Source organism: Nocardioides lianchengensis, from assembly GCF_900101465.1.
Lineage (GTDB): Bacteria > Actinomycetota > Actinomycetes > Propionibacteriales > Nocardioidaceae > Nocardioides > Nocardioides lianchengensis.
On record NZ_FMZM01000014.1, the window covers coordinates 1 to 55,393 of the forward strand.

A 55,393-nucleotide genomic window follows, 5' to 3' on the forward strand; every position below is an offset into this window, starting at 1 on the left:
CCTGGTTGATGAACAGGTCGCGGCAGTCGGGGTTGGTGTCGGCGTCGTAGGTGACGACCTTGATGTCGGCGTCACGCGCCTCACCGATCGCGTCACACAGCGCGTCGGGGTCGTTGGCCGAGATCACCAGCGCGTCGCGGCCCTGCTGGGTCGCGGTGTTGATGTAGGTGACCTGACCGTCCGGGGAACCCTCGGCCGGGCCGACCTCCTCATAGCTGCCGCCGAACTCCTCGACCGCCTTCTTGCCACCCGCGTTCGAGGTGTCGAAGTAGGCGTTGCCCAGGTTCTTCGGGATGAACGTCACCGTGGTGCCGTCGCCCCCGCCGCTGCCTCCGTCGCCGTTGGCGCTCGACGAGTCGTCGCCACCGCAAGCGGTCAGAGCCAGGCTGGCGACCAGCGTGACAGCCGCGAGGCTGGCAAGTCGTCGGTTCTGGAACTTCATGTTTCTTACCTTTCGATTCCGTCCGGCATCGTTGCCGGATATCAGCTCAGCGACCGCTTGCCGGCGCTGTCCGAGGTGCGGCCCGAGGAGCGCGCCCCCTTGCTCGCGGCGGCCAGACGGCGCACACCGGCGAGAAGACTGGTGGACATCACGGAGAGCACGAGAAGCACTCCGATGACGATGTTGATGATGTTGATGGTCTCGCCGCTCAGGAGCATCGCCCGCTGGATGACGCCGATGAGCAGCACGCCGGCGATGACGCCGTGCAGGGCGCCCTTGCCGCCGAAGATCGACACGCCGCCGAGGAGCACCGCGGCGATGACCTGGAGCTCCAGGCCGACCGAGTTCTCGGCCCGGGCCACGCCGGTGACGAGGGTGGTGTAGATGCCGACGAAGCCGGCCACCGCACCGGAGAGGACGAAGAGGATCGCCTTGGTGCGGGCCACGTCGACGCCGGTGAAGTGCGCGGCCTCGTCGTTCAGGCCGATCTCGAAGACGCCCCGGCCGAACGGCGAGAAGTGCAGCAGCAGCACGAACACGATGGCCAGCACCACGAACGGGATGAGGATCATCGGGTACGGCTGGTCCTCGATGATCCGCTCCTTGGCCAGGTCGGTCCACTTCTCGGAGAAGTCGGTGCGCGACTCGGTGCCGAGCAGACCGGCGGCGATGCCGCGGAAGAGGGCCAGGGTGCCGATCGTGACCGCGATCGACGGCAACCCGACGTACGCGATCAGGAAGCCGTTGAACGCACCGCACACCGCGCCGATCACGATGGCCAGCAGGGCCGCCACGGTCATCGACAGGCCCGCGTCGGAGTGCAGCATGCCGAACGCGACGCTGGTCAGACCGACCGTGCTGGCGACCGACAGGTCGATCTCGCCGGTGATGATGATGGCCGTCATCGGCAGGGCCAGCAGCAGGATGCTCGCGGAGTCGCGGAACAGGTAGTACATGGTCTGCGGGCCGTCGAAGTAGTCGACCTGCGAGCGCGAGTAGACGATCGCCGCGATCAGCAGGGCGATCACCGCGAACTCGCGGCTGAAGACCACGCGCTGCCAGAAGGGCCGGGAGTACGCCGCGTAGGTGCGCGTCTTCCGGGCGGACGTCTCGGGGTGGTCGGTCAGGGTGCTCATCGGACGACCTCCTCGGTGTCGGACGGGTCGGTGGTGCCGGTCTCGTGGCCGGGCTCGTGGTCGGCCGGGGTCCCGGGGACGATGGGAGCCAGCGCAGGCCCGCCCCCCGACCCGGTCGAGGGCGTGTCGGGGCCGTGCTCTCTGGCGGCGATCAGCGCCCGCTCCTGGCGGCTGACCAGGACCCGGTCGAGGACGATCGCGCCGACGATCAGGACACCGACGACGGCCTGCTGCCAGAAGTCGGAGATGCCGAGCACGGGCAGGGCCCGGTTGATCGTGACCAGCAGGAAGGCGCCCAGGGCCGCGCCCCAGACGGTGCCGCTGCCACCGAAGATCGCCACGCCGCCGATGACGGCGGCCGCGACGGCCTCCAGCTCGATGCCCTGGCCGACGCTGGAGCTGACGGTGCCGAAGCGCGCGGCGGAGACGACGCCGGCCAGACCGGCGAGGGCGCCGGAGAGCACGAACGCCGCGAGGATCCGCCGGGTCACCTTCAGGCCGTAGAGCTCGGCCGCGTCGGGGTCGGAGCCGATGGCGTAGAGCTCCCGGCCGCCGCGGGCGGTGCGCAGGTAGTAGCCGACGATGACCAGCACGACGACCGCGACGATGGTCAGGATCGGGATGCCGAGGATCGACTCGGTGCCGAGGTCCTTGAAGGCGGCGGGCATGTCGCTGGCGTTGATCCGGTCGCTGCCGGCCCAGGTGAGGAAGGCGCCGCGGTAGATGTACATCGTGCCGAGGGTGATCACCAGCGCCGGCACCCGCCCGAAGGCGACGAGGATGCCGTTGACCAGGCCGAGCACCGCGCCCATCAGCACGCCGGCGAGCACGACCGCGATGATCGGCAGGCTGGTGTCGACGAAGAGCCGACCGGTGAGGTACGCCGTGAGGCCCAGCGTCGAGCCGACCGAGAGGTCGACGTTGCGGGTCACGATCACGCAGGTCTGGCCGACAGCGAGCAGGATCAGCATCGACGGCGTCAGCAGCAGGTCGCGCCAGCCGGTCGCGCCGAAGAGGAACGAGTCGCTCTTGATCGTCGTGACGGCGATCAGGAGCACGAGCACGATGGCGACGGCGAGCTCGCGGGAGCGCAGCAGCGTCTTGAGCGTGCGGGCCACGGGCGATTCCGCGCTGGGCCGGAGGGTGGTGTCGCTCATGCCGGGACCTCCGAACCGGTGTGGGTGACGGCGTTGGTGGCGGCGAACATGACGTTCTCGGGCGTCGCGTCCTCGCGGGCGATCTCGGCGGTGATCCGCCCCTCGCAGACGACGAGGACGCGGTCGGCCATGCCGAGCACCTCGGGCAGCTCGGAGGAGATCATCAGGATCGCCAGGCCCTGGCCGGCCAGGTCGGACAGCAGGCGGTGGACCTCGGACTTGGTGCCGACGTCGATGCCGCGGGTGGGCTCGTCGATGATCAGCAGCTTCGGCTCGGTGGCCAGCCACTTGGCGATGACGACCTTCTGCTGGTTGCCACCGCTCATGGTGGTGGCGTGCATGTCGAGGGCGTTGGTCTTGACCTCGAGGCGACCGGCCCACGGAGCGGCGGCGCGGTTCTCCGCCCGGCCCGTGAGCAGACCCGCGGTCGTCAGGCCCCGGCGGATCACGCCGGCGACGTTGCGGGCCACGGAGGCCTCGGTGACCAGGCCCTGCTTGCGACGGTCCTCCGGGACGAAGGCCATGCCGGCCTTGATGGCGGCGCGAGGGTTGCTCGCGGGAACCTTCTTGCCGAGCAGCTCGACGCTGCCCTCGTCGTACTTGTCCACGCCGAAGACGGCGCGGGCGATCTCGGAGCGACCGGCGCCGACCAGGCCCGCGAGACCGACGATCTCGCCGGCCCGGACCTGGAAGGAGACGTCACGGAACACGCCGACCGACGAGAGGCCCTGGACGTCGAGGACGACGTCGCCGACCTCGGCCACGGTCTTCGGGAAGAGGTCGGCGACCTCGCGGCCGACCATCTCGGCGACCAGCGCGTCGACGGTGGTGTCGGCGATCTTCTTGGTGGAGACGTAGGAGCCGTCGCGCATCACCGTAACGGTGTCGCAGAGCTCGAAGACCTCCTCGAAGCGGTGCGAGATGAAGACCAGGCCGCGACCCTCGTCGCGCAGGCTGCGCGCGACCGCGAAGAGACGCTCGACCTCGACGCCGGACAGTGCGGCGGTCGGCTCGTCCATGATCAGCAGCGCGGCGTCGAGCGAGATGGCCTTGGCGATCTCGATGATCTGCTGGTCGGCGATCGACAGGCCCCGCGCCGGGCGCCGCGGGTCGATGTAGACGCCCAGGCGGGCGAAGAGCGCCTCGGCCTCGGTGTACATCGCGGCGTAGTCGATGCGACGACCACGACCGAGGGGCTGGCGGCCCATGAAGATGTTCTCGGTGACCGAGAGGTCCGGGAAGAGCGTCGGCTCCTGGTAGATGACCGCGATGCCCGCGCCCTTCGACTCGGCGGTCGACGTGAAGTCGACGTCCGCGCCCTGGAACCGGAAGGTCCCACCGTCGCGGCGGTGCACGCCGGCGACGATCTTGATGAGCGTGGACTTGCCAGCGCCGTTCTCCCCGATCAGCGCGTGGATGGACCCCGCGTCGACCGAAAGGCTGGCAGACCGCAGCGCAGTCACCGCGCCGAAGGACTTGGACACGTCCCCCAGCTCGAGGACCGGACCGGCCTGGTGAGCCTGAGTCATTCCTGACTCCCCTGTCTGATTGAAAGGTTTCACTTCAACTCCGGAGACCGTAGGTGACTGCAGTCACAAGCGTCAAGCGCTCGCGCAGAAATCTTCCGGAAATCTGGTTTGGCGACGCGCAGGGGGTGGCAGGTCTATTCTTCGCGCAACGTTTCAAGACGGTTCCTCAGGAGGTCCCATGGTGACGCGCGAAGGCCGCGCCGCGTCCGTCAAGGACGTCGCCGCAGCAGCCGGCGTCTCGCTCGGGACCGTGTCCAACGTCCTGAACCGACCCGACCGGGTCAGCGCCTCGACCCGCACCCGGGTCCAGGAGGCGATGGCCGAGCTCGGCTTCGTCCGCAACGAGTCGGCCCGCCAGTTGCGCGCCGGCACCAGCCGCACGCTCGCCTACGTCATGCTCGATGCCTCCAACCCGTTCTTCACCGACGTCGCCCAGGGCATCGAGAGCGCGGCCGAGGCCGCCGACCTCTCGCTCGTCCTCTGCAACAGCGGCAACGGGGCGCCCCGCGAGGAGGCGCACCTGGCGTTGCTCCAGCAGCAGCGCGTCCAGGGCGTCCTGGTCACGCCGGTGAACCCCGAGTCCCCCGTCCTCGAGGAGGTACGACGCCGCGGCACCCCGCTCGTCATCGTCGACCGCACCCGCGACGACCGGTCCTTCTGCTCCGTGGCCGTCGACGACCGCCTCGGCGGCCGGCTGGCCGTCGAGCACCTCGTCGACCGCGGCCACACCAAGGTCGCGTTCATCGGCGGCCCGATCCACCTCGGCCAGGTCCGCGACCGTCTCGAGGGCGCCCGTCAGGCCTGGGCCGCGGCCGGCCTGCCCGAGGACGACCTGGTCGTGCTGGCCACCGAGGCCCTCGACGTCCAGGAGGGCCGCAACGCGGGACAGCGGCTCTCCGGCCTGCCGACGACCCGTCGCCCCACCGCCGCCTTCTGCGCCAACGACCTGCTCGCCCTCGGCCTGCTCCAGCAGGCCATCGGCTCCGGCACCCGGGTCCCCGAGCAGCTGGCCATCGTCGGCTACGACGACATCGTCTTCGCGTCCGCGGCCGCCGTACCCCTCACGTCCGTGCGGCAGCCCCGCCAGGAGCTCGGCCGCACCGCCGCCGAGCTCGTCCTCGACGAGGCGACCAACGACGCCCACCAGCACCAGCAGGTGCTGTTTACACCCGAGCTGGTCGCCCGGGCCTCGACGCTCGACGGGTGATCTAGACCGATCTAGACCGATCTGATCAGACGGCGGGAGCGGGGCCGGTCGCGCAGTGCAGCAGGCCCTCCTTGCGGGCGACCCGCACGGCGAGGGCGATGGTGGCGGCCACCGCGAGGACGTTCACGGTCTGCAGGGAGGCGTCGCGGACCAGCACGAAGGTCTGCACGTCGAGGGCCAGCAGCATCCACAGGGTGGCGCCGGCCTTGGCCAGGCAGAGCATCGCCCACAGCAGGGTGAGCCGCCAGAACAGCCTCTGGATCCCCGGGCGCAGGTGCAGCTCGTGGTCCATCGGGTAGAAGTCGCCGGCCAGCCGGGCCACCAGCGGCCGGGCGGTGGCCAGCGAGAGCAGGAACGCCGCCGCGACGACGCCGTCGCTGATGATCGGCTGCAGGAAGTACAGGAAGGTGCTGTCGGCGAGCAGCGCGACCACCGTCCGGCCGGTCAGCACGATCGCCGTGAGGATCAGCAGCCCGGAGGTACGACGGCCCGTCACCGCCCGCCACGCGATCGCGCCGTACGACCAGGCGAGCGCGGCGAGGATCGCCGGCCACACACCGGCCAGGACGGTGACCGAGCAGAACAGGCCGGCCGGCACCAGGCAGGCGATCAGCAGGCTCAGCGAGACCCGCTTGACGATGGTCAGCAGGCCGGGGCGTTCGGGCTCGACGAGCGGCTCCGGGGCGACCGGTGCCGTGGTGGTTCCGAGAGAGCTCATGTGGTCCTGCCTGGCCCTACGGGCCGGTCGGGTACTGCTGCACGGTACCCACATCGGCAGCGATCGCCGATTCCTGTGCGGAACCGGTCACCAGCCGGGACGGCGGGACCGCTCGTGCTGGGCGGCCAGCCGGACGGGGGCGTTGGGGGCGCCGTACCCCTCGTAGCCGCCGCGGCGCTGCACCACCTCGAAGAACACCCCGCCGACGGTCTCGGTGTAGAAGTGCGTGAACTCCCCCGCGCCGTCGCGGTCGTGCAGGATCCCGAGCCCGGCGTACTCCTCGAGGGTCGCGTCCGGCAGGTCGAAGCGGGCCTGCAGGTCGTCGTAGTAGCTCGCCGGGACGGGCAGCGGGCGCAGCCCCCGCTCGCGGGCCCGGCGGGCCACGGCGAGCACGTCGTCGGTGGTGAAGGCGACGTGCTGCGGGAAGCCGTCGGGGTGGTCGAAGGCGAGCGGGGCCACGTTGAGCGCCAGGCGTACGGCGTGGTCGGCGCTGCAGACGATCTGGCTGCGGACCAGGCCGGTCGGCGCGGCGACGTCCTGGCCCGCGCCGGCGTCGAGGGCCAGCACGCTGCTGTAGAACAGCACGGCCTCGTCGAAGCGCTGCCAGGGCTGGGCGAGGTTGACGTGGTCGACGCCCGTCAGCAGCGGGGCGTCGGCCGGCGGCTCGCCGTCCTCGAACTCGCGGACCCACGCGGCGTCGCCGTCGGCCGGACCGGCCAGGAAGACCTCGGTGCCGTCGGGCGCCCGGAAGGCAGCCAGGTCCAGCTCCCCGGCGAGGGTACGGCGGAACACCGGCGGCGCCTGGAGCAGCCGCGCCCGGGCCGCCGCGGCCGCCGGGTCGGCGACCTCGAAGCCGACCGCCGCGAGGGTCGGCGACCAGTCGCGGGCCTGCTGCTCGTTGCAGATCACCCGCGCCCGGCCCTGGGTCCACAACCGCACCGGCTTGCTGCGGTGCCGGCCGCGGAAGTCGAAGCCGAGCTGGCGCAGCAGCACGTCGACCGCGCCGGCGTCCTCGGCCTTCACCTCGACGAAGTCCACGTCGGTCGGCGGCGCGGCGTCGGGCAGCCGGGTGGGGCCGTCGGCGCGGACCGGCGGGTCGGGGAGCCGGGCGACCTGGTCCTCCAACCAGGTCAGCGACCGGCGCGCCTGGCGGGCCGTGCGCAGCACCTCGGTCTGCCGGAAGGTGTCGTTGAAGACCTCCAGGGACAGCGGCCCGTCGTACCCCGCCCGGAGGACGTGGCCGAGGAAGGCCGGCAGGTCGAAGGCCCCCTCGCCGGGGAAGAGCCGGTGGTGGCGGCTCCAGGACAGGACGTCCATGGTCAGCGCGGGGGCGTCGGCGAGCTGCAGGAAGAAGATCTTCTCGCCGGGGATCTCCTCGATCCCGGCCGGGTCGTGGCCGCGCGAGAGGATGTGGAAGCTGTCCAGGCAGGTCCCGACCGCCGGGTGGTCGGCGAGCTCGACGATCCGCCAGGCGCGGCGGTAGTCGTCGACGTACCGGCCCCAGGCCAGCGCCTCGAAGGCCAGCCGTACGCCGTGCTCCGCGGCCGCCTCGCCCAGCCTCCGCAGCTGGCTCGCGGAGACCTCGTCGTCGTCGATCGTCGCCGTCCCGACGTTGCTGCAGACCAGCATGGTGTCGACGCCGAGCCGCTGCATCAGCCGGAACTTCGCCCGCGCCCGGCGCAGCACGTCGGCGAACTCCTCCTCGGTGACGCCCTCGGCGTCGCGGAAGGGCTGGTAGAGGTCGAGGGTGAGGCCGAGGCGGCGGGCGAGCGCTGCGACCTCCTCGGGGCCGGCGGCCGAGGCGACCAGGTCGGGCTCGAAGACCTCCACGCCGTCGAAGCCGGCCTCGGCCGCGGCGTGCAGCTTGTCGGTCAGGGTGCCGCTGAGGCAGACCGTGGCGATCGAGGTGCGCAGGCTCATCGACCGACGGTAGGAACCGTGCCGACCTGGTGGCAAGGGGTTGCCAAACGGTTGCCAACGGCGTTGGCTGGCGTCCGTGAGCGGCCCCACCATCTACGACGTCGCCCGGGAGGCCGGGGTCGCGACCTCGACGGTCTCCCGCGCCTTCTCCAATCCCAACCGCGTGGGAGCCACGACCCGCGAGCGGGTGTTCGCCGTCGCGGCCGAGTTGGGCTACCGGCCCAACCCGCACGCGCGGGCCCTGCTCTCGGGCCGGCACCACACCGTCGCGATGGTGGTCTCCGACATCACCAACCCGCACTACTTCGAGCTGATCCGCGGCGCCGAGCAGCGGGCCAAGGCCTCCGAGTACACCCTGGTGCTGGTCAACGTGGAGGAGTCACCCCGCGTCGAGTGGGACCAGGTCCAGCGGCTGGTCCCCGCCGTCGACGGGTTCGTGCTCGCCGCCAGCCGACTGCCCGACGAGAACCTCCGGCAGGTCGCCGGTCAGCGCCCCGTCGTGTTGATCAGCCGGGAGCTGCCCGACCTGGCCAGTGTGGTCCTCGACCACGTCGAGGGCTGCCGACGCGTCGTGGAGCACCTGGCCTCGCTCGGCCACCGCGACCTGGTCTACCTCGCCGGGCCGCGCAACTCGTGGATGGCGGCGACGCGCTGGTCCGCCTTGCAGGCCGCGACCGAGGAGAACGGCCTGACCGCCCGCCGGATCGGTCCCTTCACCCCGAAGGTGGCCCAGGGGCCGGCCGCCGCCGACGGGGCGCTGAACGCCGGGGCGACGGCGGTGGTGGCCCACAACGACCTGCTGGCGATCGGCGTCCTGCAGCGACTCGCCCAGCGCGGCGTCCGCGTGCCGGAGGACGTCAGCGTGGTCGGCTTCGACAACATCTTCGCCGCGGACCTGTGCACCCCCGGGCTGACCACCCTCGGCGGCGTGCACGCCGACGTCGGCCGGGTGGCGATGGAGCTGCTGCTCGACGCGGCCGCCCCCGCGGGCCGACCGGAGGAGCAGCCGCGGGTGGTGCTGCCGACCGAGCTGGTCCTCCGGGGCTCGACCGGACCGGTCCGGGCGCCGTAGCGCCGCGGCGCGGTCAGCCGGCGAAGGCGGCCCGGCCCTGGGTGGCCGAGGTGCCGAGGTCGCTCCCCACGAGCGGTGCGCCGGCCTCCACCGCCGCGACCCACGCGTCCGTGGAGGCCACGGCCGCGAGGTTGGACTGCAGCAGGACCATCAGCGCCTCGTGCAGCTGCTCGGCCGAGACCTTGCCGGCCTCGTTGGCGAGGTGGATGGCCCCGGTGGCGTCCGACAGGACCTCGGCCGCCAGTCCGAGCTCCTCGGCCGAGGCCGCGGTCGCGAGGTCGCAGTTGTTGGTCATGAAGCCGACGATCGTGATCGTGTCGACGTCCCGCTCGGCGAGCCAGGCGGCCACGTCGGTGCCGGCGAAGACGCTCGAGCGGTCCTTGCTCACCCGCTTCCAGGACGGCTGCAGGCGACGCTCGACGTCGGGGTGCAGCGCCCAGCTCGACGAGCCGACGGCGAAGACCGGCGCACCCTCGGGGAGCTCGTGCTGGACCACGACCACCGGCAGCCCCTGCTGCTCGGCGACGTCGAGCGCCCGGACGACGTTGGCCACGGCGGTCGCACGCGGCGGGTGCTGGATCTGCAGGACGCCGTCGTCGTACTCCTGCTGGACGTCGACGACGATCAGGGCGCGGCGGGGTGCGGCGGTCATGGGGCTCCTTGGGTCGGGTTCGTGGGCTCTCGTCCCATCGTGCGCGTCCCGGGGCGACTAGGGTGAGTGGCACGAACGACCACCTTCGATGAGATCGGGCCAACATTGCGCGTCGCCGTCCTGGCCTTCGAGGGCATCACGATGTTCCACCTCGCCGCGCCACTGCTCGTCTTCGGCGAGGTGGCTCGGCTCGGCCTGGACACCGGCTGGGCGACGTCGATCTGGACCGCCGACAGCCGCGGCGTCCGGACGGCGGAGGGCGTGTCGATCACCGACGTCGCCGGGCCCGAGGTCGTCGCGGACGCGGACCTGCTCGTGCTCCCCTCCTGGCCCTCCGACCTGCCCGCCCCCGACGACGAGCTGCTCCACCTGGTGCGCGACGCTCACGACCGCGGGACCCGCGTCGCCGGCCTGTGCCTCGGGGCCTTCCCCGTGGCCGACAGCGGGATCCTCGACGGGCGCAGCGCGGTGACGCACTGGGCCGCGACCGAGCTGCTCGCCCGGCGCCGGCCCGAGGTCGACGTCCAGGCGGCCGCGCTGTACGTCGACCACGGCGACGTGCTCACCTCGGCCGGCACTGCGTCCGCGATCGACGCCTGCCTCCACCTGCTGCGGTCGCGCGTCGGCTCGGCCACGGCCGCGACGGTGGCCCGGCACCTGGTGGTCGCGCCGCACCGCGACGGCGACCAGGCCCAGTACGTCGCCCGCCCGCTGCCCGAGCCGGGCGACGTCGGCCGCCTCGGCCCGACCCTCGACTGGGCGCTGGCCCACCTCGACGAGCCGATGACCGTCGACGACCTCGCGGCCCGGGCCCGGATGAGCCGGCGCCACTTCACCCGCCGCTTCGCGGAGACGACCGGCACCACCCCCGCCCGCTGGGTGCTGGCCCGGCGCCTGGACGAGTCCCGCCGGCTCCTCGAGACGACCGGCTGGTCGGTCGACCGGATCGCGCGCAGCTGCGGGTTCGGCAGCGCGGTGACCTTCCGCCAGAACTTCGCGGCCGCCTACGCGACCACGCCGACGTCGTACCGGCAGCGGTTCACGCCGAGCTGAGTGGCACGACGGCTGCGGGGCATGCTGGCGGCGTGCGGATCGTCGTGGTGGGTGCCGGGATCAGCGGACTGAGCAGCGCGCTGCTGCTGCTCCGGGACGGCCACCAGGTGGTCGTGGTGAGCGCCGAGCCGCCCGAGCGGACCGTCTCCTGGGTGGCGGCCGCCGTGTGGTTCCCGACCGCCGCGGGACCGGCCGACGCGGTGGCCCGCTGGGGCGCGGCGACGTACGACGTCCTCGCGGGCGAGGCGGCCGCGGGCGTGCCGGGCGTGGTGATGCGCGAGTCGCTGGTCCTGCTCCGGGAGCCGCCGGCGCCGGACGCCCCGCTGCCGGACTGGGCGGACGCGGTCGGCGAGGTGCGCCCGGCCCGGCCCGACGAGCTGCCGCCGGGCTACCCGGCGGGGCTGCGGTTCGTCGTACCGCTGGTGGAGATGCCGGCCTACCTGCCGCACCTGGAGGCCGAGGTCGCGCGGGCGGGCGGCACCCGCGTCGCGCGCCGGCTCGAGCGCCTGGACGACGTCCTCGACCTCGCCCCCGACCTGGTCGTCAACGCCGCCGGGCTCGGCGCGGGCGCGCTGGCCGGCGACGACACGATGTTCCCGGTCCGGGGCCAGATCGTGCGGGTGCCCAACCCCGGGCTCGACCTGTCGGTCCGCGACGAGCACCACCCGGGCGGCCGGGCCTACGTCCACCCGCGCACGACCGACTGCATCCTCGGCGGCACGCTCGAGGTCGGCCGCTGGGACACCCGCCCCGACCCGCCGGAGACCGCCGCGATCCTGGCCCGGTGCGTCGAGATCGCGCCCGCCCTGGCCGGCGCGCCGGTGCTGGAGACCCTCGTCGGCCTCCGCCCGGGGCGGCCCGAGATCTGTCTCGAGCGGGACGAGACGCTGCTGCCCGTGCCCGTCGTGCACGACTACGGCCACGGCGGCTCCGGCGTCACCGTCGGGTGGGGCTGCGCGCAGGAGGTCGCGGCGCTCGTGCGGGAGGTCGCGACCTTCGCTACTCGTCCGTGACGACGTACGGCGAGCGCCCGGCCACCGTCGTCACCACGATCCCCGAGGTGACCATCGCCAGCACCACGCCGGCGAGCACCACCAGCTGGAACTGCGCCGCCTCGGCCGGGCTCGCGCCGCCGAAGATGGCCCCGACGAACGCCCCGGGGAGGGTGACCAGCCCGGTCGACCGGGTCTGGTCGAGGTTGGGCAGCACCGCCTCGCGGACCGCGACCCGGCCCAGCTCGCGGTGCGCGACCGCGGGGGTCGCGCCCAGGGCCAGCCAGCCCTCGACCTCGTCGCGCCGCAGCCGCGCCGACTCGGCGAACCGACGCCCGCCGAGGGTCGCGGCCGACATCGCGGAGCCGATGACGATGCCGGCGGTCGCGACGACGTACCGCACGTCGAGGTCGACCAGCCGCAGCACCAGGATCAGCCCGAGCGACGTGGTGGCGCCGGCGAGCACTCCGAGCAGGGCCGCGAGCCGGCCCCGCCACAGCCCGCGCAGCCGGCTGCCGGAGGTCCATGTGGCGGTGGTGAGCATCAGCGCGACGAACCCGACCACCAGGCCGGGCACGTCGAGGACGGCGCGCAGCAGCAGTGCGACGACGCTCAGCTGGACGGCCGCGCGCAGCAGCGCCCGGGCCGGCAGCCAGCCCAGTCCCAGCCCGGCGCGCAGCCCCAGGGCCACCGTCACCCCGGTCATCACCACGAGCCCGGCGGCGAACCCGAGGTGCGCCACCAGGTCGTCCGCCAGGTCGTCCACGGGTCCATCCTGGCCGGTCCGGCCGCGGGGCGGTCAGGGAGCGGTCAGGGAGCGGAGGTGGTGGTCTCCGTGGCGGGGTCCGGGACGGCCGGCTGCTGGGCCGGGGTGGCCGGCGTGGCCGGCGCCTGGGTGGGCGTCTGCTCCGGGGCGGGCGCCTCCTGCTCCGGCTCGTCGGTCGGCTGCTCCGCCGGCGCCTCGGACTCGGTCGGCTGCTCGGTGGGCTCGTCCGCGGCGGTCTCGTCCGGGGTCTCGGCGGGCGGCTGCGCGGGGTCGGCGGCGGGCGGCGCCGAGACCAGCGCCTCGACGCGGACCGGCTCGGACGTGGCCGGCTCCAGCCCGTCGACGCCGTCGAGGCGGACCACCAGCGCACCCCCGACCTCGGGCGGGACGGCCAGCTCGTAGTGCCCGTCGGCGTCGACCCGGGCCGTGGCCAGGGCACCCCCGCCGTCGGCGTACCGCAGCGTGACGGAGGCGCCGTCGATCGCCGGGGTGACCCGGCCGACGACGAGCCGCTCGGCCGTCGCCCGCGCGGTCAGCGTCGGGGTCACGGCCACGGTGAACGGGGCCGACGCGCTGCCCTCGGCGAGCGGGCGGTCGACGAACCGGAAGCGGTACGACGTGGTGCGCTCGGGCATCACCACGACCTGCGGGTCCGTGGCGTCGGCCGGGACGACCACCGGGTCGGTCGGCCGCGGGCCGTCGGGGTTGCGGTAGACGGTCTCCCAGGGGCCCGACCCGACGCGCTGCTCGAGGAGCAGGGTGCTGCCGGGGACCCGGGCGCCGCTCTGGTCGCGGAGGGCGCCGGTCAGCCGCGCGGGCCCGCCGGGGGCGACGTCCGTCGTCCCGCTGATCGTGGTGGTGGTGGCCAGGCCCTCGAGGTCGTAGACCCGGGTCGCCCCGGCCGTGCCGACCTTGAGGGTGTCGATCGAGAAGGCGTTGCCGTCGCTGCCGAAGCCCAGGGAGTAGAACCCGGCTCCGTCGCCGCCGTGGCCCCGCACGAAGCTGGGCACGTTGATCACGGCGGCCGGGCCGGCGGCCAGCTGGGCACCGGTCGCGAGGTCGCGCTTCGACCATGCGAAGCGCAGGCCCAGGGCCGAGACACGCTGCCAGGCCCCGGCGCCCACGGCGACCTCGGCGCGACCGACCCAGACGCGGGTCGTGCCGGCGTCGGCGGGCGCCTGGTAGCCGGCGTACACGACACCGCGGGTGCCGGCGGCCGCGTGTACCTGCAGCTCCGCGGTGGTCGTCTGGAGCATCGAGGGCCGCATGAAGAGCGCACCGACCGAATTGTTGCCGCCGGCGAGGTCGAAGCCGAGGCTGCGGGCGCCGGACGGCGGGACCACGGCGTTGCCGATGATCGGCCGGACCGTCTCGGGGGTGGTGCCCTTCAGGGTGGCGTAGCCGGTGAACGACAGCTGGGCGGTCAGCGGGTCGGGGAAGGCCGTGCCCCGCACGACGACCGTGGTCGTGGCGGCGGCGGCCTCGGCCGAGTCGGACCCCGAGAAGGGGATGGCAACAAGGCTCGCGGCGAGCACGCTCGCCACTGCACCTACGACCCGGAAACGCACTGGGCCATTCTGCCCTCCCGTTCCCACTCGGTCTGCCACTTGGGCAAAGTCAACCCGAACAGTAGGCAAACGATCGGGCCCGTTCATCGGCGCTGGCCGCGGAAGAAGGTGTCCAGGAGCACGGCGGAATCCTCGGCCAGCACCCCGGCGAGCACCTCCGGGCGGTGGTTCAGGCGGCGGTCGCGGACGACGTCCCAGAGGCTCCCGACCGCGCCGGCCTTGGCGTCGTACGCCCCGAAGACGACGCGGTCGACGCGGGCCAGGACGGCGGCGCCGGCGCACATGGTGCACGGCTCGAGGGTCACCACGAGGGTGCAGCCGTCGAGGCGCCACTCGCCGCGGGCCCGGGCCGCCGCCCGCAGCGCGACCACCTCGGCGTGCCCGGTGGGGTCGGCCTCGGCCTCGCGGACGTTGCGCCCGATGCCGAGCACGGACCCGTCGGGGCCGACGACGACGGCGCCGATGGGGACGTCGTCGGTCGCGAGCGCCGCGCGCGCCTCGGCGAGCGCGGCGAGCATCGGGTCGCGCCAGGTCTGGTGCGGGAGGTCGTGCGGCACCGGGTCAGGTTAGGCGTTGGTCAGGCCGACGACGTCGTCGAAGAGCTCGCCGAAGCCGATCCGGCGCGCGATGTCGGAGAGCATCTCGTCGGGGTAGAGGTCGAAGTCCTCGAGCAGCACGCCGAGGTCGACGGGGTGCATCCCCAGGTCGGCGAGGAGCTCCAGGTCGCCGGCCGGCACCTGCTCGTCGTCCTCGTCCGGCTGCGGCAGCCCGAGGAAGTCGACCGCCGAGGCGGCCAGCTCCCACTCGTCGGCCGCGGTCACGTCGGAGAGCAGCACCCGGGTGAACGGTCCGGCCACCCGGACCACGAGGAAGAAGTCCTCGTCCATCGCGATCATCGCGACCGCACCGAAGTCGCCCGGGAGCCGGCGCAGCGCCTCGCCCAGGGTCTCGACGTCCACGAGGTGGTGGCGGGTGAGCTCCTGGACGGTCCACGCCCCGTCCTCGCGGAAGGCGGCCAGCGCGAAGTCCACGTCGTCGAACTGGTCGGACATGGTCACGCCTCCGGTTCCGCACCGCATTCACGGGCGTTCTCAGCGTGACAGACCTCCGCGGCGCCGCCAACCCCTTGGCGGGCGCCGTCACTGCCTGTTCGTCTAGGGTTCCGCGCATGCGCACCCACGTCGTGGACCACCCGCTCGTCGCCCACAAGCTGACCACGCTGCGTGACGAGCGCACCGACTCCCCGACCTTCCGCAGCCTCACCGACGAGCTGGTGACCCTGCTCGCCTACGAGGCCACCCGCGACGTGCGGGTCGAGCCGGTCGACATCGTCACCCCGGTCTCGCCCACGACCGGCATCAGGCTGGCCACCCCCAAGCCGCTGGTGGTGCCGATCCTGCGCGCCGGCCTCGGCATGCTCGACGGCATGATGCGGCTGCTGCCCACGGCCGAGGTCGGCTTCCTCGGCATGGTCCGCAACGAGGAGACCCTGGAGGCGTCGACGTACGCCGAGCGCCTGCCCGAGGACCTCTCCGGCCGCCAGTGCTACGTCCTCGACCCGATGCTCGCCACCGGCGGCACGCTCGCCGCGGCGATCCGGTTCCTCACCGACCGCGGCGCCGACCACATCACCGCGATCTGCCTGCTGGCCGCCCCCGAGGGCTGCGCCCGCCTGGAGCAGGAGCTCGAGGGCCTCGACGTCCCCGTCACCGTGGTGACCGCGGCGATGGACGAGAAGCTCAACGAGAAGGGCTACATCGTCCCCGGCCTCGGCGACGCCGGCGACCGCCTCTACGGCCTCGCGCACTGAGCTGAGCGGCCGTCGACCCCCGAGCTTGCTCGGGGGTCGACGAGTCAGCCGCCAGGTCGAGTAGCCCCGCGACCGAGGAACGAGGTCGCGACGGGCGTATCGAGACCGTGACCGAGGGTCTCGATACGCTCGCTGGCGCTCGCGAGAGAGACCAACGAACCCCGGGCAGGGTCTCGATACGCTCGCTGGCGCTCGCGAGAGAGACCAACGAGGGGCCCGACCCCACCCGCTCGACCGACGAACAGCGACTAGTGCGGGAAGATCGGGACGGTGCCGGTGACGATCAGCACCATCAGTACGACGAACAGCAGGCCGAGGGCGCCGTACGCCCACTCCTTGCTGCGCCGGTCCTCGTCGGACTCGGGGGCGTCGTAGCGGTGCCCGTCGGGGCGGGCGAGCCGCTCGTCGTCGTCAGCCATGCCCGCTCAACGAGCGGACGGCCAGGAGGTCACAGGCTCTTGACCGCGCTCAGCACCTTGGCCAGCGAGTCCTTGGCGTCGCCGAAGAGCAGGGTGGTGCGGGGGTCGAAGAGGAGCTCGTTCTCGATGCCGGCGAACCCCGGTCGCATCGACCGCTTCAGGAACACCACCTGGCGGGCCTCGTCGACGTCGAGGATCGGCATGCCGTAGATCGGCGCCCCCGGCGTCGTCTTGGCCGCCGGATTCACGACGTCGTTGGCGCCGACGACCAGGACGACGTCGGTCTGCTTGAACTCGCCGTTGATGTCGTCCATCTCGACCAGCTGGTCGTAGGGCACCTGGGCCTCGGCGAGCAGCACGTTCATGTGGCCGGGCATCCGGCCGGCCACGGGGTGGATGGCGTAGTCGACCCGCGCTCCGCGCGCCAGGAGTACGTCGACCAGCTCGCGCAGCGTGTGCTGGGCCTGGGCGACCGCGAGGCCGTAGCCGGGGACGATGATGACGCGCTCGGCGTACCCGAGCAGGATCGCGACGTCCTCGGGCCCGGCGCTGCGGACCGGCCGGTCGGAGGCCTCGCCGGCGCCGAGCGTGGACCCGCCGCGCAGCGCGCCGAAGAGGATGTTGGCGACCGAGCGGCCCATCGCCCGCGCCATCAGCAGGGTGAGGAAGGTGCCGGAGGCCCCGACCAGGGTGCCGGCCACCAGGAGCACGACGTTGCCGAGGACGTAGCCGCCCGCGGCGACGGTCAGGCCGGTGAAGGCGTTGAGCAGCGAGATGACGATGGGGACGTCGGCGCCGCCGACCGGCAGCACGAGGAGCACGCCCAGCACCAGGCCGACGGCCGCCAGCACCACCCCGGTCGACACCGCCGGCTCGCGCACCACCAGCACGGTCAGCACGACCGTCGCGAGCAGCCCGGCCACGAAGGCCACCGGCAGCCCGGGCGGTACGACGGGCCGCGAGGTCATCAGCTCCTGCAGCTTGGCGAAGGTGACCACCGACCCGGCGAAGGACACCGACCCGACGACGATCGTGAACGCGGTCGCGACCACGTCGAAGTCCGTCGTGAAGCTGCCCATGTGCTCGAGCTCGAGCAGCGCGACCAGGGCCGCCGCCCCACCGCCGACACCGTTGAACAGCGCGACCAGCTGGGGCATCTGGGTCATCTGGACGCGCTGCGCCCCCAGCACGCCGACCAGCGAGCCCACCGCGATCGCGGCCAGGATCAGCGGCAGGTGGTCGAGGTCGAGGTAGAAGAACGGGGTCGCGACGGCGACCACGGCCGCGCCCGCCCCGACGAGGTTGCCGACCCGGGCGGTGCGCGGGCCGGAGAGGCCCTTCAGCGCGAGGATGAAGCCGACCGCGCAGCCGAGGTAGACGAGCTGGGCCCAGGTGGGGATCACGGGCGCTCCCGCTTGCGGGTGAACATGGTCAGCATCCGGTCGGTCACCACGAAGCCGCCCACCATGTTGATCGCGGCCAGCACGATGGCGACCAGGCCGACCACGAGGGCGACGCTGCTGTCGGTGGTGCCCGTGACGATGACCGCGCCGAGCAGGATCACGCCGTGGATCGCGTTGGCGCCCGACATCAGCGGGGTGTGCAGCGTCGAGGACACCTTGGCGATCACCTCGATGCCCACGAAGACGCTCAGCACGAAGATGGTCAGCCAGACCACGGGGTCGCTCATCAGGCTCCCTCCACCAGCAGCCGGGTCGCCTCGTGCTCGATCCGGCCCTCGCGCGTGACGCAGCAGCCGGCCAGGATCTCGTCGCCGAGATCGGGCGCGAGAGCGCCATCGACCGTCATCAGGGTGACCAGCGCGACGACGTTCTGGGCGTAGAGCCGCGAGGCCGGTCCGGGCATCTGCGCGGCGACGTTGCGGCCGCCCCAGACCTGGGCGTTGCCGATCCGTACCACCTCGCCCGCTACCACGCCCTCCACGTTGCCGCCGCTGTCGGCGGCCAGGTCGACGACGACCGAGCCGGGCCGCATCGCCTCGACCATCGCCGCACTCACCAGCACCGGCGCGGTCCGCCCCGGGACGGCGGCGGTGGTGATCAGCGCGTCCGCGGCCGCGACGTACGGCGCGAGCAGCTGCCTCTGGCGGGTCGCACGCTCCTCGGTCATCTCGCGCGCGTAGCCGCCCGCGCCCTCCAGCGCGGGCAGGTCGAGCTCGATGGCCTGCGCGCCCATCGAGCGGATCTCCTCGGCGGCGGCCGGGCGGACGTCGTACGCCCTGACGACGGCGCCCAGCCGGCGGGCGGTGGCGATCGCCTGCAGGCCGGCCACCCCCGCGCCGAGGACGACGACCTCCGCGGGCGGGACGGTTCCGGCGGCGGTCATGTTGAGGGGGAAGAACCGGCGCAGCATCCCGGCCGCGACGACGGCGCAGCGGTAGCCCGCGACCAGCGCCTGCGACGACAGCGCGTCCATGCCCTGGGCGCGCGAGATGCGCGGGACGAGCTCCATCGAGAACGCGGTCGCGCCGACGTCGCGCAGGTCGGCGACCAGGCCGGGGTCCTGGGCCGCGGGCAGGAACGAGACCGTCGTGGCGCCGTCGCGCAGCCGTCGTACCTGCTCGGCGGTGAGGGGCTGGACGGCGAGGACCAGGTCGGCGCCCGCGAGGGCGTCCGGGTCGATGCCGGCGCCGGCGTCGACGTACTCGTCGTCGCTGATCAGGGCGCGCCGGCCCGCGCCGGGCTCGACGTCGACGTCGTACCCCAGCGCCGTGAGCCTGCCGACCAGCTCGGGCACCAGCGCGACGCGCGCCTCACCCTCACGGGTCTCCCGGACGACCGCGATCCTCATCGCGACGAACCTAGACCACGGCGGGGCCCGGAAGCGGGACCTCGGCCACCACCTCGTAGCGCGGCCGGCCCCGCGGCCCCTCCCCGAGGTACGACGCCAGCAGCGTCAGGGTGTCCACGGTCCACGCGGGCCCCTCGTAGGAGTCGAGCAGCCGGACCCAGTCGGTGACCCCGGCCGGGTGGCCGAGCCGGGCCACGGTGACGTGCGGGCGGAACCGCTGCCCGTCGACCGCGACCCCGGCCCGGCTGGCGGCGGCGCGGGCACCGGCGGCCAGCCGGTCCAGCTCCTCGCGCGCGTCGTCCTGGAGGTCGAGGCCGGCCCAGAGCACCCGTGCGTCGGCCGCGTGCGGGAACGCCCCACCCCCGGCGACCCGCGCCCCGAAGGCGGTACGGCGCTCCGCGGCCCGCTCCAGCCGCTCGACCAGGTCGTCGAGCGCCCGGTCCGGCACGGCCGCGTAGAACGCGACCGTCAGGTGCAGCTGATCGGCCGGGGCCCAGCGGAACGGGGCGGCGGCCCGTCGTACCTCCAGGAAGGCGTCGAGGTGCTCGACGACCTCGGGCGGCGGGACGACCGCCGCGAACATCCTCGTTCCGGTCATGCCTTCTGGCCGGTGAGGGCGAGCGAGCCGCCGAGGCCGATCATCATCAGACCGCCGCCGGCCTGCATCCGCGCGAGCCGGCGGGGCGAGCCGCCGAGCCAGCCGCGGGCGGTGCCGGCGACGATCGCCCAGAGCCCGTCGCTGAGCAGCGCGACCGCCATGAAGACCAGGCCGAGGACGACGACCTGCGCCGCGACGGCACCCGCCGCGGGCTCGGCGAACTGCGGCAGCACCGCGGCCAGGAACACCACGGCCTTGGGGTTGCTGACCCCGACCACGAAGCCCTCGCGGACGATCCGCCAGGCGCTGCGCGGGCGCTCGTCGACGGCGTCGCCGGCCCCGTGGTGGCGGTGCCGGAAGGCCTGGACGCCGAGGTAGACGAGGTAGACGGCCCCGGCCAGCTTCAGCGCGGTGAAGACCACGACCGAGCGCTGGACGACCGCGCCGACGCCCAGGGCGACGGCGACGACGAGCGGGAGCAGGCCGAGGGTGTTGCCGACGACGCTGAGCAGACCGGCGCGGCGGCCGAGCGCGAGCGAGCGGCCGATGACGAACAGGACGCTGGGCCCGGGCACCGCGGTCAGCACGACGGACGCGACCACGAAGGCGAGCAGGTGACTGGTGGGAACCACCGGAGGATCGTAGGTCCGCCGGGCCCTCAGGGGCCTCTGAGTTTCCCTGCGTAGGCTGGCCGGGTGACCGTGGCGCCCTGGGACGACGAGTTCCGCCGGTTCCTGCTGGAGCACAAGTTCGGCATGGACGAGGTGGTCACCAAGCTGAACATCCTGCGCGACGAGTTCACCCACCTCCACGACTACAACCCGATCGAGCACGTGTCGTCGCGGCTGAAGTCACCGGAGAGCCTGGTCGAGAAGATCGCCCGCAAGGGCATCGACCTCGAGGGGCCGACGGCGTACGACGCGGTCCGCCAGAAGGTCACCGACATCGCCGGGGTCCGGGTGACCTGCAGCTTCGTCTCGGACGTCTACCAGGTCTTCGACCTGCTCACCGCCCAGCGCGACGTGCGCACCGTCGAGGTGCGCGACTACATCGTGGAGCCGAAGCCCAACGGCTACCGCAGCCTGCACGTGCTGGTCGAGGTCCCGGTGTTCCTCTCCGGCGGGGTGGTGCCGGTGGTGGTCGAGGTCCAGCTGCGCACCGTCGCGATGGACTTCTGGGCGAGCCTGGAGCACAAGATCTACTACAAGTACCGCCGCGAGGTCCCCGGCGAGCTGCTCGCCGGCCTGCGCGACGCCGCCGACACGGCGTACAACCTCGACACCACGATGGAGCGCCTGCACCAGGAGGTCCGCGGCCTCGACGCGCTCCCCACCACCGTCATCGACAAGCTGCGCGCCTCCGGCAACGCCCCCGCCGAGGAGCTGGTCGACGCGCTGCGCCGGCTGGGCGCTCAGACGCCCGAGCCGCCGGTCGCGGGCTGAGGCACCCGGGGGCGCCCTGCGGGGGCGAACGTGTGACCACGCCGCCGCCAGAGCTCCTGGCGTCGTCCGTTTGCCCCCAGGGGCTGCCCCTCAGCCCGAGAACCCCGCGTTGAGCACGCCGTACCCGAGGCTCAGCACCCCGGTGGCGGCCGCGGCGGTGGCCAGCAGCAGGCCGCCGGCGGCGACCGACCGCAGCCGGGCGGCCACCACGAGCACCAGCACGGTGCCGGCGACCAGGCACAGCGTCCAGTAGACCGGGCTGGTCGAGTCGGCGACGACGGTCAGCCCGTAGATCCCGTCGGAGACCAGCACCCCCGCGAGCGCCCCGGCACCCAGGACGGCAGGCAGTACCCGCCGGCCGACGATCGCCGCCGCGGCGGCCCCCACGAAGGGACCGGCGATCACGCCGACGACACCCCACAGGGTCGGGTCGTAGGTCAGGCCGCGGACCGCGGAGCCCAGCTGGTAGCCGAGGACCAGGCTCACGAACGACGCCACCCCGAGCACCGAGCCCACCGCGATCGACGGGCGGGCGGCCGCGACCAGCAGCACCGTGAGCAGGGTCCAGCCCGATGGCGAGTTCGCGAACGACGCGAGCGCGTCCGGGAGCACCCCCTGCGCCCACGAGGTGAGCGCGCCGAGGGCGAGGCTGGCGACGACGACCAGGAGCGAGGAGCGGATCACCCGACCATCGTCGGCGCTGGGGTACGACGACCGCAGGGATCCGGCCACGCCCGGTACCAGCGGCCCGCAGATCGGCACCCAGGGACTAGACGTGCGTCCCGAGCAGCGACCCGATCCCGTAGGTGACCGCCATGGCGAAGGCCCCGCCCACGACGTTGCGGACCACGGCCCGGCCCGACGGCCCGTAGCCGAACCTCGCGCTGGCCCAGCCGGTCAGCGCCAGCGCGACCAGGACCGAGGCGACGGTGACCCAGACCCGCGCGTCGGCGACGACCAGGGTGATGGTCAGCAGCGGCAGCAGCGCGCCGATCGTGAACGAGATGGTCGACGCCAGCGCCGCGTTCCAGGGGCTGGAGATGTCGTCCGGGTCGATCCCGAGCTCGACCTCCGCGTGCGCGCCGAGGGCGTCGTGGTCGGTCAGCTGGCGCGCGACCTGGAGCGCGAGGTCCTCGGTGAGGCCGCGGTCGACGTACAGCGCGGCCAGCTCCTCCAGCTCGTCGACCGGGTCCTCGATCAGCTCGCGGCGCTCCTTGTCGAGCAGCGCCAGCTCGGAGTCGCGCTGGGTGCTGACCGAGACGTACTCGCCCGCGCCCATGCTCAGCGCGCCCGCTGCCAGGCCGGCCACTCCCGCGACCAGGATGGTGCCGCGGTCGGTCGTCGCACCGGCCACGCCCATCACGATGCCGGCGGTCGAGACGATCCCGTCGTTGGCGCCGAGCACCCCGGCGCGCAGCCAGTTCAGCCGGTTGTTGATGCCGCCGTCGTGCGGCTCGTCGTCGTGGTGCTGGGCGTGCAGCTCCGGCGGCACCTCGGTGGTCATGACCGCATCGTGGCGGCCCGCCGTACCGCTCGCAACGAAGGGGAGCCCAACCTCACAGGCCGAGGTCGCGGCCGATGAGCTCCTTCATGATCTCGTTGGACCCGGCCCAGATCTTCGAGACCCGGGCGTCGCGCCAGGCGCGGGCGACGCGGTACTCGTTCATGAAGCCGTAGCCACCGTGCAGCTGGACGCAGTGGTCGAGCACGTCGTTCTGGACCTGCGAGCTCCACCACTTGGCCTTGGCGGCGTCGACGGGGGTGAGCTCGCCTGCGGCGTGCAGCACGACGCACTTGTCGATGAACGACTCGGCGACCTCGATCGCGGTCACCTGCTCGGCGAGCAGGAACTTGTTGTGCTGGAAGTTGCCGATGGACTGGCCGAACGCCTTGCGGTCCTTGGCGTACTGGACCGTCTCCTCGAGGATCTGCTTGGCGTGCGCGACGTTGCTGATCGCGCAGCCGAGCCGCTCCTGCGGGAGCTTCTGCATCATGTGGATGAAGCCGCCGTCGAGCTCGCCGACGATCTCGGCGTCCGTGACGCGGAGGTTCTCGAAGAAGAGCTCGGCGGTGTCGGACTCGTCCTGGCCGACCTTGTCGAGCTTGCGGCCGCGGCTGAAGCCGGGCAGCGTCGTGTCGACGGCGAAGAGAGTGATGCCGCGGGCTTTCTTCTCCGGCGAGGTGCGCGCGGCGACGATGACCAGGTCGGCGGAGTAGCCGTTGGTGATGAAGGTCTTGGAGCCGTTGATGACCCAGCCGTCGCCGTCGCGGACCGCGGTGGTCTTCAGCGCGGCCAGGTCGGAGCCGCCGGAGGGCTCGGTCATGCCGATCGCGAGCAGGATCTCGCCGGACACGACGCCCGGCAGCCAGCGCTGCTTCTGCTCGTCGGTGCCGAGCTCGACGAGGTACGGCGCGGTGATGTCGGCGTGGATGCCCGCGCAGGACGCCAGCGCGGCGTTGACCTTCGAGAGCTCCTCGAAGAGCACGGCGTTGAACCGGTAGTCCCCGGCCTCCGAGCCGCCGTAGATCTCGGGCACCTCGAGGCCCAGGAAGCCCTGCTTGCCGGCCTCCAGCCAGAACTCGCGCGGGATGGCCTTCTCGGCGGCGTACGTCTCGACGTACGGCGTCACCGACCGGTCCAGGAACTCCTTGACCGAGCCGCGGAACGCCTCGTGGTCCTCGTCGTAGATGTCACGCTTCATGCCGTGGATCCTACTGGCTGGTAACTACTCGGGTGGTGTGGTCTCGACCACTCCTCGCAGAGAGACCAACGTCGCTCCCGCGGAGCGAGTCCGGCGCGCACCCCACGGGTACACCTGACCTGTGAGCGACACGAGCACCACCTTCGAGACCTGGCCCGGCGAGGCCTACCCCCTGGGCGCGACGTACGACGGCGCCGGCACCAACTTCGCCCTGTTCAGCGAGGTCGCGGAGAAGGTCGAGCTCTGCCTGTTCGACGCCGACGACGTCGAGACCCGCATCGAGCTGACCGAGGTCGACGCCTACGTGTGGCACTGCTACCTCCCGCAGGTGCAGCCCGGCCAGCGCTATGGCTACCGCGTGCACGGCCCCTGGGACCCCGAGCAGGGGCTGCGCTGCAACCCCAACAAGCTGCTGCTCGACCCCTACGCCAAGGCGACGACCGGCGAGATCGACTGGGACCCGAGCCTGTTCTCCTACCACTTCGGCGACGAGGACTCCCGCAACGACGACGACTCCGCGCCGCACATGACCCACGGCGTGGTCATCAACCCGTTCTTCGACTGGGAGGGCGACCGCCGCCCGCAGATCCCCTACAACGACTCGGTGATCTACGAGGCGCACGTCAAGGGCCTCACCCAGCTGCACCCCGAGATCCCCGAGGACATCCGAGGCACGTACGCCGGCCTCGCGCACCCGGCCGTGACCGCCCACCTGACCAAGCTGGGCGTCACCGCGATCGAGCTGATGCCGGTGCACCAGTTCGTCCAGGACAGCACGCTGGCCGAGAAGGGCCTGCGCAACTACTGGGGCTACAACACGCTCGGCTTCTTCGCCCCGCACGAGGACTACAGCACCACCGCCCGCGCCGGCCAGGCCCTCGGCCAGCAGGTGCAGGAGTTCAAGTCGATGGTCAAGGCGATGCACGCCGCCGGCATCGAGGTCATCCTCGACGTGGTCTACAACCACACCGCCGAGGGCAACCACCTCGGGCCGACGCTCAGCTTCAAGGGCATCGACAACCAGGCCTACTACCGCCTCGTCGAGGACGACCAGCGGTACTACATGGACTACACGGGCACCGGCAACACCCTCAACGTCCGCCACCCGCACTCGCTGCAGCTGATCATGGACTCGCTGCGCTACTGGGTCACCGAGATGCACGTCGACGGCTTCCGCTTCGACCTGGCCTCCGCGCTCGCGCGCGAGTTCTACGACGTCGACCGGTTGGCGACCTTCTTCGAGCTCGTGCAGCAGGACCCGGTGGTGTCGCAGGTCAAGCTGATCGCCGAGCCCTGGGACGTCGGCCCCGGCGGCTACCAGGTCGGCGGGTTCCCGCCGCAGTGGACGGAGTGGAACGGCAAGTACCGCGACACCGTGCGCGACTTCTGGCGCGGCGAGCCCTCGCTGGGCGAGTTCGCGTCCCGCCTGTCCGGCTCCTCGGACCTCTACGAGCGCTCGGGGCGCCGGCCGTTCGCGAGCATCAACTTCGTGACCGCCCACGACGGCTTCACGATGCGCGACCTGGTGTCGTACGACGAGAAGCACAACGAGGCCAACGGCGAGGACAACAACGACGGCGAGAGCCACAACCGGTCCTGGAACCACGGCGTCGAGGGACCGACCGACGACCCCGAGATCCAGGCCTTCCGGGCCCGCGAGCAGCGCAACCTGATCGCCACCCTGCTGCTCAGCCAGGGCGTCCCGATGATCCTGCACGGCGACGAGCTCGGCCGCACCCAGCAGGGCAACAACAACACCTACGCGCAGGACTCGGAGATCAGCTGGGTGCACTGGGAGGACGCCGACCAGCCGCTGGTCGAGTTCACCGCCGCGGTCGCCCGACTGCGGGCCCAGCACCCGACCTTCCGCCGCAAGCGGTTCTTCACCGGCGAGGAGGTCCGCGGGAGCTACGGCGAGCGGATCGACGACATCGTCTGGCTGCACCTCGAGGGCCGGCCGATGGAGGACGGCGACTGGGACAGCGGCGCCCAGGCGATCGGCATGTACCTCAACGGCAACGGCATCGCCGGCAAGGACGCCCGCGGGCAGACGATCACCGACGAGCACTTCCTGCTCTACTTCAACGCCGACGGCGACGCCGAGGTGACGCTGCCGCCGCTGGAGTACGCCGAGGCCTGGGACGTCGTCATCGACACCGGCGGCTCGGCCGACGCCGACGGCACCTGCGCGGCCGGCTCCACGCTGCCGCTCGGGACGCGGAGCCTCGTCGTACTCCGGGAGCACCGCGAGCCCGAGGTCGAGCCCGACCTCTCGGTCGCCGCCTCGGTCGCCGCCCAGTCCCGGCGGGGCTGAGCGTGCGCGCACCGACCAGCACGTACCGCCTCCAGATCACCGCCGAGCTCGATCTGTTCAAGGCGGCGGATCTGCTTCCGTACCTCCACGACCTCGGCGCCGACTGGGTCTACCTCTCCCCCATCCTCGAGGCCGAGCCCGGCAGCACCCACGGGTACGACGTCATCCGCCACGACCGGGTCGACCCGGCGCGCGGCGGCAAGGAGGGGCTGGCGGCGCTCTCCGCGGAGGCGCGGCGGCTCGGGATGGGCGTGCTGGTCGACATCGTGCCCAACCACGTCGGCGTCGCGACGCCGTCCGAGGACCCCTGGTGGTGGGACGTGCTGAAGCACGGCCGTGACTCCGCGCACGCCGCCGCGTTCGACATCGACTGGGACGCGAGCCACCAGAAGCTGCAGATCCCGGTGGTCGGCGACGACGACGAGGCCGCGATCGAGGTGGACCTCGGGGCCGAGGAGATCCGCTACCACGACAACTACTTCCCGCTCGCGCCCGGCACGACCACGCTGGAGGAGCAGCACTACGAGCTGGTCAACTGGCGCGAGGCCGACGACGGGCTGAACTACCGGCGCTTCTTCGCGGTCAACACGCTGGCCGCCGTCCGCGTGGAGGAGCCGGGGGTGTTCGAGGACACCCACGTCGAGATCCGACGCTGGTTCGACGAGGGCCTGGTCGACGGGCTCCGGGTGGACCACCCCGACGGCCTGCGCGACCCGGGCGGCTACCTGCGCGACCTGGCCGAGCTCACCGGCGACGCCTACGTCCTGGTCGAGAAGATCCTCGAGCCCGGCGAGCAGCTGCTCACGTCCTGGGCCACTACCGGCACCACCGGGTACGACGCCCTCGCGCACATCGACCGGGTCCTCACCGACCCGGCGGGGCAGGCTCCGCTCGACGCGCTCGAGGCGCGGCTGCGCGGCGGTCCCGTCGACTGGGCCGAGATGATCCACGACACCAAGCGGGCGGTCGCGGACGGGATCCTCAACAGCGAGGTCCGCCGGATCGTGCGCGACCTGCGGCGGCACCTGCCCGTCGTACCCGCCTTCCGGGCGGAGGACGCCGTGGCCGAGCTGCTGGCCTGCTTCCCGGTCTACCGGTCCTACCTGCCCGAGGGCCGCGCGCACCTCGAGGAGGCGTTCGCCGAGGCCCGCCGCCGGCGGCCCGACCTGACGCTGACCTTCGGGCGGATCGAGCCCTGGATGTTCGACGCCGACCTGGCCGCCTCCAAGCGATTCCAGCAGACCAGCGGCATGGTGATGGCCAAGGGCGTCGAGGACTGCGCCTTCTACCGCTACTCCCGGCTCACCTCGCTCAACGAGGTCGGCGGCGACCCGTCGGTGTTCGCGCTGTCGGTCCCCGACTTCCACCGCGAGCTGGCCGAGCGGCAGCGGGACTGGCCACTGGCCATGACCACGCTGTCCACGCACGACACCAAGCGCGGCGAGGACGTGCGCGCCCGGATCACCGCCCTGGCCGAGCTGCCGGCGGCCTGGGAGGCGGCGCTCGAATCGCTGCTGTCGCTGGCCCCGCTGCCCGACCCCGGCTTCGCCTCGCTGCTGTGGCAGGCCGTGCTCGGCGCCTGGCCGGCGTCGCGCGAGCGCCTCCACGGCTACGCCGAGAAGGCGATGCGCGAGGCCGGCGACCGGACCACCTGGACCGAGCCCGACGCGTCGTACGAGGACGCGGTGCACGCCGCGGTCGACGCCGCCTTCGACTCCGCCGCCGTGCGCGGCGTGCTCGACGGGCTGCTCGAGCAGGTCGTGGCGCCGGGCTGGTCCAACGCGCTGGCGGCCAAGCTGCTCGCGCTGACGATGCCGGGCGTGCCCGACGTCTACCAGGGCAGCGAGCTGTGGGAGCAGAGCCTGGTCGACCCCGACAACCGGCGGCCGGTCGACTTCGAGGGGCGCGCCACCCTGCTCGCCTCCGGCTCCTGGTCCGCACCCCGGCCCGTCCTCGACGACGGCGCGTCGGCCAAGCTCCACCTCACCGCGATCGCCCTGCGGCTGCGGCGCGACCGGCCCGAGCTGTTCACGTCGTACGACGCCGTGCCGGCGGCCGGGCCCGCGCAGGACCACGTCGTCGCGTTCGACCGCGGCGGCGCGCTGACCGTCGCCACCCGGCTGCCCGTCGGGCTGACCGCGCGCGGCGGCTGGGACGACACCGCCCTGGAGCTGCCGCCGGGCCGCTGGACCGACGCGCTCGGGTCGTGGTCCGGCTCCGGGACCGCCCCGCTCGCCGACGTGCTCGCCGACCTGCCCGTCGCCCTGCTCGTGAAGGAGTCCTGACATGACCCGCCCGTCCCGCGGTCCGTACGACGTCTGGGCACCCCGCCCGGAGCGTCTCCGGCTGTCAGTGGGTGCTGACATCGTCGAGATGCAGCGCGGGGACGATGACTGGTGGACCCCCGCGGGACCCGTTCCCGATCCACGCTCGGAGGTGGACTACGGCTACCTGATCGACGACTCGGACTCGCCCCGACCCGACCCGCGGTCGCGGCGCCAGCCGGCGGGCGTCCACCAGCGCTCGCGAACCCACGACCCCGCGGCCTTCGACTGGACGGACTCGGCCTGGACCGGGCGCCAGCTCGCGGGGGCGGTCGTCTACGAGCTCCACGTCGGGACCTTCACGCCCGAGGGCACCTTCGACGCGGCGCTCGACCGGCTCGACCACCTCCGCCAGATCGGCGTCGACCTCGTCGAGGTGATGCCGGTCAACGCCTTCAACGGCACCCACAACTGGGGCTACGACGGCGTGCTCTGGTCGGCCGTGCACGAGGGGTACGGCGGCCCGGCCGGCTACCAGCGCTTCGTCGACGGCTGCCACGCCGCCGGGCTGGGCGTGATCCAGGACGTGGTCTACAACCACCTCGGTCCGTCCGGGAACTACCTGCCGCTCTTCGGGCCCTACCTGAAGTCGGGCCGGAACACCTGGGGCGACCTGGTCAACCTCGACGGGGAGGGCTCGGCGGAGGTGCGGCGCTACATCCTCGACAACGTCCGGATGTGGTTCACCGACTTCCACGTCGACGGGCTGCGGCTGGACGCCGTGCACGCGCTGCACGACGAGTCGGAGGTGCACCTGCTGGAGGAGATGGCCGTCGAGGTGGCCGCGCTCTCCGCGCACCAGCGCCGACCGCTCACCCTGATCGCCGAGTCCGACCTCAACGACGCCAAGCTGGTCACGCCGCGCGAGGCCGGCGGCTACGGCCTGGACGCCCAGTGGAGCGACGACTTCCACCACGCGGTCCACGTCGCGCTGACCCGCGAGACCGACGGCTACTACGCCGACTTCGAGCCCCTCGGGGCGCTGGCCAAGGTCTGCGAGCGGGGGTTCTTCCACGACGGGACCTACTCGTCCTTCCGCGGTCGCGACCACGGCGTCCCGATCGACACCGCGGCGATGCCGAGCTGGCGGCTGGTGGTCTGCTCCCAGAACCACGACCAGGTCGGCAACCGCGCGGTGGGCGACCGGATCACCGAGCACCTGGACGCCGACCAGCTGGCCTGCGCGGCCCTGCTGACGATGGCGGGCCCGTTCACGCCGATGCTCTTCCAGGGCGAGGAGTGGGCGGCGTCCACGCCGTTCCTGTTCTTCACCTCGCACCCGGAGCCGGAGCTCGGGAAGGCCACGGCGGAGGGCCGGATCGCGGAGTTCGAGCAGATGGGCTGGGACCCCGACGTCGTCCCCGACCCGCAGGACCCCGCCAGCTTCGAGCGGTCCAGGCTCGACTGGGACGAGCAGACCGGTGGGCAGCACGCCCGCCTGCTGGACGTCTACCGGCGCCTGGCCGCGCTCCGGCGCGAGCACGCCGAGCTGACCGACCCGGCGTTCGGCCGCACGCGGTGCGAGGTCGACGAGGAGCGCCGTACGTTCGTGATGCACCGGGGCGACCTGGCGGTCGTCGTGAACTTCGGCGACGCACCGGCGACCCTCGTGCTGCCCCACACCCGGCTGCTGTTCGAGACCGAGGCCGGGGCCGACCTGGGAGACGGGACGCTCACGCTGCCGCCGCACGCCGGGGCCCTGCTGGCGCCCTGACCCGACCGGGTCAGGCGCCGCGGGCGTCGTACGCGTCGCGCGCGGAGCGCACGTCGTCCATGTGGGCCTCGGCCCACACCTTGACCTGGCGCACCACGACCTGCAGCGAGGCGCCGAGCGGCGTCAGGTCGTAGTCGACGGTCACCGGGACGGTCGGGGTGACCGTGCGGGTGACCAGGCCGTCGCGCTCGAGGGCGCGCAGGGTCTGGGTGAGCATCTTCTGGCTCACGCCGGCCAGGCGGCGGGCGAGTTGGGAGTAGCGCATCGTGCCCTCGTCGGCGAGCGCGGCGAGCACCAGCGCGACCCACTTGTCGGAGAGCCGGTCGAGCAGTTGGCGGCTCGGGCACTCGGCGAGGAACGAGTCGTAGGCGAGCTTGGCCTGCTCGCGCTGCTGGGCCGCGGTCATGGTCGGCACGGGGCCTCCTGGGGAACGGGACGGGTAGTTACGCACTCTGAGGTGCCTACTTCCCGATGGAGAGTGACTGATCCAGTCTGGAGCCGTCCGATCCGATCCGCAAGAGGAGCACCCCCATGAGCACCACGACCACCACCTTCCGCGCCGCCGTCGTCCGCACCCCGGCCGGCCCCGACTCCATCGAGCTCGTCGACCTGCCGCTCCGCGAGCCGGGCGCCGGCGAGGTCCGGGTCCGGGTCGCCGCGGCGCCGGTCAACCCCGTCGACCTGGGCACGGCCGGCGGCTTCTTCCACCAGCTCGGGCTGATCGACCAGCCCGAGCACACCGGACTCGGCTGGGACTTCGCCGGCACCGTCGACGCCGCGGGCGCCGGGGTCGACCTGCCGGTCGGCACCCGGGTCGCCGGGCTGGTCGGCGGCCTGGACCGCGACTTCGGGACGTACGCCGAGCAGCTGGTCGTGCCGGCCGCCGACGTCGCCGTCGTCCCGGACGACCTCGCCCTGGTGGCGGCCGCGACGCTGGCCCTGACCGCCCTGACCGCCGCCCAGCTCGTCGACCTGCTCGGCGACGGGGCGGGCCGCTCGCTGCTGGTCACCGGAGCGGCGGGGCCGGTCGGGGCGGCCGTCGTACCCCTGGCGGCCGAGCGAGGCTGGCGGGTGACCGGCCTCGCCCGGGCCGGCGACGAGGAGTTCGTCCGCGGCCTGGGGGCCGACTTCGCCACCACGACCACCACCGGCTGGGACGCCGTGGCGGACGGCGCGGTGCTGCAGGCCGACGGCGTGGCCCTGGTGCGCGACGGCGGCCTGTTCGTCGGCGTCCGGCCCGCGATGCTGCCCGCGTCCGAGCGCGACGTCGTGGTCACCGCCGTCGAGGTGGTGCCGGACGGCGCCCGCACCGCCGACCTCCTCGCCCGCGCGGCTGCGGGTGGGCTGCCCGTCCGGGTCGCCGGCGAGCTGCCGCTGGCCGAGGCGGCCGAGGCGCACCGGCTGGTGGCCGAGGGCGGCGTGCGCGGGCGCTACGTGCTGCGCCCGTGAACGACGGCGAGTGTCAGCCGCCGAGCTCGTCGAGGTCGACCGTGTCCTCCGCGGGCGGCGCCTCGGCGGGCACCTCGGCGTCGAAGTCGGAGAAGGTGATCGCCCCGGGCTCGTCGCCGGACGTGACCTCGACCTTCACCAGGTAGTGGTCGCCGTCGACCTGGACGTAGCCCACCGAGGTCCCGTCGTCGCCGGTGCTCGTCACCGCGATCGCCTCCGAGCCCTCGACGTCGGACACGTCGCCCTTCTCGTAGGTGCTGTCGTCCTCCCCGCTGACGAGCTCGTCGAGCAGGGAGTCGAGCTGGCAGAACTCGCCGAAGCCGGCGTCGTCGCCCGACATGACGACCCAGCGGCCCGCGACCAGGTCGATGATCGTCTGGGCCTGCTCGCCCGCCTGGGCCTGCCAGAACTCGTCGCTCGGCTTGAACCAGGCCTTGCCGTCGGCGCCGACCAGCTCGGCCGACGCGCCGCCGAGGCTGATGGTGCCGGCACACTCGCCGGCCGTGCTGACCGCCAGGTCGAGGGCGATCTCCTGCCCGTCGCTGGTGATGGCGCCGCTGACCCGGACCGACTCGAGGCCGGCCATGGCGTCCTTGGCCGTCTGGGCGATCTCCTCGCCGGACTGGTCGGTGAAGTCGTTGCCGCCCTCACCGCCGCCGGTGCTGCCGCTGCTGGTGCTCTCGCGCGAGGGGTCGGCCGCGCTGTCGTCGCCGGGGTCGCCGTCGCTGCAGCCGGCGAGCAGGGTGACGGTGGTGAGCGCGGCGGCAGCCAGGGTCAGGGTCTTCATCGGGTCTCCTCCTCAGGGGGCTCGATCAGATCACACGGCTCGACTCCTCCGCGACGCGCATTCCTGCCGGCGCCTCCTCGCCCTCGCGGAAGCCGTACCGCCCCCACCAGCGGCGCAGCGGACCGGGCCCTTGACGGGCTACCCCAGGAGCGAGTCGACCCACTCCGGGACGAGCTCCGACGCGGGCCCGTGCCGCGCCTCGTCGAAGAAGTCGGTGCCGTCGGAGGGGAGCAGGTTGAGCTCCAGCGTCCGGGCGCCGTACGACGCCGCGGCCTGCACGAAGCCGGCTGCCGGGTAGACCGCCCCCGACGTCCCGATCGACACGAACAGGTCGCAGGTCTCGAGGGCGGCGAAGATCCGGTCCATCTCGTAGGGGATCTCGCCGAACCAGACCACGTCCGGGCGCAGCTCGGTCACGCCGCAGCGCGGGCAGGGCGGCAGGTCGGCGAGGTCGCCGCTCCACGGCGAGCGCCGCTGACAGCCGCGGCAGAGTGCCGAGAGCAGCTCGCCGTGCATGTGCAGCACCCGCTGCGAGCCACCGCGCTCGTGCAGGTCGTCGATGTTCTGGGTGACGACGAGCAGGTCGTCGCCGAGCGTCTCCTCCAGCCGGGCCAGGGCGCGGTGGGCGGGGTTCGGCTCGACCCCGGTCAGCGCCGCGCGGCGCGCGTCGTAGAACGCGTGCACCACCGACGGCTGCCACTCGAAGGCCTCCGGGGTCGCGACGTCCTCGACCCGGTGGCCCTCCCAGAGCCCGTCGGCGTCGCGGAACGTCGGCACTCCGCTCTCGGCGGAGATCCCGGCACCGGTGAGGACGACGACCTTCATGGGGCCATCATGACGGCCGGGTCAGAGGCCGCACCTCGTCGCGGTCGTCCAGGCACTGCTGCCGTAGTCCGAGTAGGCCTGCACGCGGTAGTCGTACCGCACGCCCGAGGTGACCGCGTACCACGGCGTCTTGGTGCCGACCGCTCCGAGGCTCGTCCAGGCGGTCGCACCGACCTGCCGCTGCTGGACCCGCCAGAAGACCCCGCCCTGCGGATCAGTGATGTTCAGGGTGCACTTGTTCGCCGCCGTGCGGGCGACGCTGAGCCCGGTGGGTGCGTTGATCGGCATCGTCACGGTCTTCGTGGTCCACGCGCTGTTGCGCCCTTCCCAGGTCGACGCCCGGATCCGGAACTCGTACGTCCGGGCCGGCGTCAGCAGCCCACCGGTCCACGTGTTGCTGGCCGGCGCGAACAGCGGCCACTCGGTGCCCCAGGCGTCACCGGACGCCCGGAACTGGAAGCCGTAGCTCCAGTCGGAGCTCGGAGCCGTCTGCGACCAGCCGAAGGTCAGTGCCGTGTTCCCCTGCCCGGGGGTCGCGGTCACGCCGGTCGGGGCCGGGACCGCGGCCGTGCCGGGGGCGCACCACCCGGGCAGCTCCGCCGCAGTCAGCCACTTGGCCGCCGGCTGCGCCCCGTTGGGTGCCTGGTAGCTGCCGCCGGGGGTCGTCGGCAGGGTGACGGCCTTGAAACGGGGACGGTAGACGGTCGCGTCGATGTAGTTGTGCGCACCGCAGGAGCTGTCCTCGAGCTGCGAGTTGACGCTGTAGCCGATGATCACCTGGTTGCCACCGGTGCTCAGGTGGGGGATCAGGCGGGGCGTGTAGGCCCAGACGCTCCAGTCGGCGGTGGTCTCGGGCATCTTGAACAGCGTCGACTTGTCGGCGGCGGTGAAGCCCCACGGGGTGTCGGCGTAGTAGCTGATCACGTTGCCCCCCAGACCGCCGTAGGTGTCCTGACCGACCAGCACCCAGCGTCCACCCTGGTAGGTGACGCTCATGGCCTCGCTGGCGACCGTGCCCGTATCGATCGCGTCCGCCTGGTCGGTGCTCCAGCCGGAACCGTTCCAGTACTCCCAGAGGCCGGCGAAGTCGCCTTGGGGGACACGCGCGATCTTGAGGTCCTTCCCGCTCGAGCTGACGTCGGCACCGTAGACGTAGGTGTAGGAGCCGTGGTCGGCCAGCGCCATCCCCCACAGGGTGCAGTGTCCGGCCACCCCCTGCGCCGAGCAGCTACGGACGTCGGCAGGCAGCTGGGCGGTGAGGTCGCCGTACGTGCCCGGCGAGGCCACCGAGCCGGTCGGGATGGTCCGCAGCTCGACGCCGACCGCGGAGCCCCAGCCCCCGTCGGCCACCATCCGCATGTAGAACTTCTGGACGGTGCCGCCCTGGAGTCGCTGGTCCCCGCCCCACAGCCAGCCGGAGCCGGTGTTCATCAGGGTCGCGCCCCCCGAGCCCGAGACGGTCTGGCCCATCGTCCCGTTGGCGTTCTGGATCACGATGCCGTTGCGGGGCATCGACGCCTGGAAGGGACCGCGGGTGAGGTCGGACTTCACCGTGCCGTACCAGTAGTCGTTGAAGAACCAGAGCACCCGCCCGTCGGGCAGCTCGATCGCCTCCAGCCCGTCTCCACCTGTCCAGCGGTCGACCGAGGTGCTGTTGCCGTAGCTGGTGAACTTGTTGGTGATCTCGGTCGCGAGTGCCGGCGTGCCGGGCGCGTTCGCGTCAGGACCGGCGTCCGCCGTGTCCACGAGCACGAGCTGGCCGGCCAGCGCCACCACGAGCGTCGCCGCGCCCACCGTCATCGAGCGGAAACGTCCGGTCCTCATGTGACCCTCCTCACAGGTGAGCGACACCCTAGAGGGCATCGCCGACAACGAGCGAGGAAATCGGTCAAACGCCGTCCGCAGATCTGCCGTGGAGCGTCACGACGTACCCGCCGCCGTCGTAGGCGTCGCCCTCCCAGGTCGCGAGCCGATCGCCCACCCCCAGTCCCGCCGCCGCGAACGCCGCGTCGACGTCGGCCAGCGGGGTGACCGGGCAGTCGCCCGGCAGGTGGGCGGCGTCCAGCCCGAAGCCGCAGACGACCCGACCTCCGGGCGCGGTGTGCGCAGCCAGGCGCTCCGCGACCGCAGCCAGGGTGCCGGGCTCTAGCAGCGGCACGATGTTGCCGGCCAGCAGCACCAGGTCGAAGGTCTCCCCCAGGTCGAGCGTCGCGAGGTCGGCCTCGCGCCAGTCCAGCCCGGGCGCCTCGGCCCGCGCGACGGCCAGCATCGAGGCGTCCACGTCGACCCCGACGACGTCGTACCCCAGCTCGGTGAGGCGTACGGCGATCCGCCCCGTCCCGCACCCCGCGTCCAGGACCCGCGCCGGCGGGTCGACCAGCTGGGTCACCAGCGCCGCCTCGCCGTGCACGTCCTGCCCGCGCTCGGCCAGCCGGCGGAAGCGGGCGGCGTACGTCGTCGCGTAGTCGGCGCCCGCCTGGGCCTGGGCGATGCGCTGCCAGAGGGTGCTCACCTGGCAATCTTGCCGCCATGGACCTCGGACTGGACGGCGCCCGGGCGCTGGTGACGGGCGGCAGCCGCGGGATCGGCCTGGCCGTCGGGCGGGCGCTGGCCGCGGAGGGCGCGCGGGTCGCGCTCCTCGGACGTGACGCGTCGGCGCTGTCGGCGGCGGCCGACGCCGTCGGCCCCGGGACGGTCGTCGTGCGCGCCGACACCACCGACGACGCGGCCGTCCGTACGGCGGTCGACGCCGCGGCCGCCGCGCTCGGTGGGCTCGACGTGGTCGTCAACGCGGCCGCGCCCCGTGCGTCGCAGCCAGCCGCGCCGGGGCTCGCCGGCCTGGACGACGACGACTTCCTGCAGCAGGTCGACACCAAGGCCCTCGGCTACGCGCGCGTCGTGCGCGCGGCGGCGCCGTACCTCCTCGACGGCGGTGGGCGGGTCGTCAACATCAGCGGCATGAACGCCCGCGCGACCGGCAACCTCACGGGCTCGGTCCGCAACATCGCGGTCGTCGCGATCACCAAGAACCTCGCCGACGAGCTCGGCCCGCAGGGCGTCACCGTCACCTGCGTCCACCCCGGCCTCACCGTCACCGAGCGGGTCGCCGGCGACCCCGCCTACCTGGAGCAGGCCGCCCGGAACGGCCTCGGCCGCCCGGTCACCGCCGACGACGTCGCGGCCGCGGTCACGTTCCTGGCCTCGCCGTACGGCGCGGTCGCCAACGGCGCGGTCATCCCGCTCGACGGCGGCCGGCCGGGGCCGATCTGGGCCTGAGGCCCACCCCGTCACACCAGCGTGGTCAGCACCCCACCGTCGGCACGCACAGCAGCGCCGTTGGTGGCCGACGAGAGCGGGCTGGCCAGGTAGACCGCGAGGCTGGCGATCTCGTCCGGGTCGAGGAACCGCTGCAGGAGCGACGTCTGGTTGCCGGCGGCGATGGCGCCCTTCAGGTCCTCGGCCGACATCCCCTGCGCCGCGGCGATCTGCTCCACCGTCCGCGCCACCCCGTCGGAGTACGTCGGGCCGCCGAGGATCGTGTTCACCGTGACCTCGGTCCCGCGGGTCAGCTTGGCCAGGCCGTTGCCCAGGGCCAGCTGCGCGGCCTTGGTCACCCCGTAGTGCGTCATGTCGCCGGGGACGTTCACCCCCGACTCGCTGGAGACGAAGACGATCCGCCCCCACCCGCGGTCCAGCATGCCGGGCAGCAGGTGCCGCGAGAGCCGGACGCCGCTCATCAGGTTGACCTCCAGGTAGCGCTGCCAGGTCTCGTCGGGGAGGTCCGCGAACGGCGCGACCTCGAACAGCCCGACGTTGTTGACCAGGACGTCGACGTCGCCCAGTTCGGCTAACAGCCGTCGTACCTGGTCGGGGTCGGCGAAGTCGGCCGCCACCCCCGTCACCTGCGCGCCGGGGACCTCGCCCTCCAGTCGAGCGACCGCCTCGCGGACCCCGGGCTCCGCACGCCCGTTCACGACGACCGCCGCGCCCTCCCGGAGGAGCGCCCGTGCGATCGCGAAGCCGATCCCCTGCGTCGACCCGCTCACGAAGGCGCGCCTGCGTGCCAGTCCCATGTCCATCTCGTCCGTCCTCACTCACGTCATTGACTTGCTCAGGAAAGTCAAACGTAGACAGGATGACTTTCCTGAGCAAGTCACGAGGACCTAGAGTGGCGCTATGCAACCCCTCCCGGACCCCGTCGAGCTCCGCGGCGACGACCTCGCGACCTGGGCCGCCCTGGCCACCGTCCTCGAGTGGCTGCCGAGCGCGCTCGACACTCAGCTCCAGCGCGACGCCCAGCTCTCCCACTTCGAGTACGGCATCCTCTACGCGCTCCGTGAGGCGCCCGACCACACCCTGCGGATGAGCGTGCTCGCCGGCTATGCCAACAGCACCCTCTCGCGACTGTCCCGGGCGGCGACCCGCCTCGAGTCCAAGGACTGGGTACGCCGAACGCCCGACCCGGCCGACGGGCGCTACACGCTCGCGGTCCTCACCGACCTGGGCCGCCGGAAGGTCGACGAGGCGACCCCCGGACACGTGCGGGAGGTCCACCACCTGGTGCTGGACCGGCTGACCGCACCCCAGAGGCGGCAGCTGCGCGAGATCAGCCGGCGGATCCTGGGCGGCATCCGCGACGACGAGGGGTGGGCTCCTCAGGCCTGAGCGGAGTGGCCCTACGGGTGCACCTCAGCCGGGCAGCACGTCGCGCCACGAGTGCCGTGGGGTGAAGCCGACCAGCTCGCGGGCCCGGTCGATGGCGTAGAAGGTCTCGTCGTCGCCCAGCTCGCGGCGCACCTCGACACCGTCGTAGAAGCGTTCCCGCAGCTCGCGCGTCGTCGCCGCCACCGACAGGTCGGGATTGGCGACGTTGAAGACCTGGTAGCCGAGCCCGTCGGTCGCCAGGCAGCGGTGCACCATCTCGCCCAGGTCGCGGGCGTCGATGTAGGCGAAGAGGTTGCGCCGGCGCAGCGCCGGGTCGGCCAGGAAGGCCGGGAACAGCTCGGCGTACTCGTGCGGCTCGATGACGTTGTTGATCCGCAGGCCGTAGGCGTCCGCGCCGGTGCGGGCCTGGAACGAGCGCGCCGTCGTCTCGCCCGCCACCTTGGACATCGCGTAGGCGTCCTCGGGGATCGTCGGGTGGTCCTCGTCGACGGGCAGGTAGAGCGGCCGCCGCTCCCCCTGCGCGAAGCAGACGCCGTAGACCGTCTCCGACGAGGCGAAGACGATCTTGCGCACACCGAGCCGGGTCGCGGCCTCGAGGACGTGGTAGGTGCTCAGCACGTTCGCGGCGTACGTCGCCGCGTCCGGCCGCAGCCCGATCCGCGGGACCGCGGCGAAGTGCACGACCGCGTCGTACGACGGCCGCTCGGGGCGGTCCAGCTCGTCGAGGCTCGCCAGTCCCGCGAGCGCGGAGTAGGTCTCGCCCGCGTCGGTGAGGTCGACCCGGAGGTCGTCGACCCCCGGGTGCCCGAGCGGGACGAGGTCGGCGTTGGTGACCCGGTGACCCTGGTCGGCGAGGTAGGGGGCCACGATCCGGCCGGCCTTGCCGCTGCCGCCGGTGAAGAAGATGCGCATCACCTCCCGTACCCAGGGGCACGGGTCCGGCTCAGCCGGTGGTCGGCCGGTCGCGGACGTCGCTGGGCCGGGTACGAAGTCGCGCGGCGATGCGGGCCAACGCGGCCTGATCGACCTCGTCGAGCGGGTCGATGACGAGGCGTCGTACGGCGTCGACGTGAACTGGCGCCGCCGCCACGACGAGGCGGCGCCCCTCCTCCGTGAGCGACACGAGGGTGTAGCGACCATCGGTCTCGTCCGGCCGGCGCGAGGCCCAGCCCCGCTGCTCGAACCGCTTGACGACGTTGGAGAGCCGCGACAGCGAGCCGTTGGTCATGAACGCGAGCTCGCTCATCCGCAGCTCGCGGTCCGGAGCCTCCGAGATGCCGCTGAGCACCATGTAGTCGAAGAGCGTCAGCCCGGCCTCGCGCTGCAGCGGCGCCTCCAGCGGGCCGGGCATCAGCAGCATCAGCGAGACCAGGCCGGTCCACGCCTCCTTCTCCGGCTCCGTCAGCCATCGGAAATCGTCCGCCGCACCCTCGTCCGCCATGCCTCCACCGTAACGGTGGGTCGCTTCACGCATGAAGTCACGTGATAGATTCAGTTCAACCTTGAAGTCAATACCGGAGGAACTCCCGTGCCCATCGCGTTCGCCAACCCCGTCGGCCTCCCCGAGGTCCCCCTCTACCGCCAGGTCGCCGTCGCCACCGGCAGCCGGACCGTCTTCGTCGCCGGCCAGGTCTCGTGGGACGCCGACGGCCGCCTGGTCGGCGAGGGAGACCTCGCTGCGCAGATCGTCCAGTGCTACCGCAACGTGGCCACGGCCCTGGCCGAGGTCGGCGCCACCTTCGCCGACGTCGCCGATCTGACGATGTTCGTCGCCGGCTGGACCCCCGACCAGATGCCGCTGGTCGTCGACGGCATGGCCCGCGCTGCGGACGCCCTCGGCTCGGTCCCGGTCGCCCCGGCGTCGCTGATCGGCGTCGCCGCGCTCGACGTACCCGAGCACCTGGTGGAGCTGAAGGTCACGGCCGTCCTGGCGTGAGTCGGACTCAGTAGTACCAGGGGAACGGCGACCAGTCGGGATCCCGCTTCTCGAGGAACTGGTCCCGCCCCTCGGCGGCCTCGTCGGTCATGTAGGCGAGCCGGGTGGTCTCGCCGGCGAAGATCTGCTGGCCGACCAGGCCGTCGTCGATGGCGTTGAAGGAGTACTTCAGCATCCGCTGCGCGGTCGGCGACTTCCCGTTGATCAGCCGGCCCCACTCCAGGGCGGCCGCCTCCAGCTCCGCGTGCGGGACGGCCCGGTTGACCGTGCCCATCCGGACGCCGTCCTCGGCGGAGTACTCCTGGCCGAGGAAGAAGATCTCGCGGGCGATCTTCTGGCCCACCTGGCGGGCGAGGTACGCCGAGCCGAAGCCGCCGTCGAACGAGCCGACGTCGGCGTCGGTCTGCTTGAAGCGGGCCTCCTCGGTGCTGGCCAGGGTCAGGTCGCAGACGACGTGCAGGCTGTGCCCGCCGCCGGCCGCCCACCCCGGGACGACGCAGATGACGACCTTGGGCATGAAGCGGATCAGCCGCTGCACCTCCAGGATGTGCAGCCGCCCCAGCTTGGCCTTGTCCACGGTGGCCGCGGTCTCGCCCTCGGCGTACTGGTAGCCGGCGCGGCCGCGGATCCGCTGGTCGCCGCCGGTGCAGAAGGCCCACTTGCCGTTCTTGGCGCTCGGGCCGTTGCCGGTGAGGATCACGCAGCCGACGTCGCTGGAGGTGCGGGCGTGCTCGAGCACCCACAGCAGCTCGTCGACGGTGTGCGGGCGGAACGCGTTGAGCACGTCCGGCCGGTCGAAGGCCACCCGGACGGTGCCGTGCTCCTTCGCCCGGTGGTAGGTCAGGTCGGTCAGGTCCTCGAAGCCGGGCACCACGTCCCAGGCGTCGGCGTCGAAGATCTCCGACACCCCGTCGATCGCACTCATGGGTCGGAGGCTATCCCTGGGAATGTCCGGGGCCTCCAGGGGCATTGGACAGTCATGGCACTTGAAGGCGAGTACGAGCCCAGCCCCGAGCAGTGGGTCCGCGACCAGGTCGAGGAGTTCGAGTCCTCGAACGGCCAGCGCGGCAACATCCTGCGTGGCAACCCGGAGTGGCCCATCGTGGTGATCACGTCCCGCGGCGCCAAGTCCGGCAAGCTCCGCAAGAACCCGGTGATGCGCGTCGAGAAGGACGGCAAGTACGTCGCCATCGCCTCGCTCGGCGGCGCCCCGAAGAACCCGACCTGGTACTACAACTTCGTCGCGAACCCCGAGGTCGACCTCCAGGACGGCGCGGAGAAGCACACCTACGTCGCGCGCCGCCTCGAGGGCGACGAGCGGACCGAGTGGTGGGACTACGCCGTCGCCACCTGGGCGACGTACGGCGAGTACCAGCAGAAGACAGACCGCGAGATCCCCGTCTTCCTCCTCGAGCGCGTCTGATCGCCGAGTCAGCACCACTGGTGCTGACTCGGCCCGCGGTTTCTGCTGACTCGGCGGGAGGGGGGTCAGCCGGCGCGGACGATGGACATCGCGAGGGCGACCAGGTGGCCCAGGCGGGCCAGCTCGGAGTCGAGGAACTCCGGGCCGCCGCGGCGGCCGATGATGACCACCTCGTGGTGGTTGAGCCGGGCGCCGCAGTGGACGTTGTCGTCGTCGGTCTCGAGGCGCGCGGCCCGGCCCATCGACACCCAGGTCAGGTCGGAGGGCGCGGCCTCGGTCGCGTAGACGACGCCGGCCTTCTCGCTGACCCGCGCGGCCCAGTCGGCGCGGAAGGTGATCGGCAGCAGGTCGATCAGACGGTCCAGCGCCTCGGCCGGGTTGGCGGTGAGCTCCTCGACCGCCTCCAGGTCGAGGAACAGGTTGCCGCCGGCGGCGTACCGGCTGATCCAGACCACCCGGACGCCGTCGATGGCGTTGCACGCGGAGACGATCGAGTCAGGCATCGAACCGGGCGCCATCTCGAGGAGTACGTCGTCGACGGCCGTCCCGTCGTGCCGCTTCTCGACGATCTCGATCGCCTCGATGTCGCCGCCGGCCTCACCGATCCTGCTCGCCAGACGACCCAGCGACCCGGGGACGTCAGGCAGCTCGACGCGCAGCAGAAATGGCACGGCACGACCCTAACCGGCGCAGATTGCGGCGCCGTTTCCGTGTGTCAGGGTGCGGACCCGGTCTCGCGCAGCCGCTGCTGGAGGCCCGTCGCGCGCAGCGCCCGGGTGGCGACGGCCGCCCGCACGGCCGCCTCGGAGCCGACCACCCGGACGTGCTGCTGGGCCCGGGTGACCGCGGTGTAGAACAGCTCACGGGTCAGCAGCCGCGAGTCGGCCTCGGGGAGCAGCACCGTCACCCGCTCGACCTGGCTGCCCTGGCTCTTGTGGATCGTCATCGCGTGCATGGTCTCGACGGCGTCGAGCCGGCCGGGGGCGAACTCCTTCAACCGCCCCGACCCGGCCACGAAGGCCCGGCGCCGGTCGCCCTGCTGCACCACCACGCCGGTCTCGCCGTTGTAGACGTCGAGCGCATAGTCGTTGCTGGTCACCAGCAGCGGGCGGCCGACGTACGACGGGCCGTGGACGTCGACGTCGACCTCCTCGGCCAGCCAGCGCTCGACCCGCTGGTTCCAGCGGCGTACGCCGTAGGGACCCTCGCGGTGCGCGCACAGCAGCCGGTAGCGGTCGAGCTCCTCGATCGCCAGGGCCGGCTGCTCGGCGACCGCCGCCGCCCAGACCGCGCGGGCGGCCCGGAGCGAGTCGGGCCGCAGCGCCGCCTCGACCTCGGCCTCCTCGGAGGTGTCGACCCAGGAGACCTCGTCGGAGGGGGTCCGCAGCACCTCGACGACCGTGTCGGCGTCGCCCGCCCGCAGCGCCACGGACAGGGCGAGGATGTCGTCGGTGGAGCGGAAGTTCCGGGTCAGCGCGGCGACCGGGGAGTCCGGGCGGCCGTCGTAGCCCGCGACCAGGTCGCCCAGCACCGCGCCGGCGCCGACCGAGGTCAGCTGCTGGGGGTCGCCCAGCAGGACCAGCACGCTCTCGGGCCGCAACGCCTCGAGCAGCCGGCCCATCATCGTGAGCTCCACCATCGAGGACTCGTCGACCACGACGACGTCGTACTTGAGGCGGTTGCCGCGGTCGTGGCGGAAGCGGGTGGCGTTGTCGGGGCGCCAGCCGAGCAGCCGGTGCAGGGTCTGACCCTGGAGCCGCCCCACCAGGGCGGCGACCTCGGGCCAGGTCTCGCCCACCTCGGCGACCTCGGCGGCGACCGCCTCCTGGAGCCGGGTGGCGGCCTTGCCGGTGGGCGCGGCCAGGGCGATCGAGAGCCGGCCCTCGCGGCGCTGCGTCGAGCCGGTGGCCTGGTCGGCGAGCAGGGCGAGCAGCCGGGCCACGGTGGTGGTCTTCCCGGTGCCGGGCCCGCCGGTCAGGATCGTCGTACGACGGCGTACGGCGGCCGCGACCGCAGCCTCCTGCTCGGGGCTGAACCGGCCGCCACGGACCCGGGCCAGCGCCGCGTCGAGCCGGGCCTCGTCGATCCCCGGCGCGGCCTGGGCCAGCCGGGCCTCCAGGTCGGCGTGCACCTGGGTCTCGAGCCGGTGGTAGCGGTCGAGGTAGAGCAGCCCGAGCTCCCAGCGGACCGCCCCGGCGGCCACCAGCGGCGACGCCGCGACGGCCGCGGCCCACGCCTCGGCCTCGGGCCAGGCGAGCTCCGGCGCGATGGCGGGCACCGCCGCGAGGTCGAGGCCCACCGACCCGCGGCGCACGGCGCGGACCGCGAGGGCCACCGCCAGCCGGACCCGCTCGTCCTCCTCCTCGCCCAGGGCCGCGACCCGGGTGGCGACGTGGACGTCGGCGGCGCTGAGCAGTCCGGCGGCGTTGAACTCGGCGAGCAGCCCGGTGGCCGAGGCGGCCAGCCGCCAGTCGTGCTCGCCGACCGGCTCGAAGGTCTCGGTCACGACGCACCTCCGTCGAGCAGGTCGGACAGCTCCTCGACCAGCGCGACCGGCGGCCGCCAGGCGAACACGCCGCACGGCGCGCCGTCGACCAGCGGGGTGTCCGGCCCGCACATGCCGCGCAGGTAGAGGTAGAGCACCCCGCCGAGGTGCACCTCCGGGTCGTAGCCGGGCTGGCGCCAGCGCAGGAACCGGTGCAGCACCGCGGCGTACAGGAGCGCCTGGAGCGGGTAGTCGGAGTGGCCCATCGCCGCGTCGAGCGCGTCGGGCCGGTAGGCCGCGGCGGTCAGCGGCTCGTCGAACGGGCCGAGCCAGTTGGTCTTGTAGTCGACGACGAGGTAGCGCGGGCCCTGCTCGGTGCGCAGCCGCAGCACCACGTCGACCGAGCCGGTGAGGTAGCCGCGCAGGGTCTGCTCGCCGAGCGGACCCTCGAGCGCGGTGGCGTAGGAGCGCACCGGGTCACCCGCCGGCAGGTGCCGCTCCAGCAGCGGAGCGATCTGGCCGAGCAGCCCGTCGCCGAGCGGCAGCTCGAAGTCCATCTCGCGGAGCCGGTCGGCCAGCGGGACCTCACGCAGCGTCGTCGGCGCCAGCGGACCGAGCGGGCTGTCGCAGACCGCGACCAGCGCCTCGACCAGCTCGTCGGTGTCGAGCTCGACCGGCCACCACCCGAGCTGCTCCTCGACGTGGCCGCGGAGCTCGGCGCGGAGGTCGGGCGCGTCGGGGTCGGTGTGCTCGAGCACCGCGTGCACCAGCGAGCCGAAGGTCGCGCCGAGCGGCAGCCCGGCCATCGGCGAGACCAGGTCCCCGGGCACCGCGGGGGCCTCGACGAGGATCGTGTCGAGCTCGTCCTCGTCGTCCTTGGCGCTCACCTCGGGCTCGCTGGTCACCGCCCCCGCGGGGCCGGGCGCGACCTGCACCTTGCTCAACGAGGAGTACGACGACCTCCGCCACTCGGTATCGACCTCGCGGGTGAACGACCGGGCCGCCAGCGCGGGCACCTCCGGCCGGGGTGGCTCCGCGCCCGGGTCGGCGTGCGCCGCCGGCTCGGGGGCCGGGCCGCCGCGGTCGCGCCACTCGGCGAACAGCGCCACCACGGCGTCGTCGTCGGGCACGGCGGGCGAGGCGGGCACCTCCGCCTCGTCGGGGTCGCGCATCAGCATCCGGTGCAGCGGCGAGGCGACGGCGTTCTTGGTCGGCGCCCACCAGCAGACGACCTGGGACTTGGCGCGGGTGATCGCGACGTAGAGCAGCCGCAGCCACTCGCCGGCCTCCTCGTCGGCCCAGCGCCGGCAGTGGTCGGCCCAGTGGGCGCCGCCGCCCCCGACGTCGAGGCAGCGGGTGCCCTCGTCGTCGTGGAAGAGCGGCCGACTCGGCTTGGGGACGAACCGGTCGCCGAGGGCGGGCAGGTAGACGACGGGGTACTCCAGGCCCTTGCTCGCGTGGATCGTCACCAGCTGGACGGCGGCCGCGTCGGAGTCGAGCCGGCGGGTGCGCTCGACGCCGCGGCCGGCGCGGCCCTCGGTGACCTGCTCGCGCAGCCAGGTCAGCAGCGAGACCAGGCCGTGCCGCTCGGTCAGGGTCACCTCGTGCAGGGCCTCGCCGATGTGGCGGAGGTCGGTGAGCCGGCGGTCGCCGCCGACCTCGGCCAGCACGCGCGCGGGCAGGCCGGCGACGTTGGCCGCCTCGAGCACCGCGGCCACGCCCCGGGTCGTGAACAGCTCGACCCAGCCGCGCAGCAGGTCGGCCACCTCGTCGGTCAGGTCGTCGCCGCGTTCGTCGAGCTCGACGGCGCTGCGGCCGACGAAGCAGGTCAGCGCGGCCGAGCGCACACGGGTGCTGCGGTGCGGCTGCTCGAGGGCCTCCAGCAGGGTCAGCCACTCGGTCGCGGCCGGCGTCGCGAACACGCTGCCGCCACCCGCGATGACCGCGGGCACCCCGACCTCCAGCAGCGCCTCGCGCACCGCGGCCAGGTCGGCGTGGCGGTAGCTGATCACCGCGACGTCGCGCGGGCGCAGCTCGTGGCCCTCGAAGGTCGCCCCGGACGCCAGCAGCCGTCGTACGTCGAGGGCCAGGTCGCGGGCGACGTGGGGCCGGACCAGCCCGACCGGGAGGGTCGCGCCGCCGCGGCGCCCGAGGTCCTCGCGCCGGACCACCCGCACCCGGAACGGCGCCGGCACCGGTGCACCGACCAGCCGGCTGCCGCTGTGGTGGGCCTCGACGTCGCGCACGACGATGCGGTCGTCGCCGAGCGCGGCACCGGCGAGCAGCCGCTGGAAGCCCTCGAGGAGCGGCTGGTCGCTGCGCCAGTTGACGGCCAGGGTCTGCTGGCGCGCGGCGGTCGCCGCCGCCCGGAGGTACGTCGTCACGTCGCCGCCGCGGAAGGCGTAGATGGCCTGCTTCGGGTCGCCGATCAGCACCATCGTCGCGTGCCCGTTGAAGGCCCGGTCGAGGACCTGCCACTGCACCGGGTCGGTGTCCTGGAACTCGTCGACCAGCACGATCCGCCAGCGGGCGCGCATCCGCTGGGCGGCGGCGCCGTCCTCGTCGGCGAGCGCGGCGGCAAGCTGGCTGAGCAGGTCGTCGTAGGAGAGCACGCCGAGCCGGCGCTTGCGCCGGTCGAGTTCGGTGCGGACCGCCTGCGCGAAGCGCACCCGCCGCCCGACCGACGTCGACGGGTCTTCGTCGGCGGGCTCGAGCCGGGCCTGGGGGTCGCCGACCGCGGCCCGCGCGATCGCCAGCGCCTCATCGTGACTGAAGGCCGGACCCCCGCTGTCGAAGGCGAACGCGCGGAGGTAGAGGTCGTCGACGATCTCGGTCACCAGGTCGTCGAGGTCCTCGACCAGCCGCGCGCGGGAGTCGGTGTCGCCGGCCACCCCGAGCGAGTCGAGGACCAGCGAGCAGAACTGGTGGGTGGTGGCGATCGTCGCGGCGTCGAAGCCGGCCAGCGCCTCGGTGACCCGGCGGTGCGCGCGGCGGCGCCGCTCGGGATCCCAGCCGCGCAGGAGCACGACCAGGTCGGACTCGTCGGCGACGGCGTCGAGCGGGTCGTCGCCGAGCACCCGCTCGGCCTCGACGAGCTGGGCCCGGACCCGCTCGCGCAGCTCCTGGCTGGCGGCCCGCCCGAAGGTGACGACCAGCATCTCCTCGAGCCGGGCCTCGCCCTCAGCGACGTAGCGGGTGACGAGAGCACCGATCGTCCAGGTCTTGCCGGTGCCGGCACTGGCCTCCAGCAGGACGGTGCCCTCGGGCAGCGGGTCGGTGATGTCGAAGGGGGTGATCGCAGGACCGCTCACAGGGGACCCACCTTCTCGGCTCCGGTGAGCAGCGGCTCCCACACCCGCCAGGCGTGCTCGCCCAGGCCGGCGTCGAGCAGCAGCTCGACCGGCGCCCCGACGCCGTAGACCCGCTGGTGGAAGGCGTCGGCGTCCTCGCCGGCGATGCCGAAGGCGTGGTGGGGGTCGGTCTCCCAGGCCCGGCGGGCGGCCTCGACCGGCGGGGTGTCCTGGCCCATCAGCTCGCGGACCCGGGCCTCGGCCCAGGCCGAGGCAGTCGCCACCGGGATCGGCAGCGGCTCCCGCAGGCCGCGGTCGCGGAGCTCGACCAGGTCGCGCAGCCAGGCGACGGCGCGGTGGTCGAGCGGTCCGGACAGGGCGCGCTTGGGGCCGGCGCGCTCGCGACCGATGGCGTGGGCGGTCCAGTGCTGGTCGGGGTACGTCGCGCTCAGCGCCAGCAGGTCGACCCACGCGGTCAGCCGCTGCCGGGCCTTGAGCCGGGAGTAGCCGAGGGAGACGACGCGGGTGCCGTAGACGCCGGCCACGGTGCCGGTGAGCCGGCGACCGTCGCCCAGGTCGACGTCGACGTCGACTGAGCGCCGCTCCCCCTCGCGCACCTGCGCCGAGCGTGCCCAGAGCCGCTGGCACTCCTCGACGACCTCGGTGAGCGCGGCCGTGCCGAGGCCCCCCGGGGGGAGGGTGCCGCGCAGCTGCTCGGCGGTCATCACGGCGGCGGCGTCCTGGCCGGCGAGCAGCTCGGACAGGAGGTGGTCGCCGACCTTCCACTTGTCGAGGCTGTCGAGGGTCACCGGGATCGCGTCGGCCAGGTCGTCGGGCTCGAACGGCGCGGCGACGTCGAGCCGCTCGCGCAGGAAGGCCCGGACGGGGTGGCCGAGGAAGGCCCGCAGCTCCTGGAGCGACACGTCGTCGCGCGGCCGCTCGGGCAGCGGCGCGGAGATCAGCGGCGGCGGCTCGTGGCGCACGCTCCAGGCCGACCGGGCCCCGGCGAGGGCGGCGGTGTCGAAGCTGAACGGGCGCGGCCGCTCGAAGTTGCGGGCGTCGTAGGGCTGGAGGGGGTGGCGGGTCAGGACCTGCTCGCGCACCGGCGCGGCGGTGGTCCGGTCGGCGGCGTCGAGGATCTCCCCCAGGGGTACGGCGGGGGGCCGCCGCGCCCCCGACTGCTCGTCGGCCCCGGTGTAGGTGATCACCAGCGCCTCGGTCGCGGCCATCACCGCGTCGAGCAGCAGCTGGCGGTCCTCGCTGCGCGCGTCGCGCTCGCCGGTCAGCGGCCGCCGGCCGAGGACGTCGTCGCCGTCGACCGCGCCCGCGCGCGGGAAGACGCCGTCGTCGAGGCCGACCAGGCAGACCACGCGGTGGGGCACCGAGCGCATCGGGACCATGGTGCAGACGGTGAGGGTGCCGGTGCGGAAGTTGGCCCGGGTCGGCCGACCGGCCAGCCGGGACTGGAGCAGCGCGCGCACGTCGGGCAGCCGCAGCTCCAGCTCGGCCTCGTGGGAGGACGCGGCGGCCCGGGCCAGCTCGCGCTCGAACTGCGGCAGCTGCCAGGCGTCGTCGGTGCTCACGTCGGTCAGCGAGCGGACGCCGACGCTCAGGCCGCCGGTCCAGTCGGCGACCGTGCGCGCGCCCGCCAGGGTCGTCAGGCACGCGTCGACCCGGTCGACGAGCTCGGCCAGGCGACCGGCGAGGTCGATCTCGTTGCTGCCGACGTCGTCGAGCGGCAGCCCGCGGCCGAGGTGGCGGTGGTCGTCGCCGCTCATCGCGACCCCGAGCAGGATCCGGTCGAGCCCGGTGCGCCAGGTGTTGTGGGGGAAGCCGTCCATCCGGAACGCCGCCCGCGAGCGGGCGTCCAGCCCCCACCGCACCCCGGCTCGCGCGACCCAGCGGCCGACCCGGTCGAGCTCGTCGTCGGTGAACCCGAAGCGCTGCCGCACGGGCTCCCGGGCGGCCAGGTCGAGGACGTCGGCGGCGGTGACCCGGCCCCCGGACAGCTCGAGCAGCGCGTCGGCGACCGCGAGCAGCGGGTTGGTGCTGGTCAGCGCCCGGTCGGCGAGCTTGACCCGCAGCTCGTGGGCGGGGTGCCCCTCGTGGGTCGCGAGCCCGAAGCCGGCCGAGATCAGCGGCGCGTAGGTCTCGATGTCGGGGCACATCACGAGGATGTCGCGGGGCTCGAGGCTCGGGTCGTCCTGGAGCATCCCGACCAGCACCTCGCGCAGCACGTCGACCTGGCGCGCGGCCCCGTGACAGGCGTGCACCTGGAGGCTGCGGTCGGCGGCGTCGTGGACCCGAGCGGCCCGCTCCGCCGGCGTCGGCGCGTGGTTGGCGCGCAGGTCGGCCTGGAGCCGACCGAGCAGGGTGTCGGTCGCGGGCTCGGGCGCGGGCACCAGCGCGGCACCGACGCCGTCGAGAGTGCGGCGCAGCTCGCGCGCGTCGCGGCCGAGCGAGGCGAGCAGCGGGTGGCCGACCCGCTCGGCCGAGTCGTCCTCGTCGCGCGGCACCACCCCGCCGAGGCCGCCCAGGTCGTCCCAGAGCGCGGGCGAGGGCTGCGGGAGGAAGAGGTGGACGTCGCGGTGCTCGCCCAGGGCGGCGAGCAGCTCGACCTCGGTGACCGGGATCCGGGTGTGGCCGAAGAGGGTCAGCCGGCCCGGCAGCGGGAGGTCGGCGGCCCCGGCGCGCAGCCGTTGCACCGTGTCGGCCTGGCGTACGTCGGGCGCCGGCTCGCCGACCTGCTCGATCAGCCGGCGCCACAGCTCGGGCTGCCAGCGCAGGTCGGCCGGCAGCTCGTCCTCGCCGGCCCCCTCCCGCCAGGCGGTGACGAGCGCGGGCCGCTGCCCGGCGTACGACGCGAACAGGCCGGCCAGCCGCAGGGCCACGGAGTAGCGGCGGGTGCGCCGCAGGTCGCCGTCGGGTCCGTCGAGCCCGTGGCCGAGGTGGGCGGCGAGGGTGGCGAAGACCGGGTCGTCGAGGCTCGCGTCGATGGTCGCGAGCAGCGGCCAGACCAGCCGCTCGGGGTCCCACGGGTCGTCGCGCTCGCGCCCGAGCAGCAGGCTGACCAGGCTCCGCGGGGTCAGGAAGCGGACCCCGGCGCACACCCCGTCGCCACCGCGCGGGCCGGCCCCCAGCCGGTGGGACAGCCGCTGCGAGAGCCAGCGCTCGACCCCTTTGGCCGGGACGACCACCACCTCCTCGGCGAACGGGTCGGCGAGCGGTGTCGCGAGCAGCTCCCCGAGGGCATCGGCCAGCACGTCGGTGCGTGCGGCGCGGTGCAGGTGGAGGGTCACGGGCGGCAGCATCGCACGCGGCTCCGACAGGGCCGTGTCGGGTATGACCCCTCCCACAAGCCATCCGGACGGGGCGCGGCAGGCCGATCAGGGGAACATGAGTCTCCGCCCTCGCCTGATGCTCCGACTGCTGGTCGGTCTGGTCGCGTCGGTCAGCGCGGGCGGGTGGACGACCACGGCGAGCGCTCCGTCGGCCGGCCCCGACCTCGACGTCCGGGTCGATCGGATCCACCAGGTGGACCGGGTCGCCGCCCGGGTCGACCGGATCTCCCGTCAGCACCGGTGCTCCCCCGGCGGACTGCCGGCGGACGAGGTCCCGGTCGAGGCGATCGTGATCCGGGAGGGCGCGACCGGTCCGCGGGGCGTGCGACTGGTCTCGTTCGAGGTCGGCTGGTCGACGCACCTGGGGGAGCGGCCGGGCACCCTGCTGGCGGTCTGCGCCGGGTGAGGCCCGGGCGCCGACTGGTGCCCTATCGCACCGCCGACCGGGGCAGCACGTACGCGTCCCAGGCGTCGCGGTAGGACCGGCGGCAGAAGCCGTGGTGCCCGATCCGGGGTACGCCGAGGTCCGCGGGCGCGAGCCGCGTCGCCTCGACCGTCGTGCCGGCGTACAGCGCCTCGGGGGACTGCATGCTCCGCTCGACGAGGTCATCGAGGAGCTGGCCGAGCTGCTCGACTCGGCCACCCCGGCAGGAGCCTGAGCGCGCGGCTCAGTCGCGCAGCTGCTTGAACTCCTCGTCGGCCTCGTCGATCTCGCGCTCGAGCTCGGCGACGGCCTCGGGCTTGCCGTGGAACTTGCGGTAGCTCCAGCCGAGAAGCACGAAGGCGAACAGGCCGGAGGCGATCTGGGTGATGCCGGTGGCCACGCCGCCCGGCAGCCACCAGCTGTCGCGGAAGGACCACCAGTCGGGGACCTCGGGGCTCCAGATCCAGATCACGCCGCAGACCAGCAGCCCGACGGCGACGAGGGAGGAGAAGACGATCCGGACCCAGGTCTCGACGCTCTCCGCGGCCCCCTTGAGTGCCCGGTACTTAATCGGGTCGAGGCGCTTCTCGGCCCATTCGTACTGCTGGGAGAGCACCGCGACGCCGGCGAAGATCAGCAGCAGCCCCGGCCCCGGGAGCACGAGGGCGGCGATGCCGACCAGCACCAGCGCCCAGCCACCGACCTCGATCGCGACCCTGCGAGCTGCCCCCTTCATGCAGTGAGCCTCCCAGACGACCTCAAACGCCGCATCGGGGATCTCCCCGGCCCGCCACGCGCTCGCCCCTGACCCGCCACCACGCGTAGCCGACCAGGGCGAGCGCCACGGCCCCCGACAGGAGCTGCCCGACGCCGCTCCACACGCCGCCGGGCAGCCAGGTCCAGGCGGGAAGCACCCACCAGTCCGGCCGCGGCGGCGCCCACAGCCAGAGCACCCCCGAGGCCCCGAGCAGCGCCGTGACGAGGACGGTCCAGAAGGTCCGCCAGGGCGTCCGTACGCCGACCCGCGCGCCCGCCCAGGCGCGCACCTTGACCTGGTCGACCCGCCGCTCCGCCCACGCGTAGTGCTCCGCCAGGATCGCCAGACCCGCGGCCAGGAGCAGCAGCCCCGGGCCGGGCAGCGGGAAGAGGATCACGCCGCCGATCGTGAGGACCCAGCCGAGCCCCTGCATCGCCGTACGCCGCACCTCGGCGACGGTGGCACGGCTCAGTGACCGGCAGGTGAACCGAACTGCGCGACGTAGGCGCGGCCCTCGTCCGAGAGGTTCCCGTGCGCCTCGGCGACCGCGGCCCAGCGCATCGACATCCTCATGAACCGCAGCGGGTTGTAGACGTCCTCCTCGCGGCTGAACATCCCGTCGCCGGCGTAGGTCATGATCGTCAGGTTCGACTCCTCGTGCACCGAGCCGTCGCCGGGGTCCGGCATCAGGTTGCGCACCTCGCAGATCAGCCGCGACGTGGACTCGTCGACCACCAACCAGGCCAGCGGGAACCCGGTCATCACCCCGCCCGGGAACGACGTCATGGTCCGCGTCGACCAGGCCCGGATCTCCTCCCGCCCGCGGAAGGTGCCGAAGGCGTGCTCGACGTACGTCGCATCCTCGGTGAACAGGTCCGCGAACCCGTGCCAGTCCCCCGACGACGCGAAGCCCTCGACGTGCCCGTGGAAGACGGCGTACGCCTCCTCGATCTCCACTGCGCTGAACCCGCTCACCGGCCCATCACAGCAGGAGTACGGCGCCCCGCTACCGGGCCGCCCCGGTGACCAGGACCTCGTGCCGGTCGCCTCGTTGGTGGCCTCAGGCGGCCGGCGCGGCGCAGGTCGTCGCGTAGCCCGGCGTCCCCGCCCGGTCGTACGACGGCAGCACGTCGGCCCGCACCAGCGCGTCGACCACGTGGCGGGCGACGACGAGCTCGCCGAGCGCGTTCGGGTGGATGCCGTCGAAGGAGTGCACGACGGGGTCCCAGGCGGGGCAGGGCCCGCTGACGACCCGCGCCACCTCCACCCGGCGGTCGCTGCGGGCGATCTCGCGCAGCAGCTCGTCGTACCGCGTCCGGCGGACGTTGCGCCGGGACGAGCCGGGACGGGCGGCGAAGGTGACCTCGTTGAGCACCACCCGCACGTCCGGGTCGACCGCCCACACGCGGTCGAGGTAGGCCCGGGCCCGCGCGGCGGTCCGGGCCGGGGAGGCGACCTTGACGTCGTTGAAGCCGAGGCCGAGCACGATCACGTCGGGTCGGAGGTGCCGGACGAGCGCCCGGACCCGGGGCAGGTGGTCGGCGTACGTCGTCCCGCCCTTGGCGGCGTGCCACGGCTGGAAGCCGTGGTCGGTCAGCGCGTAGCCGTCACCCCCGCGCCGCCCGGTGGTGGTCCCGACGAACCGCGCCCGCACCCCGGCGTCCTGGAACTGGCGCCAGACCCAGTAGCGGTACGACGTGTCGCCGCTGCGGCCCGCGGTGATCGAGTCGCCGACGAACAGGACCCGGACCGGCGGGGTCGGCGTGAGCTCGGGCCCGACCGGGATCCGCTCGTTCCAGGGCTGGGCCTCGGCGCTGACCGGCACGGCGAGCCCGACGAGCAGGAGCAGCAGGACGACGACGCGTGCCCTCATCACCAGCTCCTCCCGTTCCGACATCGTGCGGAACGAGATCCTCACCCGAGGACCGGCCGGCGCGCCAGGAAACGGCGCAACCGGCCGGTGCCGATCAGGTCACACTCGCTCGGGCTCCTGCTCCTCGACCGGCTCGTCGGCGGCCCGCTTCGACGCGATGAGCGAGGTCGTCACCGTGACGGCGAGGATGCCGACGATCACGCCCAGCGAGGCCAGCGTCGGGATCTCCGGCACCGACGACCAGGTCATGTGCGCCCAGTGCAGCGCCAGCTTCACGCCGATGAAGCCGAGGATCGCGGCCAGGCCGTAGGACAGGTGGACCAGCTTGGCCAGCGCCCCCTGCAGCACGAAGTAGAGCGCGCGCAGACCGAGCAGGGCGAAGGCGTTGGTGGCGAAGACGAGATAGGGGTCGCCGGTGATGCCGTAGACGGCCGGCACCGAGTCGATCGCGAAGACCAGGTCGGTCGCGAAGACGGCCACGACCACGAGCGCGAGCGGGGTGAGGGCACGCTTGCCGTTCTGGATGACGGTCATCCGCGGGCCGTCGTACTCCTCGGTGACGGGCATGAACTTGCGCATCAGCTTGACCGAGCGCATCGACGAGACGTCCTTCTCGTCGTGGTCGTGCCCGGAGATCGCGTCCTTGAGCAGCTTCACGCCGGTGGCCAGCAGGATCAGGCCGAAGACCAGGAACACCCAGTCGAACGCCGACAGCGCCGCCGCGCCGAGCGCGATGAAGATGCCGCGCAGCACCAGCGCGCCGACGATGCCGTAGAGCAGCACCCGCTGCTGGAGCGCCGCCGGTACGGCGAAGGCCGCGAGCAGCAGCATGAACACGAACAGGTTGTCCACGCTCAGCGTCTTCTCGACCAGGTAGCCGGTGTAGTACTCGACCCCCCGGTCGCTGCCGTGCTGGGCCCAGATGTAGCCGCCGAAGGCGAGCGGCAGGGCGACGTAGAACGCCGACCACGCGAGCGCCTCCTTCATCGAGACCTCGTGCGGCTTGCGGGTCGCGATGAAGTCGACGACGAGCAGGACGACGACGAGGCCGATGGTGACCGCCCACAGGGTGGGCGTTCCGATGGTGTCGAGCATGGGTCTCCTCAAGCATCAGTGAGCTTGAGGTCTCCCCCACCCGTTTCCGAGGACGGGCGCCGCCCGGGTCGCTCGCGGGAGCGACGTACTGACCGGGCGGATCTTGGTGGGGTACTCCCCTCAGCACCAGAGTAGTTGCCAGTTCAACCTGGGTCGAAACGGCGGCGATCTGGCAGCATGCGCGCGTGGCCACCGTCCTGCTCGTGATCGCGGTGTCGGTCGAGGGTGCGGCGACCATCACCCTGCTGGTGCTCTGGCTGGTCGGACGGCGCCGTCAGCAGCTGCTGCGCGAGGAGGTCGCCCGGCTGCGGACCCCGTCCGAGAAGCCGCCGCGCCGGCTGGTGCCGACCGGCCGCGAGGTCGTGAAGGGCGTCTGGGAGACCGCGGCCCTGGTCCGCGAGAAGGGCCTCGGCGGCGCGCTGCGCAGCTCGATCGACGACCTCGCCGGCTGGGCGCAGGTGGAGCGCCCCGACCTGGTCCGGCTGGCCGGGCCGAGTGGCAGCCTGTCGATCCTCTTCTCCGACATCGAGGGCTCGACGGCCCTCAACGAGCAGCTCGGCGACCAGCAGTGGGTGCGGCTGCTGGCCCGCCACGACCGCACGGTGCGCGCCCGGGTCGAGAAGTACGACGGCCACGTGGTCAAGACCCAGGGCGACGGCTTCATGGTGGCCTTCCCCGACCCCGAGCGGGCGACCCG

The 55,393-nt window shown here is 73.2% G+C and carries 55 protein-coding genes (1 of these 55 cut by a window edge); 16 read left to right on the forward strand and 39 right to left on the reverse strand.

The annotated features are described in order from the left end of the window. From BLT76_RS21550 to BLT76_RS21565, 4 genes are all read right to left on the reverse strand, one after another. A partial coding sequence (locus tag BLT76_RS21550; protein WP_139175770.1) for a substrate-binding domain-containing protein occupies positions 1-442 on the reverse strand: 442 nt, incomplete at its 3' end. 41 nt (positions 443-483) lie between these two features. After that, positions 484-1,578 carry an ABC transporter permease gene (locus BLT76_RS21555; protein WP_090860376.1) on the reverse strand — a complete coding sequence of 365 codons (1,095 nt, stop codon included), beginning with the start codon at positions 1,576-1,578 and terminating at the stop codon, positions 484-486. Beyond that, a complete protein-coding gene (locus BLT76_RS21560; RefSeq protein ID WP_090860377.1) occupies positions 1,575-2,735 on the reverse strand; it encodes an ABC transporter permease in 1,161 nt (386 codons plus the stop codon). Before BLT76_RS21560 ends, BLT76_RS21555 begins: the two co-directional genes overlap by 4 nt. Beyond that, positions 2,732-4,264 carry a sugar ABC transporter ATP-binding protein gene (locus tag BLT76_RS21565; RefSeq protein WP_090860378.1) on the reverse strand — a complete coding sequence of 511 codons (1,533 nt, stop codon included), beginning with the start codon at positions 4,262-4,264 and terminating at the stop codon, positions 2,732-2,734. The genes BLT76_RS21560 and BLT76_RS21565 overlap by 4 nt, the downstream gene beginning before the upstream one ends. A 178-nt stretch (positions 4,265-4,442) precedes the next feature. Here BLT76_RS21565 and BLT76_RS21570 point away from each other — a divergent pair, with 178 nt between their 5' ends. Then, entirely contained in the window at positions 4,443-5,471 is a 1,029-nt protein-coding gene (locus tag BLT76_RS21570; RefSeq protein ID WP_090860379.1) for a LacI family DNA-binding transcriptional regulator, read from the forward strand. Positions 5,472-5,496: 25 nt separating this feature from the next. Here the strand turns inward: BLT76_RS21570 and BLT76_RS21575 are convergent, their stop codons facing one another. Beyond that, positions 5,497-6,189 carry a VC0807 family protein gene (locus tag BLT76_RS21575; RefSeq protein WP_090860380.1) on the reverse strand — a complete coding sequence of 231 codons (693 nt, stop codon included), beginning with the start codon at positions 6,187-6,189 and terminating at the stop codon, positions 5,497-5,499. 87 nt (positions 6,190-6,276) lie between these two features. Beyond that, complete coding sequence (locus tag BLT76_RS21580; RefSeq protein ID WP_244509514.1) at positions 6,277-8,109, reverse strand: bifunctional sugar phosphate isomerase/epimerase/4-hydroxyphenylpyruvate dioxygenase family protein; 1,833 nt, start codon at positions 8,107-8,109, stop codon at positions 6,277-6,279. A gap of 76 nt (positions 8,110-8,185) precedes the next feature. On the opposite strand from BLT76_RS21580, the gene BLT76_RS21585 reads away from it, so the two are divergent. Continuing rightward, positions 8,186-9,181: a LacI family DNA-binding transcriptional regulator gene (locus BLT76_RS21585; RefSeq protein ID WP_211753141.1), complete on the forward strand. Its 996-nt coding sequence runs from the start codon at positions 8,186-8,188 to the stop codon at positions 9,179-9,181. Positions 9,182-9,194: 13 nt separating this feature from the next. Here BLT76_RS21585 and BLT76_RS21590 read toward each other — a convergent pair whose 3' ends face one another. Next, complete coding sequence (locus tag BLT76_RS21590; protein ID WP_090860381.1) at positions 9,195-9,833, reverse strand: isochorismatase family protein; 639 nt, start codon at positions 9,831-9,833, stop codon at positions 9,195-9,197. A gap of 66 nt (positions 9,834-9,899) precedes the next feature. On the opposite strand from BLT76_RS21590, the gene BLT76_RS21595 reads away from it, so the two are divergent. Continuing rightward, complete coding sequence (locus BLT76_RS21595) at positions 9,900-10,886, forward strand: GlxA family transcriptional regulator (RefSeq protein WP_211753143.1); 987 nt, start codon at positions 9,900-9,902, stop codon at positions 10,884-10,886. Between the two features lie 32 nt (positions 10,887-10,918). Next, positions 10,919-11,899, forward strand: coding sequence for an FAD-dependent oxidoreductase (locus BLT76_RS21600; RefSeq protein WP_090860383.1), 981 nt, complete (start codon positions 10,919-10,921; stop codon positions 11,897-11,899). Here the strand turns inward: BLT76_RS21600 and BLT76_RS21605 are convergent. The 4 genes from BLT76_RS21605 to BLT76_RS21620 all read right to left on the reverse strand — a co-directional run bounded on the left by BLT76_RS21605 (position 11,886) and on the right by BLT76_RS21620 (position 15,264). Further along, the gene (locus BLT76_RS21605; RefSeq protein WP_244509515.1) at positions 11,886-12,644 is read right to left on the reverse strand and encodes an ABC transporter permease; all 759 of its coding nucleotides are present in this window, start codon (positions 12,642-12,644) and stop codon (positions 11,886-11,888) included. The genes BLT76_RS21600 and BLT76_RS21605 overlap by 14 nt on opposite strands. 44 nt (positions 12,645-12,688) lie before the next feature. After that, a complete protein-coding gene (locus tag BLT76_RS21610) occupies positions 12,689-14,179 on the reverse strand; it encodes a hypothetical protein (protein WP_139175772.1) in 1,491 nt (496 codons plus the stop codon). Between the two features lie 116 nt (positions 14,180-14,295). After that, positions 14,296-14,730 carry a nucleoside deaminase gene (locus tag BLT76_RS21615; RefSeq protein WP_090860497.1) on the reverse strand — a complete coding sequence of 145 codons (435 nt, stop codon included), beginning with the start codon at positions 14,728-14,730 and terminating at the stop codon, positions 14,296-14,298. Positions 14,731-14,778: 48 nt separating this feature from the next. Next, complete coding sequence (locus tag BLT76_RS21620) at positions 14,779-15,264, reverse strand: tRNA adenosine deaminase-associated protein (protein WP_090860385.1); 486 nt, start codon at positions 15,262-15,264, stop codon at positions 14,779-14,781. 116 nt (positions 15,265-15,380) lie between these two features. Here BLT76_RS21620 and upp point away from each other — a divergent pair, with 116 nt between their 5' ends. Further along, positions 15,381-16,022: a uracil phosphoribosyltransferase gene (upp, locus tag BLT76_RS21625; protein WP_090860386.1), complete on the forward strand. Its 642-nt coding sequence runs from the start codon at positions 15,381-15,383 to the stop codon at positions 16,020-16,022. Positions 16,023-16,270: 248 nt separating this feature from the next. Here the strand turns inward: upp and BLT76_RS25950 are convergent, their stop codons facing one another. From BLT76_RS25950 to BLT76_RS21650, 6 genes are read right to left on the reverse strand one after another with little or no spacing between them, the layout of a single operon-like run. After that, positions 16,271-16,441, reverse strand: coding sequence for a hypothetical protein (locus BLT76_RS25950; RefSeq protein WP_170867194.1), 171 nt, complete (start codon positions 16,439-16,441; stop codon positions 16,271-16,273). 29 nt (positions 16,442-16,470) lie between these two features. After that, positions 16,471-17,844 carry an NAD(P)(+) transhydrogenase (Re/Si-specific) subunit beta gene (locus BLT76_RS21630; RefSeq protein ID WP_090860387.1) on the reverse strand — a complete coding sequence of 458 codons (1,374 nt, stop codon included), beginning with the start codon at positions 17,842-17,844 and terminating at the stop codon, positions 16,471-16,473. Further along, positions 17,841-18,131 (reverse strand): NAD(P) transhydrogenase subunit alpha part 2, encoded by a 291-nt coding sequence (locus tag BLT76_RS21635; protein WP_090860388.1) that lies wholly within the window; start codon positions 18,129-18,131, stop codon positions 17,841-17,843. Before BLT76_RS21635 ends, BLT76_RS21630 begins: the two co-directional genes overlap by 4 nt. After that, the gene (locus BLT76_RS21640) at positions 18,131-19,252 is read right to left on the reverse strand and encodes an NAD(P) transhydrogenase subunit alpha (RefSeq protein ID WP_090860389.1); all 1,122 of its coding nucleotides are present in this window, start codon (positions 19,250-19,252) and stop codon (positions 18,131-18,133) included. Before BLT76_RS21640 ends, BLT76_RS21635 begins: the two co-directional genes overlap by 1 nt. Before the next feature lie 10 nt (positions 19,253-19,262). Next, a complete protein-coding gene (gene thpR / locus BLT76_RS21645) occupies positions 19,263-19,850 on the reverse strand; it encodes an RNA 2',3'-cyclic phosphodiesterase (protein ID WP_090860390.1) in 588 nt (195 codons plus the stop codon). Further along, on the reverse strand, positions 19,847-20,482 hold the full coding sequence (locus BLT76_RS21650) for a LysE family translocator (protein WP_090860391.1): 636 nt from the start codon (positions 20,480-20,482) through the stop codon (positions 19,847-19,849). Before BLT76_RS21650 ends, thpR begins: the two co-directional genes overlap by 4 nt. 63 nt (positions 20,483-20,545) lie before the next feature. Between BLT76_RS21650 and BLT76_RS21655 the strand changes: the two genes are divergently transcribed. Beyond that, a complete protein-coding gene (locus BLT76_RS21655; protein ID WP_244509516.1) occupies positions 20,546-21,292 on the forward strand; it encodes a GTP pyrophosphokinase in 747 nt (248 codons plus the stop codon). A 90-nt stretch (positions 21,293-21,382) separates the two neighbouring features. Here BLT76_RS21655 and BLT76_RS21660 read toward each other — a convergent pair whose 3' ends face one another. The 3 genes from BLT76_RS21660 to BLT76_RS21670 are packed head-to-tail and all read right to left on the reverse strand — an operon-like array spanning position 21,383 to position 23,994. Continuing rightward, positions 21,383-22,024: a DUF6518 family protein gene (locus tag BLT76_RS21660; RefSeq protein ID WP_211753145.1), complete on the reverse strand. Its 642-nt coding sequence runs from the start codon at positions 22,022-22,024 to the stop codon at positions 21,383-21,385. Between the two features lie 37 nt (positions 22,025-22,061). Next, complete coding sequence (locus tag BLT76_RS21665; RefSeq protein WP_090860392.1) at positions 22,062-22,796, reverse strand: VIT1/CCC1 transporter family protein; 735 nt, start codon at positions 22,794-22,796, stop codon at positions 22,062-22,064. A gap of 52 nt (positions 22,797-22,848) precedes the next feature. After that, positions 22,849-23,994, reverse strand: a complete 1,146-nt coding sequence (locus tag BLT76_RS21670; protein ID WP_090860393.1) for an acyl-CoA dehydrogenase family protein — start codon at positions 23,992-23,994, stop codon at positions 22,849-22,851. Positions 23,995-24,115: 121 nt separating this feature from the next. Between BLT76_RS21670 and glgX the strand changes: the two genes are divergently transcribed. From glgX to treZ, 3 genes are read left to right on the forward strand one after another with little or no spacing between them, the layout of a single operon-like run. Next, on the forward strand, positions 24,116-26,308 hold the full coding sequence (gene glgX / locus BLT76_RS21675) for a glycogen debranching protein GlgX (protein ID WP_090860394.1): 2,193 nt from the start codon (positions 24,116-24,118) through the stop codon (positions 26,306-26,308). 2 nt (positions 26,309-26,310) lie between these two features. Continuing rightward, positions 26,311-28,593: a malto-oligosyltrehalose synthase gene (gene treY, locus BLT76_RS21680; RefSeq protein WP_090860395.1), complete on the forward strand. Its 2,283-nt coding sequence runs from the start codon at positions 26,311-26,313 to the stop codon at positions 28,591-28,593. 1 nt (position 28,594) lies between these two features. Next, positions 28,595-30,346 carry a malto-oligosyltrehalose trehalohydrolase gene (treZ, locus tag BLT76_RS21685; protein ID WP_090860396.1) on the forward strand — a complete coding sequence of 584 codons (1,752 nt, stop codon included), beginning with the start codon at positions 28,595-28,597 and terminating at the stop codon, positions 30,344-30,346. A gap of 10 nt (positions 30,347-30,356) precedes the next feature. Here treZ and BLT76_RS21690 read toward each other — a convergent pair whose 3' ends face one another. Beyond that, complete coding sequence (locus tag BLT76_RS21690) at positions 30,357-30,752, reverse strand: winged helix-turn-helix transcriptional regulator (RefSeq protein ID WP_211753156.1); 396 nt, start codon at positions 30,750-30,752, stop codon at positions 30,357-30,359. 125 nt (positions 30,753-30,877) lie between these two features. Here BLT76_RS21690 and BLT76_RS21695 point away from each other — a divergent pair, with 125 nt between their 5' ends. Beyond that, entirely contained in the window at positions 30,878-31,795 is a 918-nt protein-coding gene (locus tag BLT76_RS21695; RefSeq protein ID WP_090860398.1) for an alcohol dehydrogenase catalytic domain-containing protein, read from the forward strand. A gap of 13 nt (positions 31,796-31,808) precedes the next feature. On the opposite strand, the gene BLT76_RS21700 is transcribed toward BLT76_RS21695, so the two are convergent. From BLT76_RS21700 to BLT76_RS21715, 4 genes are all read right to left on the reverse strand, one after another. Next, on the reverse strand, positions 31,809-32,582 hold the full coding sequence (locus BLT76_RS21700) for a hypothetical protein (protein ID WP_090860399.1): 774 nt from the start codon (positions 32,580-32,582) through the stop codon (positions 31,809-31,811). 138 nt (positions 32,583-32,720) lie between these two features. Next, the gene (locus tag BLT76_RS21705) at positions 32,721-33,407 is read right to left on the reverse strand and encodes an NAD-dependent deacylase (protein WP_090860400.1); all 687 of its coding nucleotides are present in this window, start codon (positions 33,405-33,407) and stop codon (positions 32,721-32,723) included. Positions 33,408-33,428: 21 nt separating this feature from the next. After that, a complete protein-coding gene (locus BLT76_RS21710) occupies positions 33,429-35,231 on the reverse strand; it encodes a DUF5005 domain-containing protein (protein ID WP_170867195.1) in 1,803 nt (600 codons plus the stop codon). A 64-nt stretch (positions 35,232-35,295) separates the two neighbouring features. Next, positions 35,296-35,919 (reverse strand): class I SAM-dependent methyltransferase, encoded by a 624-nt coding sequence (locus BLT76_RS21715; RefSeq protein ID WP_211753146.1) that lies wholly within the window; start codon positions 35,917-35,919, stop codon positions 35,296-35,298. Positions 35,920-35,936: 17 nt separating this feature from the next. Here BLT76_RS21715 and BLT76_RS21720 point away from each other — a divergent pair, with 17 nt between their 5' ends. After that, entirely contained in the window at positions 35,937-36,683 is a 747-nt protein-coding gene (locus tag BLT76_RS21720) for an SDR family NAD(P)-dependent oxidoreductase (RefSeq protein WP_090860402.1), read from the forward strand. Between the two features lie 11 nt (positions 36,684-36,694). Here the strand turns inward: BLT76_RS21720 and BLT76_RS21725 are convergent, their stop codons facing one another. Beyond that, positions 36,695-37,453: an SDR family NAD(P)-dependent oxidoreductase gene (locus BLT76_RS21725; RefSeq protein WP_244509517.1), complete on the reverse strand. Its 759-nt coding sequence runs from the start codon at positions 37,451-37,453 to the stop codon at positions 36,695-36,697. A gap of 130 nt (positions 37,454-37,583) precedes the next feature. On the opposite strand from BLT76_RS21725, the gene BLT76_RS21730 reads away from it, so the two are divergent. Next, positions 37,584-38,072 (forward strand): MarR family winged helix-turn-helix transcriptional regulator, encoded by a 489-nt coding sequence (locus tag BLT76_RS21730; RefSeq protein WP_090860404.1) that lies wholly within the window; start codon positions 37,584-37,586, stop codon positions 38,070-38,072. Between the two features lie 24 nt (positions 38,073-38,096). Here the strand turns inward: BLT76_RS21730 and BLT76_RS21735 are convergent, their stop codons facing one another. Beyond that, complete coding sequence (locus tag BLT76_RS21735; protein WP_090860405.1) at positions 38,097-38,984, reverse strand: NAD-dependent epimerase/dehydratase family protein; 888 nt, start codon at positions 38,982-38,984, stop codon at positions 38,097-38,099. Positions 38,985-39,015: 31 nt separating this feature from the next. After that, positions 39,016-39,513: a MarR family winged helix-turn-helix transcriptional regulator gene (locus BLT76_RS21740; RefSeq protein WP_090860406.1), complete on the reverse strand. Its 498-nt coding sequence runs from the start codon at positions 39,511-39,513 to the stop codon at positions 39,016-39,018. Between the two features lie 87 nt (positions 39,514-39,600). Here BLT76_RS21740 and BLT76_RS21745 point away from each other — a divergent pair, with 87 nt between their 5' ends. Next, positions 39,601-40,008: a RidA family protein gene (locus tag BLT76_RS21745; protein WP_090860407.1), complete on the forward strand. Its 408-nt coding sequence runs from the start codon at positions 39,601-39,603 to the stop codon at positions 40,006-40,008. Positions 40,009-40,015: 7 nt separating this feature from the next. Here BLT76_RS21745 and BLT76_RS21750 read toward each other — a convergent pair whose 3' ends face one another. Continuing rightward, entirely contained in the window at positions 40,016-40,933 is a 918-nt protein-coding gene (locus tag BLT76_RS21750) for a 1,4-dihydroxy-2-naphthoyl-CoA synthase (protein WP_090860408.1), read from the reverse strand. Between the two features lie 54 nt (positions 40,934-40,987). Between BLT76_RS21750 and BLT76_RS21755 the strand changes: the two genes are divergently transcribed. After that, on the forward strand, positions 40,988-41,431 hold the full coding sequence (locus BLT76_RS21755) for a nitroreductase family deazaflavin-dependent oxidoreductase (RefSeq protein ID WP_090860409.1): 444 nt from the start codon (positions 40,988-40,990) through the stop codon (positions 41,429-41,431). A gap of 65 nt (positions 41,432-41,496) precedes the next feature. On the opposite strand, the gene BLT76_RS21760 is transcribed toward BLT76_RS21755, so the two are convergent. The 4 genes from BLT76_RS21760 to recC are packed head-to-tail and all read right to left on the reverse strand — an operon-like array spanning position 41,497 to position 50,505. Continuing rightward, positions 41,497-42,102: an ACT domain-containing protein gene (locus tag BLT76_RS21760; protein ID WP_090860410.1), complete on the reverse strand. Its 606-nt coding sequence runs from the start codon at positions 42,100-42,102 to the stop codon at positions 41,497-41,499. Positions 42,103-42,146: 44 nt separating this feature from the next. Next, complete coding sequence (recD, locus tag BLT76_RS21765; protein WP_090860411.1) at positions 42,147-43,937, reverse strand: exodeoxyribonuclease V subunit alpha; 1,791 nt, start codon at positions 43,935-43,937, stop codon at positions 42,147-42,149. Next, positions 43,934-47,227 carry a UvrD-helicase domain-containing protein gene (locus BLT76_RS21770; protein WP_244509518.1) on the reverse strand — a complete coding sequence of 1,098 codons (3,294 nt, stop codon included), beginning with the start codon at positions 47,225-47,227 and terminating at the stop codon, positions 43,934-43,936. The genes recD and BLT76_RS21770 overlap by 4 nt, the downstream gene beginning before the upstream one ends. Further along, positions 47,224-50,505 (reverse strand): exodeoxyribonuclease V subunit gamma, encoded by a 3,282-nt coding sequence (recC, locus tag BLT76_RS21775; RefSeq protein ID WP_090860501.1) that lies wholly within the window; start codon positions 50,503-50,505, stop codon positions 47,224-47,226. The genes BLT76_RS21770 and recC overlap by 4 nt, the downstream gene beginning before the upstream one ends. A gap of 97 nt (positions 50,506-50,602) precedes the next feature. On the opposite strand from recC, the gene BLT76_RS21780 reads away from it, so the two are divergent. Beyond that, complete coding sequence (locus BLT76_RS21780) at positions 50,603-50,953, forward strand: hypothetical protein (protein WP_139175774.1); 351 nt, start codon at positions 50,603-50,605, stop codon at positions 50,951-50,953. A 22-nt stretch (positions 50,954-50,975) separates the two neighbouring features. On the opposite strand, the gene BLT76_RS25955 is transcribed toward BLT76_RS21780, so the two are convergent. The 6 genes from BLT76_RS25955 to BLT76_RS21805 all read right to left on the reverse strand — a co-directional run bounded on the left by BLT76_RS25955 (position 50,976) and on the right by BLT76_RS21805 (position 54,696). Further along, positions 50,976-51,137: a hypothetical protein gene (locus tag BLT76_RS25955; protein WP_170867196.1), complete on the reverse strand. Its 162-nt coding sequence runs from the start codon at positions 51,135-51,137 to the stop codon at positions 50,976-50,978. A 78-nt stretch (positions 51,138-51,215) separates the two neighbouring features. Next, positions 51,216-51,707, reverse strand: coding sequence for a PGPGW domain-containing protein (locus BLT76_RS21785; protein WP_090860413.1), 492 nt, complete (start codon positions 51,705-51,707; stop codon positions 51,216-51,218). A 22-nt stretch (positions 51,708-51,729) separates the two neighbouring features. Further along, on the reverse strand, positions 51,730-52,176 hold the full coding sequence (locus BLT76_RS21790) for a PGPGW domain-containing protein (RefSeq protein ID WP_139175776.1): 447 nt from the start codon (positions 52,174-52,176) through the stop codon (positions 51,730-51,732). Between the two features lie 20 nt (positions 52,177-52,196). Beyond that, the gene (locus tag BLT76_RS21795) at positions 52,197-52,703 is read right to left on the reverse strand and encodes a nuclear transport factor 2 family protein (protein WP_090860415.1); all 507 of its coding nucleotides are present in this window, start codon (positions 52,701-52,703) and stop codon (positions 52,197-52,199) included. A gap of 85 nt (positions 52,704-52,788) precedes the next feature. Further along, positions 52,789-53,601: an SGNH/GDSL hydrolase family protein gene (locus tag BLT76_RS21800; RefSeq protein WP_170867197.1), complete on the reverse strand. Its 813-nt coding sequence runs from the start codon at positions 53,599-53,601 to the stop codon at positions 52,789-52,791. A 99-nt stretch (positions 53,602-53,700) separates the two neighbouring features. Continuing rightward, entirely contained in the window at positions 53,701-54,696 is a 996-nt protein-coding gene (locus BLT76_RS21805) for a TerC family protein (protein WP_090860417.1), read from the reverse strand. Between the two features lie 185 nt (positions 54,697-54,881). On the opposite strand from BLT76_RS21805, the gene BLT76_RS21810 reads away from it, so the two are divergent. Next, positions 54,882-55,393: the 5' portion of an adenylate/guanylate cyclase domain-containing protein gene (locus tag BLT76_RS21810; protein WP_211753148.1), read on the forward strand. Its footprint extends 319 nt past the window's final position; only the first 512 of its 831 coding nucleotides appear in the window; the start codon lies at positions 54,882-54,884; its stop codon lies off the right edge, out of view.

Coding starts and splice junctions, on each gene's coding strand:
- BLT76_RS21555 (WP_090860376.1), bottom strand. CDS start 1,578: ATGAGCACCCTGACCGACCACCCCGAGACGTCCGCCCGGAAGACGCGC.
- BLT76_RS21560 (WP_090860377.1), bottom strand. CDS start 2,735: ATGAGCGACACCACCCTCCGGCCCAGCGCGGAATCGCCCGTGGCCCGC.
- BLT76_RS21565 (WP_090860378.1), bottom strand. CDS start 4,264: ATGACTCAGGCTCACCAGGCCGGTCCGGTCCTCGAGCTGGGGGACGTG.
- BLT76_RS21570 (WP_090860379.1), top strand. CDS start 4,443: ATGGTGACGCGCGAAGGCCGCGCCGCGTCCGTCAAGGACGTCGCCGCA.
- BLT76_RS21575 (WP_090860380.1), bottom strand. CDS start 6,189: ATGAGCTCTCTCGGAACCACCACGGCACCGGTCGCCCCGGAGCCGCTC.
- BLT76_RS21580 (WP_244509514.1), bottom strand. CDS start 8,109: ATGAGCCTGCGCACCTCGATCGCCACGGTCTGCCTCAGCGGCACCCTG.
- BLT76_RS21590 (WP_090860381.1), bottom strand. CDS start 9,833: ATGACCGCCGCACCCCGCCGCGCCCTGATCGTCGTCGACGTCCAGCAG.
- BLT76_RS21615 (WP_090860497.1), bottom strand. CDS start 14,730: ATGCTCGCCGCGCTCGCCGAGGCGCGCGCGGCGCTCGCGACCGACGAC.
- BLT76_RS21620 (WP_090860385.1), bottom strand. CDS start 15,264: ATGTCCGACCAGTTCGACGACGTGGACTTCGCGCTGGCCGCCTTCCGC.
- upp (WP_090860386.1), top strand. CDS start 15,381: ATGCGCACCCACGTCGTGGACCACCCGCTCGTCGCCCACAAGCTGACC.
- BLT76_RS25950 (WP_170867194.1), bottom strand. CDS start 16,441: ATGGCTGACGACGACGAGCGGCTCGCCCGCCCCGACGGGCACCGCTAC.
- BLT76_RS21635 (WP_090860388.1), bottom strand. CDS start 18,131: ATGAGCGACCCCGTGGTCTGGCTGACCATCTTCGTGCTGAGCGTCTTC.
- BLT76_RS21640 (WP_090860389.1), bottom strand. CDS start 19,252: ATGAGGATCGCGGTCGTCCGGGAGACCCGTGAGGGTGAGGCGCGCGTC.
- thpR (WP_090860390.1), bottom strand. CDS start 19,850: ATGACCGGAACGAGGATGTTCGCGGCGGTCGTCCCGCCGCCCGAGGTC.
- BLT76_RS21665 (WP_090860392.1), bottom strand. CDS start 22,796: ATGACCACCGAGGTGCCGCCGGAGCTGCACGCCCAGCACCACGACGAC.
- BLT76_RS21670 (WP_090860393.1), bottom strand. CDS start 23,994: ATGAAGCGTGACATCTACGACGAGGACCACGAGGCGTTCCGCGGCTCG.
- treZ (WP_090860396.1), top strand. CDS start 28,595: ATGACCCGCCCGTCCCGCGGTCCGTACGACGTCTGGGCACCCCGCCCG.
- BLT76_RS21690 (WP_211753156.1), bottom strand. CDS start 30,752: ATGACCGCGGCCCAGCAGCGCGAGCAGGCCAAGCTCGCCTACGACTCG.
- BLT76_RS21695 (WP_090860398.1), top strand. CDS start 30,878: ATGAGCACCACGACCACCACCTTCCGCGCCGCCGTCGTCCGCACCCCG.
- BLT76_RS21700 (WP_090860399.1), bottom strand. CDS start 32,582: ATGAAGACCCTGACCCTGGCTGCCGCCGCGCTCACCACCGTCACCCTG.
- BLT76_RS21705 (WP_090860400.1), bottom strand. CDS start 33,407: ATGAAGGTCGTCGTCCTCACCGGTGCCGGGATCTCCGCCGAGAGCGGA.
- BLT76_RS21710 (WP_170867195.1), bottom strand. CDS start 35,231: ATGAGGACCGGACGTTTCCGCTCGATGACGGTGGGCGCGGCGACGCTC.
- BLT76_RS21720 (WP_090860402.1), top strand. CDS start 35,937: ATGGACCTCGGACTGGACGGCGCCCGGGCGCTGGTGACGGGCGGCAGC.
- BLT76_RS21730 (WP_090860404.1), top strand. CDS start 37,584: ATGCAACCCCTCCCGGACCCCGTCGAGCTCCGCGGCGACGACCTCGCG.
- BLT76_RS21735 (WP_090860405.1), bottom strand. CDS start 38,984: ATGCGCATCTTCTTCACCGGCGGCAGCGGCAAGGCCGGCCGGATCGTG.
- BLT76_RS21740 (WP_090860406.1), bottom strand. CDS start 39,513: ATGGCGGACGAGGGTGCGGCGGACGATTTCCGATGGCTGACGGAGCCG.
- BLT76_RS21750 (WP_090860408.1), bottom strand. CDS start 40,933: ATGAGTGCGATCGACGGGGTGTCGGAGATCTTCGACGCCGACGCCTGG.
- BLT76_RS21755 (WP_090860409.1), top strand. CDS start 40,988: ATGGCACTTGAAGGCGAGTACGAGCCCAGCCCCGAGCAGTGGGTCCGC.
- BLT76_RS21780 (WP_139175774.1), top strand. CDS start 50,603: ATGAGTCTCCGCCCTCGCCTGATGCTCCGACTGCTGGTCGGTCTGGTC.
- BLT76_RS25955 (WP_170867196.1), bottom strand. CDS start 51,137: ATGCAGTCCCCCGAGGCGCTGTACGCCGGCACGACGGTCGAGGCGACG.
- BLT76_RS21785 (WP_090860413.1), bottom strand. CDS start 51,707: ATGAAGGGGGCAGCTCGCAGGGTCGCGATCGAGGTCGGTGGCTGGGCG.
- BLT76_RS21800 (WP_170867197.1), bottom strand. CDS start 53,601: ATGAGGGCACGCGTCGTCGTCCTGCTGCTCCTGCTCGTCGGGCTCGCC.
- BLT76_RS21805 (WP_090860417.1), bottom strand. CDS start 54,696: ATGCTCGACACCATCGGAACGCCCACCCTGTGGGCGGTCACCATCGGC.